Here is a 57671-nt window from a genome sequence, read left to right as displayed (position 1 = left end):
AATAAATATTGATAAAAGAAAAATGAAAAATTTTGTTTTCATGTGTTCAAAATTATTTATTTCAAATGTACGATTTTGTAATGAATTTTCATCAGTTACATAAATATTACCATTAATGAAATATTGCATACCAATTTTTTTTCAGTTTGGTAAATAACTTTGCAATTGAAAATACAAATCGAAAAATAACGAAAATGTTAGAAAATAAATTTCATCAAATTCTACTATTTCCATTTTCTGAATTGATAAAAATCTACAAACATGGCTTTAGTATTATGTCTAGAGAGAGTAAACTACTTTGGGCAATTGCTATTATTAAACTGTTTATCATGTTTGGTATTCTCAAAATGTTCTTCTTTAAAGATTTCTTAAAAACCAATTTTGATAATAATCAACAAAGAATAGAATATCTACAAAACACATTAACTGAAATCAAAAAATAGGAAAATTACAATTTTATGGGTCATATAGATTGGGAACTCGTCAATTGGAGCAGAGCGCAATTTGCACTTACTGCAATGTACCATTGGCTTTTTGTTCCGCTTACTTTAGGTATCACTTTTATCATCGCTATTATGGAAACCATTTACGTGAAAACAGGCGATGAAAAGTGGAAAGAAATTACCAAATTTTGGATGAAACTTTTTGGAATTAATTTCGCGATTGGTGTCGCCACAGGAATTATCATGGAATTTGAATTCGGAACCAATTGGAGCAATTATTCTTGGTTTGTAGGTGATATTTTCGGCGCTCCTTTAGCTATTGAAGGAATCATGGCTTTCTTTATGGAAAGTACTTTTATTGCCGTTATGTTTTTCGGTTGGGATAAAGTAAGCAAGAAATTTCACCTACTTTCGAGTTGGTTGGTTGCTCTTGGTTCTAATCTTTCTGCATTGTGGATTTTGGTTGCAAACGGTTGGATGCAGCATCCTGTAGGAATGGAGTTTAATCCAGATACCATGCGAAATGAAATGGTAGATTTTTGGGCAGTTCTCATGAATCCAGTGGCTGTAAATAAATTTTTACACACCGTAATTTCCTCTTATATCGTAGCTTCTTTGTTTGTTGCTGGAGTTAGCGCTTGGTTTATTTTAAAGAAAAAAGATGTGGTTCTTGGTAAAAGAAGCATTTTAGTTGCTACCGTTTTTGGTTTGTTAGCCACCATCGTAACCATGTGGAGTGGTGACGAATCTGCAAGGCAAGTTGCCAAAACTCAACCGATGAAATTGGCAGCAATGGAAGGTTTGTATCAAGGCGATAGAAGTGCTCCACTCATTGCAATGGGAATTTTCGGAGATCCTGAAAAAGATGAACATCATAGAGAAAAATTCATTTTTGAGGTTAAAATTCCAATGGCTTTGTCATATTTGGCTTTTCTTCAAGGTGATGCTTTTGTTCCAGGAATCAATGATTTGGTTCATGGTAATAAAAAAGAAGGAATAGTTTCTTATCAAGAAAGAATTAACAGTGGTAAAATCGCTATTGATGCACTCGGAAATTATATTAAATTCAAAAAATCTGGAGATGCAACCAATGCTGAAAAAGAACTGGCAACTTTCAGAACTCACGAAAATGATTTCGGTTACGGTTATTATTTCGGGAAAGATCCTCATATGCTCATCCCGAATGTGAAAATGAGTTTCTATTCTTTTCACATTATGGTGATTTTAGGAACTTGGTTTTTGGTGTTGTTTGTTTTACTTTTCATTAAAATTTTACAAGGAAAAATAGATAATAGCAAAACTCTTTTGAGGCTTACACTTTGGAGCATACCTTTCGGTTATGTCGCTTCACAAGCAGGTTGGATTGTTGCAGAAGTAGGAAGACAACCTTGGACGATACAGAATCTTTTGCCCAATATTGCAGCAGTTTCACAGATAGATGCTTATAGTGTACAAATTACGTTTTTTCTCTTCCTTGTGATTTTCACAACACTTTTAATTGCGGAAATCAAGATTATGCTTTCAGCAATCAAAAATCGTTCAGCTCATTAATTTTAGGAAATAGAATTTTTAACTTTTAAATTTTACAAAATGTTTTCATTTTTAGATTATAACGGCTTACAGCATTATTGGTGGATGATTGTTTCGCTTCTTGGTGCTTTGTTGGTTTTTATGTTATTTGTTCAAGGTGGTCAAACACTCATCTTTTCAATCGCCAAAACCGAAAAAGAAAAGACAATGCTTCTGAATGCAACAGGTAGAAAATGGGAGATTACTTTCACTACATTGGTTACTTTCGGTGGTGCATTTTTTGCGTCTTTTCCATTGTTTTACTCTACCAGTTTTGGTGGCGCTTATTGGGTTTGGATGGCAATTCTTTTTGCCTTCATTATTCAAGCGGTTTCTTATGAATTTAGAAGCAAAGCCAATAATTTTTTAGGTACTAAAACCTTCGATACTTTTCTTTTTTTGAATGGAGTTTTAGGTAGTATTTTATTAGGAGTAGCAGTTTCTACGTTTTTTACAGGTGCCGAATTTTCTGTAGAAAAAGGAAATATTATCAATCAAAATTTACAAAAAATGCCGATAATTTCTTCTTGGGAAACTCCATTTAATGGTTTAGAAGCAATTTGGACGGTAGAAAAACTTGCTTTTCTTCAAAATATAAGTTTAGGATTAGCCGTTTTTTTCCTAGCAAGAATTTTAGCGAATTTATATTTTCAAAAAATCATTGATAATCATAATATTCAAAGAAATTCAATAAAAAGTTTGAAAATAAATAGCGTTTTGTTCTTGGTTTTCTTTCTTTTTTGGTTGATAAGGTTATTATTTATCGATGGTTTTGCTGTGAATCCTACCAATCAAAAAGTTTCTATGGAAGCTCATAAATATTTGAATAATTTTCTAGAAATGCCTTTTGTTTTAGTCGTGTTTTTAGTTGGAGTAGTGATGGTTTTAATGGGAATTTTCATCAATGTATTCCAAAAAAGTAAAAACGGAATTTGGTTTTCAGGAATTGGGACGGTTCTTACTGTTTGGATGTTACTTCTCAATGCAGGTTTTAACAATACAGCGTATTATCCATCAACTTATAACTTGCAAAATTCTCTCACGATTTACAACTCTTCTTCTAGTGAATTTACATTGAGAACAATGAGTTATGTTTCATTGTTAGTGCCTTTTGTTTTGGCTTACATTGCTTTAGTTTGGAGAAAATTAGACGCCAAAAACATTTCCGAAAAAGATTTAAATGAAACAGAGGCACACGTTTATTAAACAATTTTACGATTTTACAACCTAACAATATAAAAATGTACACCAAAGAAATTATACAATTCATCAGTTTGCCAGTAATGATTTATGTTACATACAAAATCGTTTTTTGGCTTTTTAAAAAATTAGAAAAACAAAATAAATTAAATTAAAAAATGAAAATCGCAATCCCAACCAACGACAGAAAAACCGTAGCAGCTCATACTGGAAAATGTAAAGAATTTGCTTTTTATGTAATAGAAAATGGTAAATTGGTTTCTAAAAATTACGAACCTAATCTGCATTCTCATAATCATGGTGAAGGTTGTTGCGGAAGACATAGTGGAGAAGTTCATCATCATGATGAATTGATTGAAATTATTTCTAAAGCAGACCTTTTGCTCTATCTAGGAATGGGTAAAGGATTGCGAGAAGATTTAGAAAAAGAATCTATTAAAATAGAAAAAGCCAAATTTATTTATATAGAAGAAATTTTGGCTGATATTTAGATAAAAAAACATCTCTTTTGAGATGTTTTTTTTATTTATTTTGGTAAGTCTACCACAAAAATTCCTCTTACTTGGTTTTCACTGTATCCAGTGGCTTTATCTTCGGGGTATAGTTTTTTTATTTTTGCAGCAAGTAGAGGATTGTTATCCTCTATGTTTCCGTGACATTGTAAACACATAGCATTGGTTACTATAGGAACATATAATTGATTGTCTACAAGTTCTGGTTTTAATTCTTCGCCTTTTGCAATTCTTTCTTTGAAAAGATTAATGTGTTTTTTTTCTTTTTCGCTGGCAGTATTCAGTTGGTTTCTGGGTTGGTCAGAAACTCTCTTTATGTTGGTTTTATACTTGTCTGATATGCTTTTTGTTAGTGGTATGGCATTAATATTACAAAAATTTAGAGCATTTTCTGCGCCACCTTCTTTAATTTTTTCTTGAAGATTTTTGCCTAGCAATTCTTTAGTTTCCAAGGCAAAATTTAGTGATTTTTGTTTTAGCACTTTTTCTTCCACTTTGGTTTCTGGTATTATTTCTACCTTCTTTTCAGTTTTTTTACACCCTATAAAAGAGAGCAAAACAATACTTAAGAATAATTTTTTTTTCATATTATTATTTTAATGCAAAATAGAAAAACCCGAATAAATAAAAAGTAACCAATGTTACTAAAAAAAGGAGAAGAACTAGTTCTTCTCCAATCTTGTGTTAAGTAAAAATATAGTAATCATCAATTGTGTTTCTTTCTTCTGATGGTTCTATCAAGTTGTCTGTCTTGCCTTGCAATTTTTGCTTTTTCTTTTACAGTAATTTGTCCATCTGCTGCAGCAGCTCTTTTGGCTTGTTTCACATCTTTAGCTTGTTCGTGAATTACCGCGGCTTCTTTTTTGTTGATTTCTCCAGATTTTACGCCTTGAGCCACTCTTTTTCTTTCGCCTCTTAGATTTCTATCTTCTCTTTGTTGAGCAAAACTCAATACTGATGCTAAAATTGTAATGCTTAAAACTAAATTTTTCATATTATTATTTTGTTTTTGGTTTCTATCAATAAGATTTAAAAAAGTAAGATAGGTTAAAACAAAATATTAATTATTATCATAAGTGGTTGAAAATCATTTCAATAAAATTAAATACATCCTTTTAATGCATTAGCTCCCCAAATGATTGCAATAAGTGAAATAGTACCTTTTACTGAGAAAAATAAAATTCCTATCCATCCGTATTTTTTAAGCAGTGCTTTCCATTTTGGGAGTTTTTTTTCTTCCGTATCTTCCAAACCAGCTATTTTTTACAAAAATAAATAATTAATGTTTTAGGATAAAATAATCTTGATTTATTATATCTATAAAACGTTTGTTTAAAATTCTTCGTTGATGTGTCTATCTCTAAAGCCTAAAAAATATAACACACCGTCTAATCCAATAGAAGATATAGATTGTCTAGCGTTTTCTTTTACTTTTGGTTTCGCATGAAAAGCAATTCCCAATCCTGCAATATTGAGCATTGGTAAATCATTAGCACCATCACCCACAGCAATAACTTGGTCTAGTTCTATTTTTTCTACTTGTGCTAGAAATTTCAAAAGTTCTGCTTTTCTTTTTCCGTCAACAATATCTCCCAAGTGTTTCCCTGTAAGTTTTCCGTCAATAATTTCTAGCTCGTTGGCATAAAGATAATCTGCTCCAAAACGTTTTTTAAGATAATTTCCAAAATACGTAAAACCACCAGAAAGTATAGCAATTTTGTAACCGCATTTTTTCAAGGTATGCATTAGTCGGTCTGCACCATCCATTATGGGTAGATTTTCTGCAATTTCTTGCATCACAGATTCATCTAAACCTTTCAAAAGAGAAACTCTTTTTTTAAAACTTTCACTGAAATCTAATTCACCACGCATGGCAGCTTCTGTAATGGCACGTACTTCTTCACCAGCACCAGCTCTATCAGCCAATTCGTCTATTACTTCAGTCTTAATCAAGGTAGAATCCATATCAAAACAGATTAGTCTTCTGTTTCTTCTATAAATATTATCTTTTTGGAAAGAAATGTCAATGTCTAATTCACCACTCAGATTCACAAATTTTTCGTGAATTAAATTCAAATTCTGTGGAGTTCCTCTCACCGAAAGTTCTATACAAGACCTATTTTGCGAATCATCTTCACTATCAAGCGGGATTCTGCCCGTCAAACGTTTGATGGTGTCTATATTTAATCCTTGTTCAGCAATAACATGGGTTACTTGTGATAATTGATCGGCTTCGATTTTCTGACCAAGTAGGGTAATCACGAAACTTTCTTTTCCTTGTCTAGAAACCCAAGCATCATAATCTTCTCTTTTGATAGGAGTGAACTTAGCGTTTACTCCCAATTCATAAGACCTAAAAAGTAAATCTTTCAAAATATTTCCTTGCATATCTGGATCTAAGCGAAAAAGAATACCTAAGGATAATGATTGATGGATATTTGCTTGACCAATGTCTAAAATAGTCGCATTGTGTTTACTTAGGATTTCAGTAAGAGAAGAGGTTACACCAGGTTTGTCTTCGCCGGTAATACTCATTAGTACAATTTCGTGTTTTGTCATTTTTATCAGGATTCGAGGGAATTTTTTTGCAAATGTATTATTTTAATCCTAAAATTCATTGATGTGTTAATAGAGATTAATATTCCTTGTAGATATTTTATTTTTACAATTAACCTTTTATAAATAATTATTCTTAATATTTTTCTGTGTTTCAGTGAAAAGGATTTGAATTTTTGAATTATTTAAACTTTTTTTATGTTTATAACTAAATATATTTATATTTACTAAGGAACAAATTCAAAAAAAATGGCAAAAAAAAATAAAGATTTCGGGATAGAAAAAGTTCTCAAAAATTTAGGAATTAAAAAAGAAAACAAAGGAACTTCTACTGGCGGAAAATGGTTTGCAACAGGTAAAGTAATTGAAAGTTATTCACCCGTTGATGGAAATTTAATCGCTAAAGTTACTTCTTCATCTAAAAAAGATTACGAAAAAGTAATTTCCGAAGCCGAAATAGCTTTTAAAGAATTCAGATTAATGCCAGCTCCTAAACGTGGAGAAATAGTGAGGCAATTCGGTGAAAAATTAAGAAAACATAAAGACGATTTAGGAAAACTGGTTTCCTACGAAATGGGAAAATCTCTGCAAGAAGGTTTGGGTGAAGTACAAGAAATGATTGATATCTGTGATTTTGCAGTCGGTTTATCTCGTCAGTTACACGGTTTCACGATGCATTCAGAAAGACCAGGACACAGAATGTACGAACAATATCATCCTCTAGGAATTGTAGGAATTATTTCTGCTTTCAATTTTCCGGTTGCAGTTTGGAGTTGGAACACTGCTCTAGCTTGGATTTGTGGCGATGTTTGCATTTGGAAACCTTCAGAAAAAGCTCCACTTTGTGGCATTGCTTGTCAGAATATTATTGCTGAAGTTCTTAAAGATAATCATTTACCTCAAGGAATTTCTGGTTTGGTAATTGGTGATGCAGAAATTGGCGATTTAATGGCAAAAGATACCAGAGTTCCTCTTATTTCGGCAACTGGTTCTACAAGAATGGGGAAAATTGTAGCTCAAAATGTAGCGGCAAGATTAGGAAAATCTCTTTTAGAATTAGGCGGAAACAACGCTATTATTGTAACTCCTGATGCAGATATTAAAATGACGGTTATTGGTGCGGTTTTCGGAGCGGTAGGAACTGCGGGACAACGTTGTACTTCTACCAGAAGACTCATCATTCACGAAAGTATGTACGAAAAAGTGAAAGATGCCCTGGTTACAGCTTACGGACAATTAAAAATAGGAAATCCGCTTGATGAAAGCAATCATGTTGGTCCGCTAATCGATAAAGATGCTGTAAAAATGTACGAAAATGCTTTGAAAAAAGTAGAAACAGAGGGCGGAAAACTTCTTGTAAAAGGTGGAGTTTTAAAAGGAAAAGGCTATGAAAGTGGTTGCTACGTAAAACCAGCGATTGTGGAAGCAGAAAATCATTTTGAAATGGTACAACACGAAACTTTTGCCCCGATTTTATACTTGTTAAAGTATTCTGGAGACGTAGAAAACGCCATCGAAATTCAGAATGGAGTAGTGCAAGGTTTATCTTCTGCAATTATGACCAATAATTTAAGAGAAGCCGAAAAATTCCTTTCTCATGCTGGTTCAGATTGCGGAATTGCCAATGTAAACATCGGAACTTCTGGTGCAGAAATTGGCGGAGCTTTTGGTGGAGAAAAAGAAACTGGCGGCGGAAGAGAATCTGGAAGCGACGCTTGGAAAGTGTATATGAGAAGACAAACCAACACCATTAATTACACCACAAATTTACCTTTAGCACAAGGAATTAAGTTTGATTTGTAGAAATGTTTATTGATAGAAAGAAATATTATTCTGCTAAAAAAGTAAATCAAATAATTGATTTACTTAAGAATAATACTACAGATGAAACTTTTTTCAATATAAATCCAGATAGAAATTTTTTATTTGAAGGAATAATTAAAGAAAACAAATTCAGAATACAAAAAGTATTACCAAGTAGATATGGTTTAAAGCCAAATATTTTTGGAACTTTTGAACAAAATAATAAAAATACACAAATAGAAATAATAATTAGACCAAGATTTAGATCTTTCTTGTTCTTTTTAATCTTCTTAATTTTTATTTTTACTTTCGGATATTTAGTAATATTTGAGATAAAATAATTTCCACTAATATTTGTTTTCCCAATAATTTCTTTCTCTCTAATGTTTTTGATTTATTATTTATACAAAGAGAAACTAAAAGAAATAAAATCAGATTTTGAAAAAACTTTAGACCTTAAACCTTAAACCCGAAACAAAAAAAAGTTATGAACAAAACAATAGAATTAAGCCACGAAGTAACTGGCAATAAAGTAAAACAAACCCTCGGAAAACACATTTTAGCCGATGGTTTTGATTTCGTGATGGATTACGAAAAATCTCACGGTTCTTGGATTGTAGATAGATTGACGGGCAACAAATTTCTGGATATGTTTTCTATGTTTGGTTCGGCTTCGGTTGGTTATAATCATCCGTATATTGTTGAAAAATCTGCTTGGCTCGGGAAAATGGCGGTCTTCAAACCTACAATGTCTGATGTTTATTTGCAAGAATATGCAGATTTTGTAGAAACTTTTAGTAGAATTGCGATTCCTAAAGAATTGCCGTATTGTTTCTTTGTGGAAGGTGGCGCTCTTGCGGTAGAAAATGCCTTGAAAACTGCTTTCGATTGGAAAACCAGAAAAAATTGGCAAAAAGGAAGCAAAACCGAAGGTTCTATGGCAATTCATTTCAAACAAGCTTTCCATGGAAGAAGCGGTTATACCTTGAGTTTAACCAATACTTCAGATCCAAGAAAATATCAATATTTTCCACTTTTTGATTGGCCTAGAATCATCAATCCGAAATTGTATTTCCCAATAACCGAAGAAAATTTGCAGGAAACCATCAAAAACGAACAATTGGCTTTGCTAGAAATAGAACAAGCAATTTTAATGAATCCTGAAAAAGTTTCGTGTATTATTATTGAAGTGATTCAAGCGGAAGGTGGTGACAATCATTTCCGTGACGAATTTTTCGTAGAATTAAGAAAAATCTGTGACGAAAACGAAATGTTGTTGATTTTTGACGAAGTTCAAACTGGCATCGGAATTACAGGTAAAATGTGGGCTTTTCAGAATTTTAGCGTAGTACCAGATGTAATTTCTTTTGGCAAGAAAACTCAAGTTTGTGGGATTTTGGCGAGTAAAGAAAAATTAGATGAAGTAGAACACCACGTTTTTGCAGAAAGTTCTAGAATCAATTCTACTTTCGGTGGAAATTTTATTGATATGTTGAGGTTTCAATTGGTTTTAGAAATTATAGAAAAAGAAAACTTACTCGAAAATGTACAAAAACAAGGTGCATTTTTACTTGAAGGTTTACAAAAATTACAAGAAAAATATCCTCATTTGATTTCCAATGCAAGAGGAAGAGGATTAATGTGCGCTTTTGACTTGCCAACAAGCGAAATAAGAAAAGATTTTCAAGAAAAATTATATGAAGAGAATGTCATTATTTTGATTTGTGGTGACCGTTCATTGCGTTTTCGTCCTCACTTAAACGTATCACAAGAAGATTTAGAATATGCTTTAGAAAAGATAGAGAAAATTGTACAGTTATAGTTATTAGGATTATTTTTACAAAAGCCGAGTTTTATTTATAAAATTCGGTTTTATTTTTTGAATTACCCTCAAAAATATAAGGTTATTAGAATAAAATTGTTATTTTAGCCTTAATTATAAAAATAAATGAAAAGTATATGAAGAAATTCTTTATTTCTTTAGGTTTGGTTTTTTCTGGGATTATTTCTGCTCAAGTTGGGTATTGGCAAAATGATACCACCACCAAAGACCAAAGCCTATATGTAATTAAAAATATTACACTTTATCAAGATTATAAAACAGTGATTAACGATGCTGTTTTGGTGGTCCAAAATGGTAAAATACTAGAATCTGGGAAGGTTTCTATTCCTAAAAATGCAGTAGTTGTTGATGGTAAAGGAGCTTATGTATATCCTTCTTTTATAGATTCTTATACTAACATTGGTGTGGAAAAATCTGAAAGCAAAGAGTACAACAGCGGAAGTATTTATTTACCAAATACGGCTTCTTTTGCAGCTTATAATGATGCTGTAAAATCTTACACCAGAGCAGCAGATACCTTTACCAATCAATCTAAAAACTACGAAGAATATTTGTCTCAAGGTTTTGGCGCTGCTCTAGCTTTCAACCAAGACGGAATTGTACGTGGTTCTGCAGTTTTAGTAACTTTAGGTCAAGGTAAACCTTCGGATAAAATTGTGAAAGAAGACGCAGCTTTTCTTTTGTCTTTTGATAAAGGAAGCTCTAAACAGTCTTATCCTACGTCTCTTACTGGTTCTATTGCTTTGTTAAGACAAACTTATCTAGATGCAGATTGGTATGAAAAAGGAGGAAATTTAGAACAAAAAAATCTGAATTTAGAAGCTTTTAATAAATATAAAAAATTACCAACCATTATAGAGACTTCCGAAAAATGGGATGTTTTAAGAGCTGATAAAATAGGCGATGAAGCAGGTTTTCAGTTCACTTTTTTAGGTTCTGGTAATGAATATCAAAGAGCAAAAGAAATAAAAGCAACCAACGGAAATCTAATTTTGCCTTTAGAATATCCGAAAGCCTATCAAGTAAACGATGCACTAGATGTAGAAGCGGCAGATGTAGCCGTGCTTAAACATTGGGAAATGGCGCCTTACAATGCAGTTTATCTCTCTAAAGAAGGCGTTCCGTTTTCTTTCACGATGAATAAATTAAAAGACAAATCTACTTTTTTTTCGAAATTAAGAGAGTTATATAAAAATGGTTTGTCTAAAGAAGAAATTCTGGCAGCACTTACCGATAGACCTGCTAAAAATTTTAAGGTAGAAAATACTTTGGGAAATCTTAGAAAAGGTTCTATTGCCAATTTTGTTATTTTTTCTGAAGACCTTTTCAATAAGGATGCAATGCTTTATGAAAATTGGGTAAACGGAAAAAGTTTTGTGGTAAATAAAATTCCTGAGGTAGATGTAAGAGGAGAATATTCTTTGAATATCAACAACCAAACTTATGATTTAAAAATTAAAGGAAAAATCAATAAACCTGAAGCTTCGGTTTCTAAAGATAAAAAAGACGGTAAAGCAAAACTGAATTTCACTGATTATAAAATGGCTCTAGAATTAGTCTTACCAAAAGATAGCCTTCAAAATTACAGAATTCTTTATCCTGTTGCTGATTTTAAAAATAAACAAGATTTTGCATTAAATAAAGAAGGAAAAGAAGTTCCATACAGTATATCTTTCGTTAAGGAATTGGCAAAAGAGGATAAAAAAGAGGAGGATAAAAAACCTTCAGAAATAGGGAAAATTTGGTATCCTTTTTCAGCTTTTGGTAACGAAACTTTGCCTATACAAAAAGATTATATCATTAAAAATGCGACCGTTTGGACCAATACTAACAAAGGAATTGTAAAAAACTATGATGTAAAAATTTCTAAAGGAAAAATTGTACAAGTTGGTGCTAATTTAGCCAAAGGAAATGCTGAAGAAATAGACGGAACCAATCTCCATTTAACCAACGGAATTCTAGACGAACATACACATATTGGTTTAACAAGAGGTGTAAACGAAGCAGGAAGCAATTCGTCTGCCGAAGTAAGAATGGAAGATGTTTTAAATCCTGATGATGTCAATTTCTATCGTCAACTTTCTGGTGGTGTAACTTCTGCGCAACAATTACACGGTTCTGCCAATCCAATTGGTGGTCAATCATCTATCGTGAAATTTGCTTGGGGAGAAAATGCCGATGGAATGAAATTTCCTAATGCTCCGAAATTTATAAAATTTGCACTCGGTGAAAACGTGAAACAAAGCAATTGGGGAGATAATCCTAATCGTTTCCCTCAGTCTAGAGGTGGGGTAGAACAAGCTTATGATTTTTGGTTTACCAGAGCTTTAGAATACGAAAAAGAAAAAGCCAGCAATAAAAATTACAGAAAAGACCTTCGTTTAGAAACTCATTTAGAAATTTTGAAAGCTCAGCGTTTTATTACGTGTCACTCTTATGTTCAAAGTGAAATCAATATGTTTATGAAAATGGCAGAGAAATTTGGTTTCAAAGTGAATACTTTTACCCATATTTTAGAAGGTTATAAAGTAGCAGATATCATGGAAAAACATGGCGCTAATGCTTCTACATTCTCAGATTGGTGGGCTTATAAAGAAGAGGTGAGAGAAGCCATTCCTTATAATGCAGCACTGCTTCTACAAGCTGGCGTAAATACGGCAATTAATTCTGATGATGCTGAAATGGCAAGAAGACTAAACCAAGAAGCAGGAAAATTAGTGAAATACGGAAATGTTTCTCAAGAAGATGCTTGGAAAACCGTAACTCTAAATCCTGCTAAAATGTTGAAAATTGATAATAGAATAGGGAGCATAGAAGTGGGGAAAGATGCAGATTTGGTACTTTGGACAGATAATCCTCTTAGTATTTATGCAACTGTAAGTAAGACTTTTGTAGATGGTAAATTGCTATTTGATGCAAAAGAACAAATCTTAAAAGATGAGAAAATAAAAGCCGAAAAGAATAGAATTGTACAAAAAATGCTTTTCTCAGACGATACCAAAAAAGGAAATACTCAACCTTTGAAAAAAGAAGAGCCAAAACAATATCATTGTGATACTTTAGATGAAACAGAAGAACATTCTCATTCCCATTAATTTTTAGAAAATGAAACAGTTTAAAACCATTATATTTTTAGGAATTTCAATTTTTGGATGGTCGCAAAGACCTGCACCAGCACCTACACAAAAAAATCCTATTGCTATTACCAATGCTACCATTCATACAGGTACTGGTAATGTTTTGCAAAATGCAAGTATTGTTTTTGAAAACGGAAAAATCACTCAGATTAATGGAACTATTCCTTCTAATGCTGAGGTTATCAATGCACAGAATAAACACGTTTATCCAGGGTTTATTTTGGTGAATAATACCCTAGGTTTGGTAGAGATTGAAGCAACCAGAGCTACTGATGATACACAAGAAGCTAATGATATTACACCCGAAGTCCGTTCTTTAATTTCTTTTAATACAGACAGCCATGTAATTCCTACGGTTAGAACCAATGGGATTTTGCTTACTCAGCCAGTTCTTAAAAGCGGAACTATTTCTTGCACTTCTTCTATTATGAATCTTGACGGCTGGAACTGGGAAGACGCGGTAGAAGAAAAAGATAATGCTTTACATATGTCTTGGCCTACTATTTCTACACGTTTTTTTGATGAAAAAAGAGAAGCGGAAAGAAAGGAAATGAGAACTAAAAAATTAGAAGAAATTAAAAATTTATTTACCAGAGCCAAAGCCTATCAAAAATCTCCCGTTAAAGATTATAAGCTAGAAGCCATAAAACCTGTTTTTGATAAAACTAAGCTTTTTGTTGAAGTTTCTAGTGCTAATGAAGCTTTAGAAGTCATAAAATTTGCACAAGATTTAGAACTCAGAAATTTAGTATTAGTAGGTGATGCGGCATTAGTACCTATTTTAGATGAGATTAAAAAGAGCAACTTCCCATTAATCATTACCAGAGTTCATTCTTTACCAGCTGGGAATTCTATGTCGCCTAGATTACCCTATCAATTCGCGAAATTAGTTTCAGATAAAGGAATTTTATATGGTTTAGATTATTCTGGTGCTCACGAATATCAAGATTCTAGAAATTTGCCTTTTTTAGCCGGAACTACTGCTGCTTATGGGGTTGAAAAAGAAAAAGCATTACAAAGTATTTCTTATAATTTGGCAAAAATTCTTGGAATTGAAGATAGATTTGGATCTTTAGAAGTTGGCAAAAGTGCGACTCTTTTTATTTCAGAAGGTGATGCCTTGGATCAATTGACCAATCAAGTTACTGAAGCTTTTATAGATGGTAGAAAAATAAACCTTCATAATCAGCAAAAAGAATTATACAAAAGGTATAAAGAAAAATATACTTCAACAAAATAATTTTTTAGATTCAAGAAAAATTACTAATTTTAGCTTCTTAAATTTTGAAATATGAGTGCGGAATTACCAAGAGTGTCTGTTTTTGAAGCTGATGAAATGGTACAAATACAGATTGTGAAAAAGAAATTAGAAGATGCAGGCATTGCTTGTTCTGTTAATACTAAATATCTTAATACATTACTGTCTACACCTACTGCGACTGCTCTTAAATTAGAAGTAAATATTCTAGATGAGCAAAAAGCTTTCGAAATTATTGATGCTTATTTGCAATCAAAAGATAATTGATATTTTGGGGGATTAGCTCATTTGGCTAGAGCGTTAGACTGGCAGTCTAAAGGTGGTCGGTTCGATCCCGATATCCTCCACTTTATTTTACAAAAAAACAACCGAAAAAATCGGTTGTTTTTTATTTCATAAGACCTGTAGATTAATGAGTAATACTTGTAAGTTCTGTGCGTTTTTCTAATTTACCTTTTTTATCATATTCTTCTGATTTCACAGCGCCTATTCCTTTTGCTAACCATACTTTATGGTTTTTTATCTTGTCAAATAAAATTCTGGTGTCTTCTGTGTAAGTAACTACAGCGCAGTCAAAAGTTCCAGCTGGCACGGTTACTTTTTCCATAGCAACCACTTTTCTGTCATACATTTTTACATTACTTTGTAAGCTGATTTCTCCTTTAATGCTGATATTGATATTAGCTTCAGGTAAAGTTTGTCCTACACTTAAAATATTTGGAGTAACAGGGTTGTTGCCAGAAGCTGTAGATTCTCCTAGAGTGTTACTCTTTTTTAGATTATCTGTTAGTAATTTAATGGTATTTACAGTAGTAGAAGTTCCATCACATTCTACGTCAAATACAGACTCAGTAGTTTTGTTTTTCTTCAAATCAATGACTGTGCTTTTTACTGTAGCTAGAGTTTTTCCACCGACCATTTTAGAATCAATGACTTCAGAAGTGGATTTTCCTGTGACATTGTTGCTTGCATCATACTCTGTAGTTTCAGTTTTTATGCCTTTTTGGGTGGCAGAGTAACCATCACAATTCACAAATTTAAAAGCGAAACTGATGAAAATACCAGTAAGTAACAATAAAGGAATTGTAATTTTTGAAAATTTTGTCTTCATAACGTTTTGTTTAATAGTTGTTTATAATTAATAATAGTTTATATTATACAAATTTAATAATTGTTTTAATCATTTATTAAGTCTTTGATGATAAATTTCACTTTTATTTTATAATAATGATTGTATTTTTTTAAAAAAATTGCAAATTTGCACCCCATTTAAATTTTATTAATGAAACTTTGTATTGCCGAAAAACCAAGCGTTGCAAGAGATATTGCTAAAGTTTTAGGAGCTACAACTCCTAAAAATGGCTATATGGAAGGCAATGGTTATTGTGTAACATGGACTTTCGGACATCTTTGTACCCTAAAAGAACCGCACGATTATGCACCAGAATACAAAGCTTGGAATCTTTTTCTTTTGCCGATTATTCCTAAAAATTTTGGAATTAAGCTAATCAATAACAACGGAGTAGAAAGGCAATTCAAAGTTATTGAAAGTCTAGTGAAAGATTGTGATGAGGTGATTAATTGTGGTGATGCTGGACAAGAAGGTGAACTTATTCAACGCTGGGTTTTGCAAAAAGCAAAGTGTGATAAACCCGTAAAAAGACTTTGGATTTCTTCTTTGACTGAAGACGCCATAAAAGAAGGTTTTGAAAATCTAAAATCTGCCGAAGATTATAAAAATCTCTATTTAGCAGGAAACGCGAGAGCAATAGGTGATTGGCTTTTAGGCATCAATGCAACCCGACTTTTTACCAAGAAATTCGGAGGAAATAAAGCAGTTTTGTCTATTGGTAGAGTGCAAACTCCGACTTTGGCAATGCTGGTAAAACGCCAAAAAGAAATAGATGCTTTTGTGCAAGATGATTATTGGGAGCTGAAAACCAAATACAGAGAAGTGGTTTTCAGTGCTGCAATAGACAGATTAAAATCTTTAGAAAGAGCAGAAAAAGGTTTAGAATATCTCAAACAAAATCTTTTTGAAATTGTTTCTTTTGAAATTAAAGAAGGAAAAGAAAAAAATCCCAGATTGTTTGATTTAACGGGACTTCAGGTGGAAGCCAATAAAAAATATGGTTTTTCTGCTGAAAATACACTCAATTATATTCAAAGTCTTTACGAAAAAAAACACACCACTTATCCTAGAGTAGATACTACTTACCTTTCGGAGAATTTGTACCCAAAAATTTCGGGAATTTTAAAGAGTATGAATTTTTATTCAGACTTAATTGCTCCTCTTTTAGAAGCGCCAATTCCAAAATCTAAAGCAGTTTTTGATGATGCTAAAGTAACAGATCACCACGCGATAATTCCTACCGAAATTCCGCCAACTTCTAATCTGAGTAGAGAAGAAAAATTGGTGTATGATTTGGTAGCAAAACGTTTCATCGCCGTTTTTTATCCAGAATGTAAAATTTCTAATACTTTGGTTGAAGGACAAGTAGGAACCATAAATTTCAAAGCTTCGGGTAAACAAATTTTAGAACCAGGTTGGCGCGCTGTTTATGCCAAAGATTCTAAAAATAATGCCGAGAAAGAAGAAAAAGAGGAGAAAGACGAAGAACAATTGATTCCAGAATTTAAAGTAGGCGAAAAAGGAGAACACGAACCTTTCATTCATCAAGGAAGAACTTCTCCGCCAAAACCTTACACCGAAGCTACGCTTCTAAGAGCAATGGAAACTGCTGGAAAACAAGTGGAAGATGAAGAACTGCGAGAATTATTGAAAAACAACGGAATAGGAAGGCCTTCTACAAGAGCCAATATCATTGAAACGCTTTTTAAAAGAAAATACATCGAAAAAAAACGTAAAAATCTTATTGCTACACAAACTGGTATTGATTTAATTGATACCATTGAAGATGAATTGCTGAAAAGTGCAGAACTAACTGGAGAATGGGAACAAAAACTCAGAAAAATTGAAAAAGGCGAATACGAAGCACAAAATTTCAAAGACGAGTTGATAGAAATGGTAACTCAACTCACCAAAAAAGTAATTGACAGCAGAGGAAAGGCCATTTCTTGGAAAGAAGAGAAACCCATAAAAACTGAATCTAAAGAGAAAAAAGAAACCAAAAAATCTGAAATAGTTTGGGAAGAAATTACTTGTCCCAAATGTAAAACAAACCCTTTAATGAAAGGGAAAACTGCGATTGGTTGTAAAGAATTCAAAGAATGTGGTTTTAAAGTTCCTTTTCATGTCTTTGGCAAAAAACTTTCGGAGAAGCAAATTCAAGATTTAATTATAAAAGGTAAAACTTCAAAATTAAAAGGTTTTACAGAACATCCAGAAAAAAAAGAAGAAGGAATTCTTGTTTTAAAAGGCGATTATCTTATTGATTTAATTTGATTTTATTTGCATCCTATTCTTACCTCGAAAAAGGATTTTTTTTGAATAAAATTCATGAATAGTGTTTTTTTTGTTGCGAAATTGTTATTTTAGCAAGATGTAATGAAAAAAAATTTATATGAAAAAAAATTATTTTAGAAAATCTTCTTTTTTGTATTCAATAGCGAGCTTTCTAACCCTAGTTTCTATAGGTATGCGTGCTCAAACGGGAGAAGAAAAAAGAGTGCTAAAGTCTAAAACAGATTTGAAGACTTTATCTGTAGTAAAATCTAAATTGAACAAAATTGTTTTATCTGAAAAAAGTCTAAAAAGTTTTGCATCAAAAAAGAACATTCCATTTCGTGTAGAAGGGAAAGATGGAAAAATTATGCAGTTGGTGTATGTAGATGGTTTAGGAAACCCAATTTATCATATAACTGAAAATGAAAAAGCAGCCATCACCTCTGGTGTAAATTTGTTGCAAAAAGGAGGTAGTACTGGTTATGAATTATCTGGAAAAAATCTAAAAATTGTAGAATGGGATGGAGGTAGAATAAGAACTACACACCAAGAACTTACAGGTAAAATTACCAATGGAGCAGATACAGGAACAGTTACTACTGCGTTAAGTGACCATTCTACACACGTTGCAGGAACTGTTATAGCAACTGGAGTTGATAAAAAAGCCAAAGGAATGGCACCTGAGGCAAATATCATTAGTTATGATTTTAATGATACTTTTAATGAACTTCTAGCTTCTTTAAATATTCAAGAAGGTCTTTTGTCTACCCATTCTTACGGATATAACGCAGGTTGGACATATAATTCATCAAATGGGACTTACTCTTGGGGTGGCGATGGAAATGTAAGTTCTACAATTGATTATAAATTTGGATATTATTCAGAATATGATGCGGTAGTAGATGAAATGTTAAGAGCTGCTCCTTGGCATACTTATGTTCGTTCTGCAGGTAATCATAGAGGAGAGGGGCCTGCTTCAAGACCAGCTGGACAAGAATTAGACGGTGGAACAACTGGTTATGACTGTGTTTCATTTGGGAGTTTACCTAAAAATGTTATTGTGGTTGGTGCAGTACAGCCTGTAATAGAATATACTGGACCATCTAGTGTGCAAATGACAAGTTTTAGTTCTTGGGGGCCAACTGATGATGGAAGAATTGTACCTACAGTAGTAGCCGATGGTTTTAATTTGTATTCCACTTCTAGTACAGGAAATGATGCATATATGACAATGAGTGGTACATCTATGGCAACTCCTGCAACTACTGGGGCTTTAACCTTAGTTCAAGAATTTGCAAAACAAAAAACAGGAAATTATTTTTCTGCACCTTTAGTCAAAAGTTTAATTGTAAATACTGCCAAAGAAGCTGGAAATCTTGGACCTGATTATATCTATGGTTTTGGATTAATTGATGCTAAAGCTGCCGTAGAGAGCATTGATTATAAAGGTAAAATAACAGATTATCAAGAAGGTAAATTGGTTAATGGTCAAACAGTTACTGTTACTTTTCAAACACAAGCTGGGATTCCATTTAAAGCATCATTGGCATGGAATGATAGACCTGGTGTTCCGAAAGCAAATGTAGGAAACACTACTCCCAAGAATCCATCTTTCTTAAATGATAGGACACCAAAATTAATTGATGATTTAGATTTGAGAGTAGAATTAAATGGAACAACATATTTGCCATATGTCTTAGATCCTGCAAATCCTGCAAATGTTGCAACAACTGGTGATAATATTGTTGATAATGTAGAGCAAGTATATATACCTAATCCTGTATCAGGAACGCTTACTCTTACATTCACTCACAAAGGAACACTTCCAACAGATGGGGTAGATTATGGTCTCAGTGTTTCTGGAATTGCTGTAAATAAAGATTTGTTATTAGATTCAGTAACTGCTGAAGTTTCGCAGATTGACATTCCTACAAGTACTCCATTAAAAGCTACAATCAAAAATGTTGGGACTAGTGACTTTGGTGCTTTTGATGTTAAATTTATCATTAAAGATCCTAAAGGAACTGTACTACAAGAGAATACTGTAAATTCTACAGGTGTCTTGGTGGGAGAAACCGTAGAAATTAATTCTACTACGACAGAAATTTCAGAATTGTTTACGCCATATACAGTTACAGCACAAATTATTGCAGCTGATGACGCAATTGCAGGTAATAATTCAAAATCTACTAATGCAATTTCCACAGTTGCTGATCTTAGAGTAGGTGGTAGTGTTATGTTAGAAGATTTTAATGCGCCTTCCTTTTCATCACATAATTGGAATGTGCTTAATGTAGTTTCTACTACGCCTACTTTTCAATTGTCAACAGCTAGTACTTTACTTTATGATGGTTCTCAATTTGTATTAGCCTCTAATTCTGGTCAACAGGCCAATGATTGGCTATTTTCTAATCCTATTTTGCTCAATGCAGGGTCAAACTATAAAGTAACCTACTACATAGCTAAAAATTCGTCAAATACTACTAGAAATGAGAATTTAGAAATTTTTGTTGGTGATAACAGAGATGTTCCATCTATGACCAATTCATTGAACAAGTTTACTTGGGTACAGTCAGAACCTAACGCTACCTACAAAAAAGTTGAGTTTAATTTTGTAGCACCTAAAACAGGGTTGCAATACTTAGGATTAAGACATTATAATGATGCAGGTAAAAGTAGTTGGCTTATAGCTCTTGATAACTTTAAAATCCAAAATACTGATGCAGGAAAACCTACACCAGACTTTAGTTATACAATATTAGATGGGACTAATAGAATAACAACATCTACAGATGTTAGGTTAGATAACAATACAGAATCTAATCCAGCTGTAAGTTCATGGAACTGGGAATTTACGCCTAATACAGTTACTTTTGTTAATGCTTCCAATGCTTCTAGTCAAATTCCTCAAGTGAGATTTAATGCAGAAGGAGAGTATTCTGTAAAACTTACCGCAACAAATGTTAATGGATCAGCTTTTAAACAAAAATATTCTTATATAAACGTAGTAAGTCCAAACGCAACTGCTAATTTTACTATTGATAGAACAAATGTTTATGCTTTAGAAAATGTTCAATTTACAAATTTGAGTTCTGGATCTCCTGCTCCAACTGCCTACAATTGGACTATTACACCAAATTCTGAAGGCTCGTTTGAATATTTAGAAGGAACTTCCGCTAGTTCAGAGCATTTAAATGTTAAATTTAAGAAGCCAGGAACATATTCTGTTAAGCTTACCAATACTACAACTGCCGGAGATAGAGTATTTGAGGCATTAAATTCAATAATTGTAAAAGCTAATACAAATCCTCCATTAGCGGTTTCAGCAACTAAAAATGGGACATCTGTTTCTATAGATTGGGATGTTCCTGAATATAAATATCAAGACAGTTTTATAAATGAAACTTATGACGCAACTACTTTTCCACCTACAGATTGGCAAGTGCTAAATTCAAATGGAGATAGCAATACTTGGAAGAGAGTAGTCCTATCTGCTGGGCCTATAGTTGCAGGAGTTTACTCTTGGAATACTACTACAGGGGTAGCAATCCAGACTGACGATTATTTGGTGTCTAATGTTATCTCTACTTTACCTTCTGGATATAATGAGCTTACATTTAATTCCTACGGTGATGTTGCATATCCTGATAATTTAAAAATATATTATGTTAAAGTTTCTGATAGCAATCCTCTTACTAAAACACAAATTGAGGCTGGAGTTAAGATTTTTGATGGAACTACAATCTCCTCAACTTCAAATTTTAATAAAGTAAGTCTAGGTACTAACTATGATGGAACTCCGTTTAGATTAGCTTTTTATAGTAATAATTATGACAATTATTTACTTTCTTTAGATAATGTGAAGATTTCAAAGCCAGGAACAGTTACAGAATCTTTTAACAATTATTTAGTGTCAGAATCAATAACTAAAGAAAAATTGATAGCAGCAGAAGAGAAAAGTGATGGTAGTCTGTATTTGGCAACAGAAGCAACTCCAAAACCAGCTTGGCCTCAATTAAATGTAGGGTATAGTAATAATGTTACGGGTTATGAAATTGAAAGAAATGGTAATGTATTAGCAAATATTGATAATACGAATACCATTTACGTAGATAATTCAATTACTGTTCCAGGTAATTACTGCTATAATGTAGTAGCAATTTATGATAATGTAATTAAGTCTACTCCGTCTTCGCCAGATGTTTGTTTAAATGTGGATACTACTTTATCTACATTTGATATCAATAAGTTTGGTGCACTTTCAGTTTTTCCTAATCCTGTTACTGATTTTGTAAGAATTAAATTTGCAAATAAATTAAGTGATAATGCAACTGTTGAAATTTATAATATGGATGGAAAATTAGTTCTTACCAAATTATTTTCTGAGAATGTATTAGAAAAACAAGGGATTGATTTATCTTCTTTAATATCAGGTAGCTATTTGTTGGTTGTAAAAGATAAAAACAGTTCATATAAAGCAAAGTTGATTAAGAAATAACTTAGTTTTTTAATTTTAAAAAACACACTACTTTTTTAGGAGTGTGTTTTTTTTTGAATAAATTTTATAAAATCTCATTATGAGACAATAAATTTGTATATTTGTATCAATCTTTTAAATCAAAACAAAGATGTATCGTAGAATAATATACATAGCTATGTTTGCTTTTTCTGCTATGAGCAATGCTCAGCAAGCAAAACCAATTTATTTAGATGATTCAAAACCTATAGAACAACGTGTAGAAGATGCACTTTCTAAGATGACTTTGGATGAGAAAATTGCCATGATTCACGCACAATCTAAGTTCAGTTCGCCAGGTGTTCCTAGATTGGGAATACCAGAATTTTGGACTACAGATGGTCCTCACGGAGTACGCCCAGAGGTAAAATGGGATGAATGGGATCAAGCAGGATGGACTAATGATTCTATAATTGCGTATCCTGCACTTACAGCGCTTTCTGCCACTTGGAACAGAAATATGTCTAAAATTTATGGCGTTTCTCTTGGCGAAGAGGCACGTTACAGAAGAAAAGATATTTTGCTAGGACCTGGTGTAAACATTTACAGAACTCCATTGAACGGAAGGAATTTTGAATATATGGGCGAAGATCCGTTTTTGACTTCTCAGATGGTGGTTCCTTATATCAAAGGTTTACAGTCTAATGGTGTAGCAGCTTGTGTTAAGCATTATGCGCTCAACAATCAGGAAACATACAGACATACAAGTAATGTAATTATAGACGATAGAACGTTATACGAAATTTATTTGCCGCCATTTAAAGCAGCGGTGCAAGAAGGTGACAGTTGGTCTATAATGGGAGCTTATGATTTGTACAAAGGGCAATATGCTACTCATAATCAATATTTAATTAACGATATTCTAAAAAAAGAATGGGGCTATAAAGGTGTGGTAATTTCAGATTGGGGAGCTACAGCAGATACTAAGCAAGCTATTTTTAATGGATTAGATTTAGAATTCGGAACTTGGACTGATGGTTTAGCAGCAGGAACCAAAAATGCGTATGATAATTATTATTTAGCCAATCCTTACAAAGAAATGATTCTTTCGGGAAAAGTAGGAACTGCTGAACTAGATGATAAAGTAAGAAGATTATTGAGACTGGCTTTCCATACTACTTTAAATAAAAACAGACCTTTGGGTTCTGTAGCTTCGGCAGAGCATATAGAAGCAGCTAGAAAAATAGGAGAAGAAGGGATTGTTTTGCTTCAAAATCAAAACGGAACTTTACCAATAAACCTTAATAAAACTAAAAAAATAGCTGTAATTGGTGAGAATGCTGTTAAAATGATGACTGTAGGTGGTGGTAGTTCTTCGCTGAAGGTAAAATATGAAACTTTGCCTTTAGATGGAATCAAAAAACGTTTTGGTAAAGATGCTGAAATTGTCTTTGCTAGAGGTTATGTAGGTGATCCGGGAGGTGAATATAACGGTGTAATTACAGGTCAAAACCTTAAAGACAATCGTTCAGAAAAAGAATTAATAGACGAAGCGGTAAAAGTAGCTAAATCTGCAGATTTCGTGGTTTTTGTTGGTGGTCTTAATAAAAGTGAATTCCAAGATAGTGAAGGCGCAGATAGAAAAAGCCTTTCTTTGCCATACAATCAAGATGTGTTGATTTCTTCTTTAGCTAAAGCAAATAAAAATTTAGCGGTAGTTTTAGTGACAGGTAATGCAGTTTCTATGCCTTGGGTAAAAGAAGTTCCTTCTATTTTACAAACGTGGTATTTAGGTTCAGAAGCTGGTAATGCTTTAGCATCTATTTTGGCTGGTGATGCCAATCCTTCGGGAAAATTACCTTTTTCTTTCCCTGTAAAATTAGAAGATAATGCAGCACACGCTATGGGAGAATACCCTGGTAATAAAGAAGAAATGGCTGCTGGTAAAGGAACAGATAAAAATAATGTAATTAATATTAAGTACAACGAAGGAATTTTTGTTGGCTACAGATGGCACGATACCAAAAATATAAAACCTTTGTTCAGTTTTGGTCATGGGTTGAGCTATACTACTTTTGAATTTGGAAAAGTAAAAGCTGATAAAACCAAAATTTCAAGAAATGACAAAATTACCTTTACAGTTTCTGTAAAAAATACAGGAAATAGAGAAGGAGCGGAAGTAGTGCAGTTGTACATTAGTGATTTAAAATCTTCTTTGCCAAGACCAACTAAAGAATTAAAAGGTTTTGAAAAAGTTTATTTAAAACCAGGTGAGACCAAAGAAGTAAGTATTACTGTAGATCAATCTGCGCTAAGTTTCTTTGATCCTGAAAAACACGATTGGGTTGCAGAGCCTGGTGAGTTCGAAGCTTTAATTGGAAATTCTTCTTCTGATATAAAATCTAAAATTAGATTTTCTCTTCAATAAGATCAATTTGATACATTTAATTTCAAAGCTTCTCTTTTGAGAGGCTTTTTTTAACGTTTAATTTGATAGTAATACTATTATTGATATTTATAAAACTATTATAGATAAAATAAATATTCATCTATTTGAAATTGGTACTATTTTTGTAAAAAAATATTCATGGAATTTCAATTAAAATTTAAAGTCAATCCCTCGCTATATCTAAAAGATCCAGATGAAAGTACTATTGGAAAAGCAATGGTTACTAGTGCAATTGATTTAATATATGAAATTGGTTTTGAGCAGTTTACATTTAAAAAATTGGCGCATGTAATCAATACCACAGAAGCTACTATTTACAGATATTTCTCTAGTAAGCACAAATTGCTGCTCTATATTATGAGTTGGTATTGGCAATATCTAGAATTTTTTACAAAAATGAGATTGCTCAATGTAAAGAATTCAAAAGAAAAATTAGAATTGGTTTTAGAAATAATAACTTATAACTTTGTGACAGATGATAGTTTATTAGATTTTAATCTAGATAGGTTAAACTCTATTGTGATAAGTGAGAGTAGTAAAGTTTATTTAGTAAAAGAAGTAGATGAAATTAATAATGACCTAGCTTATGCACCCCTTAAGAATTATTGCTTTTATATTTCTAATATTATTAGAGAATATAAGCCAGATTATAAGTTCCCGAACTCTTTGGCGAGTACATTATTAGAAACATCTCATGACCAGCAATTTTTTAGTCAGCACCTCAATAAACTTACGGATAATGTGGAGAAGAAAAATCACAATCAATATGTTTTAAATTATCTTAATCAATTACTATTCAATGTTTTAAATCATTAATAAAATGGCAAATAAAAATTATAAAGAAAAAGGTATTCAACTTTTTAAATTTATTACCAAAGAAAGAAAAGATGTAGCAAATATTTATTTCTATGCTATTTTTAGTGGTTTGGTTCAGTTGAGTTTACCGCTTGGTATTCAGGCGATTATAAGTTACGCAATGGGTGCTACCATGGTTACCTCTATCTACTTACTTATAGCTTTAGTGGTCATAGGAACATGGTTGGTAGGTTTTTTTAGACTAAAGGTAATGCAGATTATCGAGAAGATTCAACAGAAAATTTTTGTAGAATATTCTATCGCATTTGCAGAAAAGTTGCCAAAACTTAATCTTACCAAAATCAATAAATATTTTTTGCCAGAACTAGTCAACAGATTTTTTGATATGCCTAATTTACAAAAAGGAATGTCAAAAATTTTATTAGAAATTCCTACGGCTATTATCCAAATATTTTTTGGGATAATATTGTTGTCTTTTTATCATCCTTGGTTTTTAATTTTTGGTTTAATGGTTATTCTTGGAGTGGTTTTCATTTTTAGAATTACCATGGAGCAAGGGATAGCCTCTAGTCTTGAAGAAAGTGATAAAAAGTATGCTGTAGCTTCTTGGCTAGAAGATATTGCTCATTCTGTAAAAACATTTAAAAACAATTCTGCTACTCAAATGCACCTTAAAGAAACAGACCACTTGGTAGAAGAATATCTAGAACATAGGACCTCGCATTTCCAGGTGCTTTACTTTCAGTATAAAACCATTATCGTTTTTAAAGTGGTTATTATACTCACGATGTTGGCTATTGCGACCTATTTATTATTAAATCAGCAACTTAATATTGGGGCATTTATTGCCACAGAAATTGTGGTAATTATGATAATGTCTGCAGTTGAAAAGCTCATCAAGAATTTAGAAAGTTATTATGATATGATTACTTCTATGGTAAAATTGTCTAAAGTTCTAGATTTACCAGAAGAGAATAATGGCGAAGTAAGTCTAAGAGATACACAAGAAGGCTTCGAAATAGAATTCAAAGAAGTAAGCGTTACGTTTAATGATTCTTCACCAATCTTAACAGAAGTTAATTTTAAAATCTTACCCAATACCATCACAGCTATTTCTGGTAGTCTAGGAGCTGGTAAAAGTGTTTTGATGAATCTTTTTGCAGGTTTTTATGAACCTACAACTGGTAAAATTTTATATGATAAGACTCCTTTTAATAATATCAATAAACATATTTTTAGAAATCAAATTGGCATTTATCTAAATGATGTCGGCATTATAAAAGGTACTGTTCTTCAGAATATACAGATATCTAATCCTGAGGTAACACCAGAAGATATTACCAAAACGGCAATAGAGTTAGGTGTAGAAAATTTAACAGAATATTTTACCAATGGATATTATACTGAGATTAGTGAAACTGACAGTCAACTTTCTTTCAGCTCCAAGAAAATGATTTTACTCTTAAGAGCGATTTTAGGAAAAACACGTTTCCTAATTTTAGAAGACCCTTTCGAAGGACTAGGAGAAAATCTCAAAGAAAATATTTGGAGATACCTTAAAAAAATGTCTGAACATAGAAATATCATCATGGTGACTAAGGAAGAGCGTTTTATAGCAGAAGCACAGCATCATTTATTTTTATCAAACGGAAATGTTCAATTTAAAAAATAATCACAACCATGAAATATCAATCAGAAGATAAGATTTATTTAATTCATAGAAATAATAATGTCAAGAAATGGTTTTGGATTTCTATGGCCTTACTTATTTTGGGGTTGTTCTTGCCTTGGACTCAGAATATTAGCCTTACAGGTAATGTAAGCTCTCTATATCAAGAGCAGCGCCCTCAACAGTTAAATTCTCCCATACCAGGTAAAATCGTAAAATGGTTTGTTAAAAATGGTGATTTTGTGAAAAAAGGAGATACCATTCTTCAAATTTCTGAAATTAAAGATGAATATTTTGACCCACTTTTGGTAGAACGTACAGAGCAACAAATGTCTGCCAAAAAAGGGGTAGGCGATTACTACTCTGCAAAAGTAAAAACTACCAATTCTCAGTTAAGCGCTCTAGATAATGCTTTAGATTTAAAATTGAGTCAATTAAAGATAAAAATCAGTCAGCTAAATAATAAATTGGCAGCAGAAGAAGCAGAACTTTTAGCCGTGAAAAATGAATTGAAACTAAGTGAAGACCAATTTAACAGACAAAAGAAAATGTTTGATGAAGGCTTAGTATCTCTTACGCAATTCCAACAAAGAAGTGCTTCATACCAAAATACTGTAGCTAAAAAAACTTCTGCAGAAAACAAAGTAGCCCAGACTAGACAAGAGATTACGAATACACAAATTGAACAAAATGCTGCTATACAAGAATATACAGAAAAAATTAGCAAAATAGAAGGTGACCGTTTTCAGGCTCTTGGTCAGATTGAAGGAAACTCTGGCGAAATTGCAAAGCTTCAAAATCAAATCACCAATTATAAAATGCGAAAAGGTTTGTATTACATTATTGCTTCGCAAGACGGGCAAATTACCCAAATCAATAAAGCTGGAATTGGCGAAATTCTAAAAGATGGAGAAAGTATAGGAATGATTGTTCCTACCAATGTAGATTATGCCGTAGAATTTTACATAAAACCTGTAGATTTACCTTTGATTAAAGAAGGACAATCTGTAACGTGTATTTTTGATGGTTTTCCAGCCATTGTTTTTTCGGGGTGGCCCAATAGCAGTTATGGTACTTTTAAAGGAAAAGTAATTGCTGTGGAGGGTAATATCAGTGCAAACGGAATGTTCAAAGCACTTGTGATTCAAGATAAAGATGACAAACCTTGGCCTCCTCAGATTATGATGGGTGCTGGTGTTAATGGATTGGCTATTCTAAATGACGTTCCTATTTGGTACGAAATATGGCGAAATATTAATGGTTTTCCACCTGATTATTATGTGGTAAAAAATGGAACAGATGAAAAGAAAAAGTAAATTGTTTTTAACATTTTTGATGATGATTTCCTCTTTTTTACAAGCGCAAGATTCTTTGCTTTTGTCAAAAAATGAATTTCTAAATATTGTTAAAAATTATCATCCGGTACTCAAAAGGTATCAATTGCAAAACAAAATTGCACAAGCCGAAATCACCAAAGCTAGAGGTAATTTCGATCCTGTTTTGAGTGCTAAATTAGGTGAAAAAGACATTGATAATACTCTCTACTATAATCAAAAAAATATAGAATTAGGAATTCCGACTTGGTACGGAATAGAAGTAAATGGAGGATACAATTATTTGACAGGAGAAAAACTAAACGAAAACGATACCAAAGGCGGTCTTTACAATTATGGAGTGACTATTCCGTTAGCTAAAAATCTTTGGTATGACAAAAGAAGAGCTGCACTAGACCAAGCAAAATTGGCAGAAAAAATGACGCGCGCAGAACAAATTATTCTCAGCAACGAACTGCTTTTAGATGCAGAAAATACCTATTGGGAATGGGTGAAAAATTATGAGGTTTTAAAACTTCAAAGGAAAAATGTAGAACTTAATAAAAAGCGTTTTGAATTCATTAAAAAGACATTTTCTTATGGCGAAAGAGCTGCAATAGACACGGTAGAAGCAGAATCTCAGTTGCAAAATTTTCAAATTCAAGAAAAAGAAGCTTATCTTAATTTTGTGAAAAGTACCCAAGATTTGCAATGGTATCTTTGGCAAGATAATTTAGAGTTTTATGAAATTAAAGCACCCATTTTCCCTTCCGAAAAAATGAATTCGGAAATTACGAATGATTATCTGTTTCTCGCTCAGAAATTGAATAAAGATAACCTTATTAATTCTCAATTTTTGAAATATTATGCTTTTAAAAATAATATTTTAGAAAGCGAAAAGAAACTGAAATGGCAAAGTTTTTTACCCAAAATAGACTTCAGTTATCAGTTTTTCAATAAAGAAAATAAAAATGCGCAGATGTTGCCTTTGTTTGACAATAATTTTCAATATGGTCTGAAATTGGAGATTCCAGTTTTCCTGAGAGGAGCAAGAGCAGATTATGAACAAGCGAAATTGAAACTGCTTCAGAACCAACAAGATATTAAGGTAAAAGAAAATGAATTAATGGTAAAAACTGCTACTTATCAACAAGAAGTAGAAAACTATAATGAGCAAATTTCTTTGGCAGAACAAAATCTTAACAATTATGAAAAACTTCTAAAAGCCGAAGAAACCAGATTTGAAAATGGTGAAAGTTCAATCTTCTTAATCAACTCTAGAGAAAATAAAAAGATAGATGCTCAGGAAAAACTCATCAATCTAAAAGCGAAAGTCATTAAAAGCTACAATAAGCTAAAGTGGATGAGCGAAAGCATAGAACAATAATTTTAAAGAAGTACTTACAAAAGTGCTTCTTTTTTTGTGTATTCGCTTCCTTGTATAATGTTGCGTTTTTCGATTTCAGAATCTATAAAGTGCTGAATTTGAGACTTTTTTAAGTTCCATTTCGGCGCGATTAGCATTTCTAAATCTGACAGTCCAAATAATCTTTGGATTACAATATCTGGTCTTAATTTAGGCAATATTTCACACAATAAGTCAGTATATTCTTCTAAGCTAAAAAGTTTAAATGGAGCTCTTTTGTATTTAACGCCTAAAATAGAACCTTCTACAATGTGAAGATGATGAAATTTCACAAAATTTATTTTGTAAAATCGGTTCAGTTCATCTACATATTTCAGCATCATTTCTTTGGTCTCATTTGGGAATCCCAAAATGGTGTGTATGCAAACATCTAGAGTAGAATTTTCAAGTAATTTCATAGCATCAACAAATTCTTGATGACTGCAACCCCTGTTGATTTCTGTCAAAGTTTCATCATAAATAGATTCCATTCCCATTTCCAAATCTACTTCTAAACCTTGTTTTTTATAACTTTCAAGAAGCGCTATCTTCTCTTCATCTATACAGTCTGGTCTGGTTCCTACAGAGAGTCCTACAATCTTTTCACGATTGATTTTCAAAGCTTCATCATACAGCATTTTCAATTCTTCTACAGGTGCATAAGTATTGGTATTAGGTTGAAAATAAATAATAAATTTTTCTGCGCCATAATTTTTGGCAGCTCGTTCCATACTGTAAGAAATTTGTTCTCTGAAAGTTTCTAAATTTCTAGAAACTGGCGTGAAAGAATCGGTATTACAATAGGTGCAACCACCGTAACCTTTGCTTCCGTCTCGGTTTGGGCAGGTAAAACCGGCATCTACAATTACTTTATATACCTTTTGCCCATCATATTTATTTCTAAGATAAGCACTGTAATAATTGTAATTTTTTTCGCCAAAAGCCAATGTTTTTTCCATCTTCAACCTTAATTTTTGCAAATTTACAATTCTAAAAAAGCACTTTTTAGTAGATATGAGTTTAATCATAAAATCAAAATTAAATTTTTTGACGAAAATTTTTAGCTTGAAAATGTGTAAATTATGATATGAAATTACCTTTAAATAGAGTGCTTTCAAAGTCTTTTTATCATGTTTTAATTTATACTTTTGGTAATGAAATGTTACATTGTTGTAAAATTTTTTAAAGAATTATTGTTTTGTTTAAAATTAATTATATATTTGCAACACAAAATGAAACAAATTATATCAAATATCGCAATGTGCTGTTGTCCTCTTAACTAGAGGAGAATTTCTTATATTGATATAGATTTAACAAAAAATATTTTCAAGAAAGACTCCTTAATTTTATGATTAAGGAGTCTTTTTTGTTTTAAAAATTAGTAATTTTACACAGAAATTAAGAAAATAGAAATTAGAAACGAAATGAATACAAAAGATTTTACTTTTAATAACCCAAAATACAGCTTCACAGCAATGTGTATGATGGTTTGTTGTTGTAAAGTTTCTTTGGAAGCTCCTATTTCTTATGGTCTATAGTATAGAATTATTGTGATTATAAATAAATATTGGCTTCTTGGTTTCAAGAGGTCATTTTTTTTGAAAAAATAGTATGGAAGAAGTATTAAAATTACTCAATGAGAACAATTCAGTTCAGGAAAATTTAAAAATCTTGAATGAACAATTAAAAGGGAAAATTGTTTTTTCTACCAGTTTCGGAATAGAAGATCAAGTGATTACCAACGAAATTTTTAGTAATCAATTAGAAAATATAGAGGTTTTTACACTAGATACTGGCAGACTTTTCCCAGAAACTTATGAAGTTTGGGATAAAACCAATCTAAAATTTGGAAACAAAATAAAACCTTTTTATCCAGAAGCTTCAAACATAGAAAAATATGTTTCAGACAACGGAATTAATGGTTTTTATAACAGTGTAGAACTTAGAAAAGAATGTTGTAATATCAGAAAAGTTCAACCATTAAATAGAGCTTTACAAGGTGCAAATGTATGGATTACAGGACTTAGAGCAGAGCAATCGCCTAATAGACAAACAATGAAATTGGTAGAATGGGATGAAGCGCATCAGTTATACAAATTCAATCCTTTGATGAACTGGTCAACCGATGACGTGGTAGCATACTTACAACAAAAAGGAGTTCCTTACAATACGCTTCATCACAAAGGTTTCATAAGTATTGGTTGTGCACCTTGCACTAGAGCGGTAAAAGAAGGCGAAGATTTCCGAGCTGGAAGATGGTGGTGGGAAGATCAATCTAAAAAAGAATGTGGTTTACATCAATAAATGCAGAAAAAAATTAAAATGAGCAATACAGTAGATTATTTAGAGCAATTAGAAAACGAAGCAATTTATATTTTAAGAGAAACAGCGGCGCAGTTCGAAAAGCCAGCTTTGCTTTTCTCGGGAGGTAAAGATTCCATCGTGTTGGTACATTTAGCGTTGAAGGCGTTTCGCCCAGGTAAATTTCCTTTTCCTTTGGTGCATATAGACACAGGTCATAATTTCCCTGAAGCTTTAGAATTCAGAGATGAATTGGTAGAAAAAATTGGAGAAAAATTGGTAGTGGGTTATGTAGAAGACAGCATCAAAAAATATAATTTAAAAGAAACTGGCGGTAGATTCCCTTCTAGAAATTCTCTTCAAACTTACACTCTTTTAGACACCATCGAAGAAAATGAATTTGACGCTTGTATTGGCGGCGCAAGAAGAGACGAAGAAAAAGCCAGAGCCAAAGAAAGAATTTTCTCTGTAAGAGACGATTTCGGAGCTTGGGACCCAAAACTTCAAAGACCCGAACTGTGGAATATCCTTAACGGAAAAGTACAAAAAGGTCATAATGTAAGAGTCTTCCCAATTAGCAATTGGACGGAGTTAGACATCTGGAATTACATCAAAAAATACAATATAGAATTGCCGAATTTGTATTTCTCTCACAATAGAGAATGTATTAAGTTTCAAGATAAATTAGTGGCAACTTCGGCGTTTATTCAACCTCAAGAAGGTGACGAAGTGGTGATTGAAAAAGTAAGATACAGAACCGTTGGAGATATGACTTGTACCGCAGCAGTGCCTTCTGAAGCTTCTACAATTGATGACATTATTGAAGATATTATCCAAACCAGAATTAGCGAAAGAGGACAAACAAGATTAGATGATCAACTTTCGGAAGCTGCAATGGAAGACCGTAAAAAACAAGGGTACTTTTAATATCAAATATTCAAAATTTTAAATTAATAATTAAGTCGAAACTCGTATCACGAAACTCGAAACTCATAAAAAAATGAATACATTAAGATTTATAACCGCAGGAAACGTAGATGATGGCAAAAGTACCTTAATCGGAAGACTTCTCTATGATTCTGACAGCATACATACAGACCAATTGGGTGTTTTACAAAAACAAACCAAGCAAGAAGGTGTAGATATAGATTTATCTTTAATTACAGACGGCCTTCGTGCAGAGCGTGAACAAGGAATTACAATAGATGTTGCGTACAAATATTTCTCTACTTCTAAAAGAAAATTTATCATTGCAGATGCACCTGGTCACGAACAATACACTAGAAATATGATTACTGGTGCTTCCAACTCAGATTTAATCATTGTTCTAGTTGATGCCCGAAACGGAATTACAGACCAAACCAAAAGACACGCAAGTGTAGGCTCTTTAATGGGAATTAAAAAAGCAATAATCGCCATTAATAAAATAGATTTATTAAACTATTCCGAAGAAGTTTTTAACCAAATAAAAAATGATTTCGAAGCCATAAAATCTGAATTGAATTACAACGAAATTATCTACATTCCGGTAAGTGCATTGGTAGGAGATAACGTAGTTACCACTTCTGAAAATACACCTTGGTACAACGGGAAATCTATTCTTCAAACTTTAGAAACTGTAGAATTAGACGGAACGGAAGATTTAGAAGCAAGATTCCAAGTGCAATGGGTAATCAGGCCAAAAGATGAAGACAACCACGATTACAGAGGTTATGCAGGGCAAATCTTGAGCGGAAGCTACAAAGTTGGAGACAAAGTAACCATTTTGCCTGCTAAAATAGAAACAACTTTAGTGAAAATAGAAAAAGATTTAAAAGATGTTTCGGAAGTAATAGCAGGTGACAATGTAGTGTTACATTTCGAAAATGATATAGACATCAGCCGTGGAGACACTGTAGTTCTCAGCAATCAATTGCCAAAAGAAGACAACCAAATCAACACTTGGATTTCTTGGTTAGATAACAATTCGTTACAAGTTGGTAAAACGTATTTATTACAACACAGATTCAAAAATGTGAGAGTAAAAGTGCAACAAATTAATAGAAAATGGAACGTTAATCAATGGCAATTTACGGATGGAGATGCAGTTCAACTCAATGATATTGCACAAGTTACATTAAAAACCAGTCAACCATTATTTTATGACACTTTCGAGAAAAATCCAAAATCAGGAAGCGCCATTTTAATAGACGAAACCAGCTTCAACACCGTAGGAGCATTAATGTTCCTTTAAACAATTTAAGAAAAACTTAGAATTAGATACATTATTACAATTTATAATAGCATAGAGCTAAGCTTTATGTAAAGATTTTTTAGTACCAAAAAATAGAAAAATAAAAAATATGAAAGCAAGTAACATTTTAGAAACCATCGGAAACACTCCAGTCGTTAAAATCAACAAATTATACGGCAATAAAAATGTTTTCATCAAATTAGAAAGAACCAATCCAGGTAACAGCATCAAAGACCGTATTGCATTGGCAATGATAGAAGATGCAGAAGCTAAAGGACTTTTAAACTCAGATAGTGTAATCATAGAACCAACTTCGGGTAACACAGGTATCGGCTTGGCTTTAGTAGCTGCGGTTAAAGGTTACAAAGTAATTTTGGTAATGCCAGAATCTATGAGTGTAGAGCGTAGAAAATTAATGGAAATTTATGGTGCAGAATTCGACCTTACCCCACGTGAAAAAGGAATGAAAGGCGCTATAGAAAGAGCCGCAGAATTGGTTGCCAATACACCAAATGCTTGGTCGCCATCACAATTTGCAAATCAAGCTAATGTAGAAGTTCACAAAAGAACTACCGCTCAAGAGATTTTGGCAGATTTTCCAGACGGATTAGATTATATTATCACAGGAGTTGGGACTGGTGGCCACATTACAGGGGTTGCTGCTGTTTTGAAAGAAAAATTCCCAAATCTTAAAGTGATTGCCGTAGAACCAGAATTATCTCCTGTTTTAAGCGGAGGTGCGCCCGGACCGCATCCAATTCAAGGGATTGGAGCAGGTTTTGTACCAGATGTTTATCGCTCAGATTTAATAGACGAAGTTATTCAAGTGAGCAAAGACGAGGCTTTCGAATATGCCAGAGAAATTGCCAAAAAAGAAGGGATTTTAGTAGGGATTTCCACAGGTGCTTCTTTAGCAGCGGTTGCCAAAAAAGCAGAGACTTTACCAGATGACGCTCAGATTCTAACTTTCAATTACGATACAGGAGAACGTTATCTTTCCATCGAAGGATTGTTCTAATTCTTAAAAGTCTGTTAGCTAGTAATTTATGATTTTTTGGGCAGCTATTCCGCCCTCCGTTCCCGCTTCCCGAAAAAATATTTTTTAAAATTTAAAAAAAATATTTTTTCGGGAGAGCTCCACTCAGGTCGGGCTGCGAAAAGATTAGACTAAAAAATAGAGTTAGCAGACTTTTTAATTAATCTTTAACTTACAGATAATCAAGTTTTTACCATATCGTTTTCGATAAGGCGGAGGAGATTTTATGCAAAAATTTATACAAAATTTATGAAAAGTTTAATTCAAAATACAGGAAAAGTGGTTTTGGCAGGTGCAGGACCAGGCGATCCAGAACTTATCAGTTTGAAGGCTTTAAAGTACCTTCAAAAAGCGGAAGTCATTCTTACCGACAGATTGGTTTCGCCAGAGTTGATAGAAGAATACGCTTCCGAAAAAGCAGAAATTGTGTACGTTGGCAAGCAATGTTCTAAAGGAATTTGGACTCCCCAAAAAGACATCAACAATTTGATGGTGCATTTTGCCAAACAAGGGAAATTGGTGCTTCGCCTAAAAGGTGGCGATGCCAGCCTTTTTTCAAATATTTTGGATGAACTTCAAATTTTAAAAGAACACCAAATTTCCTACGAAATTATTCCCGGAGTTTCTGCTGCTTTTGGCGCTGCGGCTTACACAGGTATTCCGCTTACTGCCAGAGAATATTCTAGAGGAGTGAGGTTTCTTACGCTGTATGATTTCAAATTTGTAACCCTTCATCAGTGGCAAGATTGGGCAACTACAGAAGATACCTTGGTGTTTTATATGAGCGGACAAAAACTAGAAAATATCACTCAAAAATTGATTGAATTTGGGATTGAAGGCTCAAAATCGATTGCGGTGGTTCAACAAGCGACCACTCCAGAACAAAAAACGCAGGTTTTCTCTTTCGAGGAAATTAAATCTCAATCTCTACCAGAATTTGAATACGTTCCTACGCTTATCATCATCGGAAATGTGGTGAACTTGCATCATCAATTTGCTTGGTTCGAGGAAAAAAAATCTGGAAACTCTTATTTCGATAATCACAAAACAAACTATCAAAATGCTATCTGATACTAAACAAAACCTATTGCAACAATTGGTTTCTAACGCCACTTACGAAGAATTAATCTATTCTAAAGGATTTTTGGCGGGTTACATTGCAAAATCTAGCGAAGGAAATCTTAAAATAGAAAATACTTCTGTTCCTTTAATCAATGTAAAACCACTCATCGTTTATGGAACGGAAACAGGAAATGCCAAAAAAGTAGCTTCAAAACTTCAGGCTAATTTCAAAAAGGAAAAAATCAATGCAAAATCTGTAGATATTTTTCAGTTTGATGTAAAAAAACTAGAAAAAGAAACTTTAATTCTTTTCATCATCAGCACCCAAGGCGAAGGCGAACTTCCTCTGAATGCCAAAGATTTTTATGAAAAACTGAAATCTTCTAATGTAAATCTTAATCAACTTTCTTACGCTGTTTTTGGTTTGGGAGATAGTTCTTACCCTCTTTTCTGCGAAGCAGGAAGACTTCTAGATGAGGTTTTGGAAGAAAAAGGAGCTAAAAGATTATTGCCTTTGGTAAAAGCAGATGTAGATTTCAATCCTTTGGTAGAAGCTTGGCAAAAAGATTTACAGAATTTGTTTTCTGGAGTTAAAAGTGAAACTAAGGTTGCTCATTCTGTTCAGATTATTCCTCATAAAAAGAATTACAAAGGCATAATCAAACATAAAATTGTGCTGAATGATACAGGTTCTAACAAAGAAACCTATCATTTAGAAATTATTTCAGATGATGAAATTGCGTACCAACCTGGTGATGCGCTCGGAATTATTCCTAAAAATTCTAAAGAAGATATTGATTTCATTATCAATTATTTCGATGCAAAAAGTAATGATGAAATTGCCATTAAAAATGAAACAAAAACAGTTTTTGATTGGTTAGAACTTAGAAATATTAAAGGATTAAGCAAGCGTTCTTTAGATTTAATATCAGAAGTTTTACCATTTGAAAACATTTGGGAAAAAGCAGATTTGATAGATGTTTTAAAAAGCATTAAAACTCCAAAATTAGAATCAAATTCATTCCAAAAAATTCTAGAAATTTTGTTGCCTGTTGCGCCTAGATTGTATTCTATTTCATCTTCTTCTGAAGCACACGATGGCGAAGTTCATTTAACGGTAAACCTTAATAAATTTAATGCAAATGACGAGAAAAAAACTGGTTTTGCTTCACAATATTTTGCAGATTTTCCTCTAAATCAAGAATTTGAATTTTACATTCATAAAAACGAAAATTTCAGATTGCCAGAAGATGACAAAGACATTATTTTAATTGGTCCAGGAACGGGAATTGCGCCTTTCAGAAGCTTTTTAGCAGGAAGAGATGCCAACGGAGCAGAAGGTAAAAATTGGTTGTTCTTTGGTGAACAGCACTTTACGCTTGATTTTTATTACCAAACCGAAATTCAGGAATGGTTGAGTACAGGGGTTTTAACCAAATTGAGTACTGCTTTTTCACGTGACCAAGAAAAAAAAATCTATGTACAAGATAGAATTAAAGAAAATGCAAGAGAATTTAATTCTTGGATTGAAAATGGAGCTTACATCTACTTGTGCGGACAAAAAGAACCTATGAGCAAAGATGTGGAAAACACGATTGTAGAAGTAATTTCTACCCAACGAAATATTTCTGTAGAACAAGCAAAAACAGTAGTAGAAGAATTAGAAAACCAAGGCAGATTTCTGAAAGATGTTTACTAATGATGGATGTTAGATGATGGATGCTGGAAGATGGAAGATGGAAGCAGAAAGGTGTAAATCAAACTCATTCAAACAACATCAAACAAAGTCAAACCATTTCAAACAATACCAAACAATTTCAAACCACCTCAAACTTTAAATTATGAGCGATAAATTATCTCCAATAGAACACATAAAAATGAAAAGCGACGGACTGAGAGGTACGTTGAAAGAAAGTATAGAACTTGATAATCACACCGGAAATGTTCGTCCAGACGATGAAGCATTGGTAAAATTCCACGGAATGTATGTGCAAGACGACCGTGATAAAAGAGCAGAAAGAGCCGCTAAAAAATTAGACAAATTGTATTCTTTTATGATTCGTCTCAGAATTCCGGGTGGAGCAATTTCGGCGGAACAATGGCAAGCATTACACCAAGTTTCAGAAGAATTTGGTACAGGAACTCTTAAAATTACCACCAGACAAACGGTGCAACTTCACGGGATTTTGAAACATCAAATTAGACCTACGATTCAAGCGTTTAATACCGCAAAACTAGATTCCATTGCAGCTTGTGGTGATGTGAATAGAAATGTGATTGCCAGTTCGCATCCGCAATTGTCGCCCATTCATCATCAGGTTCACGAGTATGCAGATAAAATTTCGAAATTACTTTTGCCAAAAACCAAAGCTTATTACGAGGTTTTTATAGACGGAGAAAAAATCTACGAACGTTCCGCAGAAGCAGATCCTTTGTACGAAGACCGTTATTTACCGAGAAAGTTCAAAATTGCAATAGCAATTCCACCAAGCAATGATGTGGATTTGTTCACCAACGATTTAGGACTGATTGCCATTATCGAAAATGATGAATTGAAAGGCTTCAACTTAGTTGTTGGTGGTGGTTTGGGCACTACTCACGGTAATGCTGCTACTTTTCCACGTTTGGGAAATGTACTCGGGTTTTTAGATACCGAAGAAAAAACATTGAAAGCAGTTTACGAAGTTTTAACCATTCAAAGAGATTTCGGGAACAGAGCAGACAGAAAATTGTCTAGATTAAAATACACCATCGAAAGATTGACGGTAGAAGGTTTCAAAGAAGAATTAGAAAAACGAATTGGTTTCAAACTAGAACCTGCAAAACCCTATCAATTTACCGAAAGAAATGACCGTTACGGTTGGGAACAAAGCGCAGATGGAAAATGGTATTACACCCTTTTTGTAGAACACGGCGTGGTAAAACCTTATCAAAAAGCTTTCTTATTAGAAGTGGCGAATCTTAATTTAAGTAATTTCATCTTCACAGGAAATCAGAATTTGATTATTGGTAATGTTTCTGAAATTGATAAGAAAAAAATTGAAGAATTATTAGAAAAATTTGAAATTGAAAAGAATGTTTCGCCGATGAGGAAAAGTTCTATGGCATGTGTAGCATTGCCAACTTGTCCGCTTGCTCTAGCTGAAGCTCAAAGATATTTGCCAGAATTGGTAACAAAAATAGAACCTATTTTAGAAAAACACGGACTTTCGGAACATGAAATTTCTATCAGAATGACGGGTTGCCCTAATGGTTGCGGTAGACCTTACGTGGCAGAATTAGGTTTTATAGGAACGGCAGCAGAACAGTATAATTTTATGTTGGGTGGAGATAGATACGGATTAAGACTCAATAAATTGTATAAAGAAAAACTTTCAGAGCAAGAGATTTTAGATGAAGTGGATCATTTGTTTGGGCAATATGTAAAAGAAAAACAAGCAGGAGAACATTTCGGGGATTTTGCTTATCGAAAGTATTTTAATTAAAAAGAGTTGAAGTTTTGTTAAAGATTTAGGATATTTTGTATTTTTGAAAAGTATTACCAAAATTATGCTTTCAAAAAAAGTAAAATATGCCATCAAAGCTTTGATTTTTATTTCGAAAAATGTCGAAGCGAATAAACCTGTTTCAGCGAAATTGATTTCAGCGAAAGAAAAAATTCCTTATAAGTTTTTAGAGACCATTCTTAGAGAACTTAAACAGAATAAGATTCTTAAAAGCGAAAGAGGAGCAGAGGGTGGCTATTCTTTTTTAAAAGCACCTCACGAAATTTCTGTTGCCGAAATTCTAAGGTTTATAGATGGTCCTATATCTATGATGAATTGTGTTTCGGTTAATTATTATCAGAAATGTGAAGATTGCATAGATGAAGAAACCTGTAGTATTAAGTTATTATTTACCGAAGTAAGAGATGCTACATTGCCTATTCTTAACAAAACTATAGCAGAACTCTCCAAATAAATTAATGTTTTTTCCTTTATTTAAATGTAATTATAATATATTAAATAAAAATTCATACTAATTTGGTAGGAATTATATAATATTAATTATATTTGCTACTTCAAATTTTGATTGGATAATGATTATTTCATTTTAATTAAATTTTGATTAAACCTAAGAATTGAATAATATGAAGACTAAATTTTTGAAAAAGAATTATTATAAAAATAATTCTAAAAGCAGTTGTTGCCAATTATTTTAACAAGTTTTATTAGAATTTCTAACCATGTATAGAATTCTATTTTCTTACTATTTACTTTAAACTTTTTTAGAATAATTAACAATGAAAAAAACAATTTATATTTTAGGATTATTATTTTTAAACCAAAATTTTGCATATTCTCAAGAAAAAGACAGTATCCAAATTACCGAGAAAAAATTAATCAAAGGATATGTGGTAGATTATGACAATACACCACTTACAGATGCGACAATCAAAATAAAAGGAACAGAATATTCTGTAAAATCTGATGCAGAAGGAACTTTTAAATTACAGAATATCAACGATTTTCCTGTGGTTTTAGAAGTAAATAAAAAAGGGTATCAAAAATCTGAAGTCATTTTAGACGAGTACCAACCAAGCATTACTATAAAATTAAATTTAATTGAAAAACATATTGAAGCCGTTTTGGTAACTTCTAGAAGAAGAAGCGAAGAAATTCAGAAAATTCCTATCCCAATTACAGTTCTTACTTCTAAAAGAATAGACGAGACAGGTTCTTTTACGGTAAATAGATTAAAAGAATTAGTGCCTACAGTTCAATTGTACGCTTCTAATGCTAGAAATACTACGCTTAATATCAGGGGGTTAGGCTCTACGTTTGGTCTTACCAATGATGGGATAGACCCTGGGGTTGGTTTTTATGTAGATGGAGTTTATTACGCTAGACCTGCAGCTACGGCATTAGATTTTATAGACACCGAAAGAATAGAGGTTCTTAGAGGTCCGCAAGGAACACTTTTTGGTAAAAATACTACTGCTGGTGCTTTTAACATTACTACCAAAGACGCTACTTTCCGACCAAGTGCAAGTTTTGAAATCACTGGTGGTAATTATGGTTTTCTTCAAGCTAGAGGTTTTTTGTCTGGTCCTATTTCCAAAAAATTGGCAGCTAGAATTTCTTTCTCTGGAAGTCAAAGAAATGGTCTTTTGTATAATGTACATACTCAACAAAATATTAATGATATCAATAACATAGGTGTAAGAGCTCAATTGCTTTACAAACCAACAGATGAAATAAAATTGACATTAAATGCTGATATCACAGACCAAAAACCTGATGGTTACGGATGGCCAATTGCAGGTGTAGTTACTACAAAAAGAGCAGCATATAGACAGTTTTATAATATCATTAAAGATTTGAATTACCAAATTCCATATAGCAGCGCCTTCGAAAGAAAAGTAGATTTAGATACACCATCTAAAGCAGACAATCAATTAGGAGGCGTTTCCATTAATGCAGATTTCAAAATTGGGAAAGGTACACTTACTTCTACTTCGGCATTCAGATATTGGAGATGGAATCCACTAAATGATAGGGATTATTTAGGCATACCTGTATTTACCATTTCATCTGGAAATTCTAAACATGAACAATGGTCTCAAGAAATAAGATACTCTGGTGATTTTACCGAAAAACTTCACGGTGTTATAGGTGTTTTTGGGTTGTGGCAAGACCTTAATTCAGACCCTGTACAGACAGAAGAAGCTGGCTCAGCACAGTGGCGTTTTGCACAAGATTCTACCAGTTCACTTTGGAAAACACCAGGTTTGTTTGACAATTTTGGAATTAGAACCACCAATAGAATTCAAAGTACCAGTTTAGCAGTTTTTGGTCAATTAGATTGGGCTTTAACAGAAAAGTTGCACATTTTACCAGGAGTTAGATACAATTATGATAAAAAGATTGCGAATTACAAAAGACAAACGTACGGAGGTTTGCAAACTACTGATCCAGCTTTAATTGCGCTTAAAAATAAAGTGTACACTAACCAAGCTTTTGATACAGATGCCAAAGAAGGAAATTTCTCTGGACAGCTTACTTTGCAGTACAATATCAACAATAATTTCAATACCTTTGCTACCTATTCTCTAAGCTATAAACCTGTAGGGATAAACATTGGTGGTTTGCCTACAGCAAATGGAGTAGTTTTAATTGATTTGGCAAAAGTAAAACCAGAATCTGTAAGACATTTTGAAATTGGGGTGAAAACCAAACCTACTGCCAACTCTGTTTTTAATGTGGTATTTTTTAATGATGATATTAATGATTATCAAACACAAGTGCAAACTCCAGAGCCAGGTGTAAACAGAGGTTATCTGGCAAATGCCGAGAAAGTAAATGTAAAAGGTGTGGAAATAGATGGTAATTTAAGAATTCAGAATTTTGTATTTAATGCTGCTTTAGCCTATACAGAAGGCAAATACGTTAAATTTACAAATGCACCAGTACCTTTAGAAGAAGTAGGAGGTTCACTTGCTTTCAAAGATGTTTCAGGTGGTAGACTACCAGGTATTTCTAAATGGTCTGGCTCTTTCGGGGCTGAAGATTCTTTTGATGGGCATTTTCTAGGTTTTGAAGGTAGCTATTTTGTAGGAGCTGATGTCTTTTTTAGATCCAATTTTTCCTCTAGCCCTTCTCCTTCACAGTATTTGAATATTTCTGGATATTATTTGCTAAATAGTAGAGTTGGTTTCAGAGCTTCTAATGGTTTGTCTATCAATCTTTGGGCAAGAAATTTACTTAATAAAGATTATTACGAACAATTATTAGCCGCTCCAGGTAGTGCAGGACATTACGCTGGTGTAATTGGTGATCCAGCAACTTTTGGTGTAACTCTTAAATATACTTTGAAACAATAATTAAATGAGCAGCAATACATTATTCCCTATATTTCTAAAAACAGAACAAGCCCACTTCTTGATTGTAGGAGGTGGGAATATAGGTCTAGAAAAAACAGAGACACTCCTCAATCAAAATCCTGAGGTGAAAATTACCATAGTTTCTCCAGAATTTTTAGATGAAGTTAGAGATATATCTGTCCAAAATTCTAATGTTACTTTGAAGGAGAAACTCTTTGATGAAACAGATTTAGAGGGTGTAGATTTTGTAATTGCAGCAACCAATATCAAAGAAGTAAATGCTGAAATTAAAAAATTGGCGAATGCGAGAAAAATTTTGGTAAATGCCGCAGACCAACCAGATTTGTGCGATTTTTATTTAGGCTCTATTGTTAACAAAGGAAATCTAAAAATTGCCATTTCTACGAATGGAAAATCACCAACCATTGCCAAAAGATTAAAAGAAACGTTAGAGCATTCTTTGCCAGACCAATTAGATTACTTGATTTTAAATATGAATAAATTGAGAAATCAATTGTCTGGAGATTTTAAAACTAAAGTAAAAATTCTAAATAAAGTCACTGAAAATCTTTCAACTCATCCAGAGGATTTTGATAAATATATTTCGGATATTTCTCAGTTCGAAAAGTCTATTTTGGTGGTAAAAAGGGCCAGAAGAATAGTAAACAATACACTCTTGATTATGGGTGGTTTGTTGGTTTTGGTTTCAGGCTTTTTTATGATAAAATATTTTAATCTTTGGTCAGATATTTCATTATTGCTGAATAAAGATAACAACCGTTTTCTTTGGATGATGTTTACAGGTTTTGTGGCAGAAGTAGTGGCCGGTTCTGTCGGGATGGGCTATGGAGTAATCTGTACTACGATATTATTGAGTTTTGGAATAGCGCCTCACATTGTAACGGCTAGTATACATTCTGCAGAATCTTTTACTTCTTTGGCAGGAAGCATCAGTCATTACAAACTGAAAAATGTCAATAAAAATATGGTGAAAAAACTCGTAATTCCTGCTATTTTAGGTGTGGTAATAGGAGTTGCAGCTATTTCTTTTTTGGGTGAAGGCTATGCAAAATATGTAAAACCGATAATATCACTTTATACCTTATATTTAGGATTCAAGATTTTTCAAAATTCAGTGTTAAAGAAAGCCAATGTAAAATACCCTAAAAAGAAAGCAAACTTCAAAGTGCTAGGTGTTTTTGGTGGCTTTATAGATTCCTTTACTGGAGGCGGTTGGGGACCTTTTGTTACAGGTACATTAATCAAAAATGGTTATACCCCAAGATATGTAGTTGGAAGCTCTACCGTAGCAAAATTTATTCTTACTGTAGCAAGTGCTGTAGCTTTTATCTACACTATAGGCATCCATCATTGGAATATCGTATTAGGTTTATTGATTGGAGGAATCATAACCGCACCATTTTCTGCAAGACTTACTTCTAAAGTAGCGCCAAAATATATGTTTATTGCGGTCGGGGTTTTAGTAATGGCTCTTAGTATTTTCAGTATTGTAAAAACGATATTAAGTTTTTTTTGATAGAATTTTAACAAAAAACGGCTCCAAAATTTTGAAGCCGTTTTTTTTATTTCAAATAAGGATACATTACCTTCGTCCAAAGTTGATAGCCTTCGGGTTTCATATGCAGCATATCTTCTAAGAAAATATCTTTTCTTACATTGCCGTTTTCATCATTCATTACCTTGGTAATATCTATGTAATTTGCATTTTTTTTGAATCGTAAAAAGCATTTTATTTTCTGATTCACTTTCTTCATTATGGGCCAATATTGTTCTCTACTTGGCGAATATTTAATGGAGACATAAGAAATATTGGCATTAGGATATTTAGTTCTTACCGTATTGTAAAACTGTTTGAATCTGCTGAGAACTTCTTTTGCAGAAGGTTTGTCTGTGTGTACAACGTCATTTTCTCCACAGTAAATGACCACTTGTTTTGGTTGATAAGGATTGAGTAAATCTTCGGCGTAATAGTTGAGATTCACCAATCTAGAACCTCCGAAAGCTCTATTTATGATGGTTTTATCAGGAAAATAATCGTTTACATCTTTCCACATGGTAAAAGAAGAACTTCCTAGAAATAAAACAGCATTTTTTGGTGGAGTTTTCTCCTCATTCAGTTTTTTGAAATGTTGTACATCATCATAAAAATCGGGTTTCTGCTGAGCAAAAATTCCCACGAAACAAAACGCTAAAATCAGCGTAAAAAACTTGAATAAATTTTTCATTAAAAATAATTTAGCTTCAGCAATCAATTCATTGCCGAAAATTCTTACCAAATTTAGGGAATCTTTATTGGTTGAGAAGGGTTTCTAAGAAGTTAATGAGTTGATTAATATCATTTTGATTGGTAGCAATTCCTACGGAAATTCTAGTGGCACCACGCATTTTTCCTAGAAATTTAATCATATCTTTATAATCGCCTTCTTGATGAGAAGAGTAGTAGGTTGCTAATTCGTTGTCTGTTAGGCAGTTGTTTGTTTCGTCTATTCCAGGATTGCAAAAACAACCAGAACGAAGAGAAATATTAAATTGATTGGCTTGCTCTTCTATTTGTTCAAATTCATAGCGAATTCCGTCTTTATTGTAAAAAGCTAAAATGATGGTTCCACCAACGTTTTGATGATTTTTTGGGCCAAAAATTTGAACTAAGTTTTGTCCGCTATCATGTTTTAAGTTTTCTAATCTTTCGAAAACGTACTTTCGAAGAGAAGCTACTCTTTCATTAATTCTTTCGATGCCGATATTTTCGATATAATCTAGCCCAATTTTAATAGCAGGAATATCTAAATAATTAAGCGTTCCGTCTTCGAATCTTTCGTGATTATTAATCAAAAAATGCTGAATAGTATTCACCGAAACTAGACTTACCGTTCCACCTGCAAACCATGGTTTTCTTAGCTTTTTGAATTTTTCTTTATTCACCAAAAGACAACCAATACCAGTAGGATATCCGAAGATTTTGTAAAATGACACCGAAACAAAATCAGGTTTTATTTCCTTTAAATCTAATCGATTGGTAGGTACAAATGCTGCGGCATCTAGCAAAACATCCCAACCTAAATCTTGTGCTTTTTTAATCCAATCTAAATCGTGTTTTACGCCAGAAACATTAGATTGGGCTGGGAAAGCAAGAAGTTTATTATCATATTCGGAAGCGTCTTCTAATTGTTCTTTTAAGAAATTTTCGTCTATAGTTAAATCTTGATAATAAATAGGAGCGTAGGTTACTTTGCCACCTTTTGATAAGCAAAACTGACGAATTCCGTTCACCGAATTATGATTGTCTGCCAAAAGCAAAAAATGAGATTTTTCTGAAAAAGGATAGCTTTCCCCTACAATTTTTAAAGCTCCAGAAGCATTTTGAGTGAAAATACAGAAATAATCTTCTGCATTAAAAAAATCGATGACTTTTTGGCGGGCTTCTTCCACCAATTTGGTTGCCAATTGCGAAGTAGGATTGGTAGAATGAGGATTTCCAAGGATATTATTAATGAGTAAATCCTGATGTTCCATAATTTGAGATTTAGCATACAGATTTCCTCCGGTGTAGTCTAAGTAAACTTGTTTATTGTTATCCAGACGTTTGTATTCTACATTTCTAAGGATTTCGAAAAAATCTTGATGTGCTAAAACTGTTTTGTTCTCAGTTATTGTACTCATTTTTACTTTTTTTCAAAAATAAAAAAAAATCACAGAATTTTCTGTGATTTTGTGAAACTTATATTTTACGGTTATTTTTTTTCATCAAAATTGATATTGTTTTGATTCAAAATCTTGTGGAAGGTTTCTAATTTATTTTGTTCTTTCATTATTTTGTAAATACTCTGGATAATAGATTCAGCATCTGATCTATACGGAGAATTTATTTTCACATATTTATTATAAGCTTTTGCGATAAAGTCTAAGGATTTTTCATAATCTTTGATGTACTGAAAATAGACTTGTCCAATTCCATATTCTATTTCTGGGTCATCAAAATAGACATTTTTCATTTCTTGGTAAGCATCAATCGCTTTTTGATATTCTTTTTTGTAGATATAAATGATTGGTATATTCTGAAGAGGCATTTTCCCTGTAGGATCAATTTTTAAAGAAGTTTGGTATGCATCCAAAGCTTTGTCATAATTTCCTAATTTTCTGTAACAAATGCCCAGGTTATCCCAAGCAAATGGAAAATAGTAGTCTTGTTCTATTGCCTTTTTAAATTGTACAATAGCAACTTCATAATTTTTGTTTTTGTATTCTGTGATGCCATCGTTGTAGAATTGTATTGCTTTAGAATCGGTGGAAATAGATTTATGAGATTTCTTTTCATTAGTGTCTATTTTATCATTCATAGAAGTACAATGATCTCTCAAATAATTTTCAATTTCATAATAATATTGCTTATACTCATTAGAATTTTCATTCATTTGAATATTGATATTTATTTTTTTTACACCTTTTTCAGATTCTTTTTGTGCGTCTATAAGTTTTAATCCAGTTTGATAGGCTGTTACTTCTTTTTTGATGCATTGGCTTATTTCTTCAGATATTTTTGCGTGAGATTTGTCTGTAATTATGATAGAATCTATACACTTACACGTTTCTTCAGCTACCGATTTTAATAAATTTTTTTTTTCAGGGAATTCAATATTTTTTTCTTGAGAAAAAGTAGTGATTGAAAGTAAAATGAATGTTGCAAAAAGAATTTTTTTCATAGTATTAGTTTTGATTTGTGTAAATGTATAAAAATTTTGATTTAAAAATAAAAATCGGTCTCAAAATGTTTTGAAACCGATTAATATCATATTGAAAGTAAGCATTAATATGCCATTTCTACAATTTTCTTAGCATCTTCAGGTTTTACAATTCCTCTTTCACCTAGAGCTAACCATTTTCTATCAAGGAAAGTTTTTTCTACCAATTCGGCAGTCCCTTCATAATTTTCGGTGTAGTCTGATAGTTTGGTGGCAATTCCTAAGCTTTGGAAGAATTTTTCTAAATATTCTATTCCTTTGTTGGCTTTTTCTTCTAGAGAACCTTCGGTTACATTCCAAACTCTTTCTGCGTATTGTGCTAGTTTTTCTTTTTTAGCCTCAAAATTGTATCGGTAATGGCTAGGTGCAATCACTGCCAAAGTTCTAGCGTGGTCTATGCCAAATTGAGCAGTTAGTTCGTGCCCCATCATATGAACTGCCCAGTCAGAAGTTACTCCTTTTTGAATTAAACCATTAAGAGCCATCGTACAACTCCACATAAAGTTAGCTGCTGCATCATAATCAAACTCATCTTCCATCATTTTCGGAGCTATTTCTTGTAAAGTTTGTAAGATGCTTTCCGCAAATCTGTCTTGTAATGTTGCCGAAGTTTTCACAGTCATATATTGCTCCAAAACGTGTGTGTATGCATCTGTAATTCCGTTGGCAATTTGTTTTTTAGGAATAGAACGAATAACTTCTGGGTCTAAAACTGAAAAAACAGGGAAAAGCCCAGGACCGCCCATGGCTAATTTTTGTTTGGTAGCTCTTCTAGAAATTACAGAACCAGAATTCATTTCAGAACCAGTAGCAGGTAAAGTAAGTACAGAAGCGAAAGGAAGTCCTTTTCCTTCCTCGGTTCTTATTCCTTTTTGTAAAATATCCCAAGGTTCACCTTCGTATTTAGCGGCAGCCGAAAGAAATTTTACGCCATCTATTACAGAACCACCACCTACAGCCAGCATATAAGTAATGTTTTTTTCTTTAATAATTTTTAAAGCTTCCATTAAAACTTCATATTCTGGATTGGCAGGAATTCCACCGAATTCTTCCCATTCATAACCTTCTAGTGCAGATTTTACTTGGTCATAGACACCATTAGATTTTATGCTTCCACCACCATAGAGTACCAATATCTTTTCTGTTTTCGGAATTTCTCTAGAGATTTTTGCAATCTCACCTTTACCGAAAATAATTTTTGTAGGATTTTTAAATTCAAAGTTTAACATATTCTTAAAATTTTTCTTCAAAATTACGAATTAGAAAATGATAAAAATTAAAATTTCATATAAAGTTAACATAGAAATATTCAATAATATACTTAATTTTAAGAGTTTTTCCTAAATTTGTTATATGATAAATGAAGCCCGATTAGAAAAATTCCGACAGGTTGTAGAGACTAAGTTCCAGATTTACAATAGTCTATTTATGAGTCTTCCGTATGATAAAATGACCAATATTGGTATGTTGCTCCCGTTTTTGTATGAGGAAAGCAGGGATGGTTATGAGGAAGGGAAATCTCCAGAAGAAATAGTGGAAGAGTTTTTTAAGAAACACACAGAACTAGAAACCGAAGACCAAAAGCTAGAACTTTTATTCAAGATAATACAATACATCGAAAGGCAAGTAGTGCTTTTTGATAGTATAGAAGATGCCGCTTTTTCTCAGTTACACTCAGAGAGTGATGCTGGTACCGTAATGCAGCTCCACGAAAGAGCGATACAAGAGCATCAATTTTCTAAAGTTCAAGCGAAATTAGAAGATTTTGGGATTAAGGTGGTTTTTACGGCGCACCCTACCCAATTTTACCCCAATTCTGTACAGCGAATTTTACACGATTTGCGTGCGGCTATTCTCAAAGATGATATTTCTGAGATAGATTTACTGCTTCAGCAATTAGGTAAAACTCCTTTTGTAAATAAGGAAAGGCCGACTCCATTAGATGAAGCACTAAGTATTATTTATTATCTGAGAAATGTATATTATGATGCTTTCGGAGAATTGTATAAAAAACTGAAAGAGTCTTTTTCTGCCAATAATTTTGAAATTCATCAAGATGTAATTCAGTTAGGTTTTTGGCCGGGTGGTGATAGAGACGGCAATCCTTTTGTAACGGCAGATGTTACCCTGAAAGTAGCAGAAGAACTGAGAGTTTCTATTCTTAAAAACTATTACAATCATCTGAAAAGTTTGAGGAGAAGATTGAGTTTCAGGGGAGTTTCAGAGGTATTAGAAAAGCTGAGCAATGAACTTTACGAAAACATTTTTGGGAAAGAAAAATCTATTACCGCAAGTCATATTTTATCTTATTTACATGATGCGCAACAGATTTTAGAATCTCAACACAATGGTCTTTTTAAAAATTTATTAGAAGATTATAGAGATCGTATAAAGATTTTTGGGACACATTTTGCTACTTTAGACATCAGACAAGATAGTAGAATTCACCAGAAAGTAATAGATGAAATTGTTGAAAAATATGCCAATAGGGACATTTCTTCATTGAAAAATTCTGAAAAAGTAGAAGTTTTAATGAATGAAAATATTATTGCAAATCCAGATGATTTCGAAGATGAAATAACCAGAGAAACCCTAAAAAGTGTAGTTAATGTAAAGAAAATTCAACAAAGCAACGGAGAAAGAGGAATGCACAGATACATTATTTCAAACTCTGACACCGTAGAAGATGTAATGAATGTTTTTGCACTTTTCAAAGTATGCGGTTATCAAGACGAGGAAATTAATGTAGATATAGTGCCTCTTTTCGAGACGATGGAAGGTTTGGCTGATGCTGAAGAAGTCATGAGAAATCTTTATAATGACCCTATTTATCAAAAACATTTGGCGAAGAGAAATCAATGGCAAACCATTATGTTAGGCTTTTCAGACGGAACTAAAGATGGGGGGTACCTAAAAGCAAACTGGGAAATTTATAGTACCAAAGAAAAATTGACTAAAGTTTCGGAAGAAAATGAAGTGAAGGTTATTTTCTTTGATGGTAGAGGTGGTCCACCAGCTAGAGGTGGCGGAAAAACTCACCAGTTTTACGCTTCGCAAGGAAAAACGATTGCAAATAATAAAATAGAATTGACAATTCAAGGGCAAACAATTACCTCTGTTTTTGGGAATAAAGACCAAGCAAAATATAATTTTGAACAATTATTAACGGCAGGAATTGAAAATGAAGTTTTCAAAAATCATAAAAAAGATATTACAGATGATGAACGAAAACTCATAGAAGAATTGGCTAAAAATAGTTACGCAAAATATTCTGCACTGAAACAGCACCCGCTTTTTGTACCTTATTTACAAGAAATAAGCACGCTTCAATATTACGGAAAAACCAATATTGGTAGTAGACCTAGCAAACGTGGTGCAGGTAATGAATTGAAATTTGAAGACCTTAGAGCCATTCCGTTTGTAGGAAGTTGGAGTCAATTGAAGCAAAACGTTCCAGGTTTCTTTGGTTTCGGTACATCAATAGCAAAACTGAAATCAGAAGGTAGAATAGAGGAAGTGAAAGACTTATTTAGAAATTCTGATTTCTTTAAAACATTAGTGCTCAATTCTATGATGGCCATGAATAAGTCTTATTTCCCGTTGACTTATTACATGAAAAACCATCCTAAATTTGGTGAATTTTGGCAAATTCTGTTTAACGAATATAATCTGTCTAAAGAAATGATGTTTGAAATAACGGGTTTCAAAACCTTGATGGAAGAAGAACCTGTAGGAAGAAAATCAGTAAAAATTAGAGAAAAAATAGTTTTGCCATTGCTCAGCATACAACAATATGCTTTAATAAAACTTCAAAAAGACGAAGGAAAACGAGAAGCACTAGAAAAATTAGTGACCAGGTCACTATTCGGTAATATTAATGCCAGTAGAAATTCAGCGTAAAAAAGGAGAAGCAATTTTGCTTCTCTTTTTTATTGAACTGCATCTTATTCACTAGACTTATTGTTTATAATAGTAGGTTTTTTTAGCTGAATTCTAGTTTTTTTTAATGAAAAAGTATTAATTGCATTGTAGTTAACTGTTTGTAAATTAGGTATTTGCGTTTTTATTGATGTTAATTAATGATGCGCGTCTTGAAAACTTATATTTATTAAGTTGATATGTACTAATTTTGTTTTAATAATGAATTATAAAAAACGTTCAGGCTTATCATTCATTTCATTTTAAAGTTCAATGATTTTAATTCTTTTATTTCATTTTGCTTTAGATAATCTATTAAAACAAAACTGTTATTGAAATTCTCTAGCTATTGCAGCTGGAGATTTTTTTATTGTAAATTAAATTCATTATTTTTATCAATATTTTAGATATAAATAAATGCCAAACAGAATATTTTTATTTTTAGTCTTCCTTTCGAATGTATTATATGCCGATTTACCTCATGAGTATTTCATTGAGCTAAACTTAAAACTGAGTAAAGCGATTAACCATAAAAATGTAATAAATGAAATTAGAAAGGAAGAGTTTCAAAAGTTTAAAAATACAGGAAATGAAGATTATCTTTTGGCTTTTAAATATGCTTCTTTGTATTTCTATGATTTAAAAAAAAATGGGGTTCAATTCTTTATCACATCTAATGAAGTTTTAAAACTTAATAATGGCAAATACCCAATAATCACTACAGAAGCTAATAATTCTATTGCTAATTATCTAGAAGGCTTTTCTTCCGAAATTAGTCTTAAGTACATCAATGAAGCTATTGCAAATGAACTTCAATACAATAAAAAAAGTAATTTAATTCCTCATTTGTACCATCTTAAAGGGAAATTGTATTTTAATCTAAAAGAGTATAATCAAGCGCTATATTTCTTCAGGTTAGCTTTGAGTCATTACAAGTCATCAGATTATTTGTACATATCATCTATGCATAATAATTTCGGATTGGTATTCGCAAAGCAAAAACAATACAAAAAAAGTATTGAAGAATTTGAAAAATCACTTTCTTATTTGCCCAAAATTCAAAATATTACTGAGGAAGTTTTAGATTTTAAATATTTGGTTTATAGTAATTTAGGCGAGGTTTATTATGATTTGTCTGATAGAAAAAATACATTGTATAACTGGGGGAAAGTGTTAGATTATCTAAAGTTAAATCCCCAAAAAGTAAATGAAAGATCTGCGCTTATTTTTAATTTGTATCATTGTTACTCTAATCAATCATTGTTACGCGAAAGAGATGATTTAATCATATTTTTAAAAAAAGTATATGAAAGTAACATAGAGCATAATGACGAATTTAAGAAAGTATTTGCGTCAATTTTATTAGATTATTCGTTTAAAATGGGTAATGTTAGCGATGCAGAATTTTACGCTCAAAAACTAAACGACCTCAATGAAAAAAATGCCCATTTGAAAAAGGAGCAATTTGCAGAAATTTCTAATTTGCTTAATAAAAATATCATTGAAAATGTAAATCAAAAGTTTGATTATCAAGTAGAAAGGCAGAATAGAAAAATATTTTGGATGAGTTTCACTTTTTTCTTGATTATCGTAATTTTTGTAGCTACTTATATTTTATTATACAACAAAAGAAAGAAGGATAAGCAACTCTTCGTAAGTAAAAATCTAATCAGTGAACAACAAAAAAAACTGATGGAGCAAGATTTGTTAATAAAAAATGAGAAGATAAAAAATCTGCATCTCAATCTTAATTTGAAACAAGAAACCGAAAAAGTTTTTCTAGACAAAATAAAAAAAGTAAGAAAATCTGATGCTGAAAATGCAGAACAAGTTCTTAGAGAACTTTATTTTGATATGAACAACCTAATAGGAATTGATAAAAAAAGTATAGGTTTTTCTGATGAAAGTTCTGCAGAAAATAAACAGTTTATCAAACTACTATCAGATAAATATCCTTTTTTAAATGAGCAGGAGCTTCAATTTTGTGTTTATTTTAGATTAGACCTTAGTGCCAAAGAAATATCAGTTTTAGAAAAAATAACAGATGGAAGTGTACGGGTTTATAAAAGTAAAATAAAATCAAAACTTGGACTGAAAAAAGATGAAAGCCTGATAGAATTCCTTAAAAGCATTTGATTCTATTCTTTTATAATTTTTTTAATCACTTGGCTGTTTTCAATGTTGATTTTTAGATAATAAATTCCTTTCGGGAGAGAATCTAGACTGATTTTTTTATAGTTAGAATTAATATTTTTAATAAGCTGTCCTAAAGTATTGTAAATAGATATACCAGTTATTTTTTTAGTGGTTTCTATATTAATTTCGCTTTGAGCGGGAATTGGGAAAACATTTACAGTTTTTTCTAAAATACTCTCTGAGGTGGCTAAAAGAGAATTGAGTGTATTTCCGAAATTCAATACTCCGTAGCCTCTTTGGTTATCATAACTAGGGTATAATGATGCAGTTTGTCTTAATTTATTTTTGATGTTTTCTCTATTGGTAGAGTTAGGAAGAGCTTGCAAAAGACATGCAACTCCTCCTGCAGAAAGTGGAGTAGAATAGGAAGTCCCATTTCCAGAATAGGAAGAATTATTATAAGTGTAATAGGTAGCCGTTCCTCTGGCTGTAGCATCTGGTTTTACAGTGCCAATTGCATTGGGGCCAAAAGAGCTAAATGCTGAAGCATTACCATTGCTGTCTACTGCTCCAATACTAAAAACTTTTGGGCTATCTGCAGGGGTTGTAAGATATTGCCAAGTTTTGTTTCCTTCGTTTCCGTTGGCTATTAATACTATGATTCCTTTATCTGAGGCTATTCCTGCTGCTCTTGCAATAAATGATTTTTGACCCGTCATGTCACTATATTGATAATCATATCTAGAATCATCAAAAGTGTTATATCCCAAAGAGGTAGAAATAATATCTACACCTTGTCTATCAGCTTCTTCAGCAGCTTCTATCCAATACATTTCTTCTTCTGGAATTTCTACAGATGCATTTTCTGTTGCGTAAAGATAAAATTCTGCATCAGGAGCAGCACCTACAAAATTACCATCGATATAACCTCCGATAATTCCCAAGCAATTGGTCCCATGTGAATTGAGACTTGTATTGTAAATGTCTATAGATTTATTGATGAAGTTGTATCCTCCTTTTATTTGATTGTTATTTCTAATTCTAGCAAAAGCAGAGCCAGTATTTACCGTAGGAAAACCAGTATCTATAACTGCTATGCTAATGCCTGCACCAGTGAAACCAATTACATGTAAACTTCTAAGATTAATTTGATTGATTTGGTCCAAAGAATTTCCATAATTAAAATCTGTAGCAGAATTTTGAAATTTTTCTATTTTAGAAATTCTATTTTGTCTTGTAGTTGTAGCGTTTTTCACAAAACTTTCTACTTTTAAGACATATGGTTCAGATTGCAATAGAGCAATTTGTGTAGCTGTAGCATTTACTGCAACGCCATTTAACCATTTCGATTGGTCTGTTACAGTAAAACCTAGGTTTTCTATATTTTGTATATAAGATGTTTCTATCGGGGCATCTTGTTCGGTAATTGGAATATTTAAATTGGCTCTTCTGGTAATAGATTTTTGAGACAATTCTGTGCTAGGATTAGCAATAAATATTGATGCATTGGGCTTATCTTTGAAATAGACAAAAACCAATTCTGTTTGAGAGAATGTAAATAAACTGCAGTATAGTAGTAAAAAAGATAAATAATTTTTCATATTTTTAAATATCGTATTCAGATTTTAAAACAATCATTAATAATACAAAAATATAATATTTTTATCCAATCTGATTTTTTTTTCTCTTATCTATCATCAATGTTGATATTTAAGCTTAATCTTGTTTCGTAGAAACCTATAAAATCATTAATTTTACAAAAAATTTCTCATGAGAAAAATCCAAATGGTTGACTTGCAAAGTCAGTATCAAAAAATAAAAAATGAAGTAGATGAAAAGGTACTAAATGTAATGCAAAGTGCAATGTTCATCAATGGTCCAGAGGTTCAGAATTTCCAAAAAGAATTAGAAGAGTATTTAGGTGTAAAACACGTAATTCCGTGTGCTAATGGAACAGACGCTCTTCAAATAGCTTTAATGGCGCTACAATTAGAACCAGGTGATGAGGTAATTACCGCAGATTTCACATTTGCTGCTACGGTAGAAGTTATCCATTTATTAAGGTTAAAATCAGTTTTGGTAGATGTAGATTATGATACTTTTAATATTGATATTGAAAAATTAAAAGCAGCAATCACCCCAAAAACTAAAGCGATTATTCCTGTTCATTTGTTCGGTCAATGTGCCAATATGGAAGCGGTTTTAGAAGTCGCAAAAGAACATAATTTGTACGTAATTGAAGATAATTGTCAAGGGATTGGTGCAGATTTTACTTTTTCTGATGGAACGGTACAAAAATCTGGAACAATGGGAACCATTGGTACTACGAGTTTCTTCCCTTCAAAAAATCTAGGTTGTTATGGTGATGGTGGTGCCATTTTTACCAATGATGACGATTTGGCTTACAAAATGCGTGGAATTGTAAATCATGGAATGTACAAAAGATATTATCATGATGAAGTAGGAGTAAATTCTAGATTAGACAGTGTACAAGCTGCAGTTCTAAGAGTGAAACTTCCGCTTTTAGACACTTATAACACTGCTAGAAGAAGCGCTGCAGATTATTACGACAAAGCTTTTGCCAATCATCCTCATATCTTAACACCAAAAAGAGCAGAAAATTCTACTCACGTTTTCCATCAATATACTCTCAGGATTTTAAATGGAAAACGCAATGAATTACAGGCATTTTTAGCTGAAAAAGAAATTCCAGCGATGATTTATTATCCTGTGGCATTGAGAAAGCAAAAAGCGTATTACCAAGAATCAAATGATGCAGATTTTGTGAATACAGATAAATTGCTAGATCAAGTAATTTCTTTACCAATGCACACAGAATTAGATGAAGAACAATTGAAATACATTACAGATTCTGTATTAGAGTTTATGAAATAACTCTGAACTAGAAATTCGAAACAATTTAACATGACAATACTCGTAACAGGCGGATTAGGATATATTGGTTCTCACACGGTTGTAGAACTGCTCCAAAATAATTTTGAAGTAGTTATCATCGATGATTTATCAAACACCGAAAAATTTATCCTCAAAAATATTGAAGAAATAACGGGCAAGAAACCTATTTTTTATCCTTTTGATTTAAAAAGAAAGGAGCTTTTAAAACAAGTTTTTGATGCTCACCAAATCGAAGGTTGCATTCACTTTGCAGCTTATAAAGCGGTAGGAGAATCTCAAGAAAAACCAGTAGATTATTACGAAAACAATCTGTTTTCACTCATCAATCTTTTGCAAGAAATGAAAGAAAGAAATATTTCTAATTTCATTTTCAGTTCTAGTTGTACCGTTTACGGACAAGCCGATACCATGCCAATAGATGAAGAAACAGCCCTGAAGTTACCTGAATCTTCTTACGGAAAAACCAAACAAATGGGCGAAGAAATTCTGAAGGATTTCGCAACTGCTCATCATAAAAAAATCACTTTATTGAGGTATTTTAATCCAATTGGAGCTCATCCATCTGCAAAATTAGGAGAACTACCTATCGGAATTCCGAATAATTTGGTTCCA

At 32.5% G+C, this 57671-nt stretch carries 43 protein-coding genes and 1 tRNA gene (1 of these 44 only partly in view); 32 read left to right on the top strand and 12 right to left on the bottom strand.

What is annotated here, in order from left to right; all coding sequences use genetic code 11:
- A protein-coding gene (locus IEW40_RS03505) for an alpha/beta hydrolase (protein ID WP_229663359.1) crosses the window boundary here: on the bottom strand, nucleotides 1–129 show its 5' end (the start). Its footprint begins 891 nt before the window's first position; the window shows 129 of its 1020 coding nt (coding positions 1–129); the start codon lies at nucleotides 127–129; its stop codon lies beyond the left edge, outside the window.
- Nucleotides 130–194: 65 nt separating this feature from the next.
- Here IEW40_RS03505 and IEW40_RS03500 point away from each other — a divergent pair, with 65 nt between their 5' ends.
- The 4 genes from IEW40_RS03500 to IEW40_RS03485 all read left to right on the top strand — a co-directional run bounded on the left by IEW40_RS03500 (nucleotide 195) and on the right by IEW40_RS03485 (nucleotide 3703).
- Nucleotides 195–443 carry a DUF4492 domain-containing protein gene (locus IEW40_RS03500; RefSeq protein WP_188616692.1) on the top strand — a complete coding sequence of 83 codons (249 nt, stop codon included), beginning with the start codon at nucleotides 195–197 and terminating at the stop codon, nucleotides 441–443.
- Between the two features lie 15 nt (nucleotides 444–458).
- Nucleotides 459–1994, top strand: coding sequence for a cytochrome ubiquinol oxidase subunit I (locus IEW40_RS03495; protein ID WP_188616691.1), 1536 nt, complete (start codon nucleotides 459–461; stop codon nucleotides 1992–1994).
- 39 nt (nucleotides 1995–2033) lie between these two features.
- Nucleotides 2034–3218 carry a cytochrome d ubiquinol oxidase subunit II gene (locus IEW40_RS03490; protein WP_188616690.1) on the top strand — a complete coding sequence of 395 codons (1185 nt, stop codon included), beginning with the start codon at nucleotides 2034–2036 and terminating at the stop codon, nucleotides 3216–3218.
- Nucleotides 3219–3370: 152 nt separating this feature from the next.
- Nucleotides 3371–3703 carry a NifB/NifX family molybdenum-iron cluster-binding protein gene (locus tag IEW40_RS03485; RefSeq protein WP_188616689.1) on the top strand — a complete coding sequence of 111 codons (333 nt, stop codon included), beginning with the start codon at nucleotides 3371–3373 and terminating at the stop codon, nucleotides 3701–3703.
- Nucleotides 3704–3738: 35 nt separating this feature from the next.
- Here IEW40_RS03485 and IEW40_RS03480 read toward each other — a convergent pair whose 3' ends face one another.
- From IEW40_RS03480 to serB, 4 genes are all read right to left on the bottom strand, one after another.
- The gene (locus tag IEW40_RS03480; protein ID WP_188616688.1) at nucleotides 3739–4311 is read right to left on the bottom strand and encodes a Tll0287-like domain-containing protein; all 573 of its coding nucleotides are present in this window, start codon (nucleotides 4309–4311) and stop codon (nucleotides 3739–3741) included.
- A gap of 119 nt (nucleotides 4312–4430) precedes the next feature.
- Complete coding sequence (locus IEW40_RS03475) at nucleotides 4431–4718, bottom strand: hypothetical protein (protein WP_188616687.1); 288 nt, start codon at nucleotides 4716–4718, stop codon at nucleotides 4431–4433.
- A 107-nt stretch (nucleotides 4719–4825) separates the two neighbouring features.
- On the bottom strand, nucleotides 4826–4975 hold the full coding sequence (locus IEW40_RS03470) for a hypothetical protein (RefSeq protein WP_188616800.1): 150 nt from the start codon (nucleotides 4973–4975) through the stop codon (nucleotides 4826–4828).
- An 81-nt stretch (nucleotides 4976–5056) separates the two neighbouring features.
- Entirely contained in the window at nucleotides 5057–6283 is a 1227-nt protein-coding gene (gene serB, locus IEW40_RS03465) for a phosphoserine phosphatase SerB (protein WP_188616686.1), read from the bottom strand.
- 246 nt (nucleotides 6284–6529) lie between these two features.
- Here serB and amaB point away from each other — a divergent pair, with 246 nt between their 5' ends.
- The 7 genes from amaB to IEW40_RS03430 all read left to right on the top strand — a co-directional run bounded on the left by amaB (nucleotide 6530) and on the right by IEW40_RS03430 (nucleotide 14668).
- Nucleotides 6530–8083: an L-piperidine-6-carboxylate dehydrogenase gene (amaB, locus tag IEW40_RS03460; protein WP_188616685.1), complete on the top strand. Its 1554-nt coding sequence runs from the start codon at nucleotides 6530–6532 to the stop codon at nucleotides 8081–8083.
- A 2-nt stretch (nucleotides 8084–8085) separates the two neighbouring features.
- Nucleotides 8086–8424 (top strand): hypothetical protein, encoded by a 339-nt coding sequence (locus IEW40_RS03455; RefSeq protein WP_188616684.1) that lies wholly within the window; start codon nucleotides 8086–8088, stop codon nucleotides 8422–8424.
- A 146-nt stretch (nucleotides 8425–8570) separates the two neighbouring features.
- Nucleotides 8571–9905, top strand: a complete 1335-nt coding sequence (gene lat, locus IEW40_RS03450) for an L-lysine 6-transaminase (RefSeq protein ID WP_188616683.1) — start codon at nucleotides 8571–8573, stop codon at nucleotides 9903–9905.
- Between the two features lie 137 nt (nucleotides 9906–10042).
- Complete coding sequence (locus IEW40_RS03445; protein ID WP_188616682.1) at nucleotides 10043–13021, top strand: amidohydrolase family protein; 2979 nt, start codon at nucleotides 10043–10045, stop codon at nucleotides 13019–13021.
- Between the two features lie 10 nt (nucleotides 13022–13031).
- Nucleotides 13032–14303 (top strand): amidohydrolase family protein, encoded by a 1272-nt coding sequence (locus tag IEW40_RS03440; protein WP_188616681.1) that lies wholly within the window; start codon nucleotides 13032–13034, stop codon nucleotides 14301–14303.
- Between the two features lie 51 nt (nucleotides 14304–14354).
- Nucleotides 14355–14588, top strand: coding sequence for a DUF2007 domain-containing protein (locus tag IEW40_RS03435; RefSeq protein WP_188616680.1), 234 nt, complete (start codon nucleotides 14355–14357; stop codon nucleotides 14586–14588).
- A gap of 6 nt (nucleotides 14589–14594) precedes the next feature.
- Nucleotides 14595–14668 (top strand) — tRNA-Ala (locus tag IEW40_RS03430).
- 62 nt (nucleotides 14669–14730) lie between these two features.
- On the opposite strand, the gene IEW40_RS03425 is transcribed toward IEW40_RS03430, so the two are convergent.
- The gene (locus tag IEW40_RS03425; protein ID WP_188616679.1) at nucleotides 14731–15432 is read right to left on the bottom strand and encodes a TapB family protein; all 702 of its coding nucleotides are present in this window, start codon (nucleotides 15430–15432) and stop codon (nucleotides 14731–14733) included.
- A 171-nt stretch (nucleotides 15433–15603) separates the two neighbouring features.
- On the opposite strand from IEW40_RS03425, the gene IEW40_RS03420 reads away from it, so the two are divergent.
- From IEW40_RS03420 to IEW40_RS03390, 7 genes are all read left to right on the top strand, one after another.
- Entirely contained in the window at nucleotides 15604–17727 is a 2124-nt protein-coding gene (locus IEW40_RS03420) for a type IA DNA topoisomerase (protein ID WP_188616678.1), read from the top strand.
- Nucleotides 17728–17845: 118 nt separating this feature from the next.
- Nucleotides 17846–22225, top strand: coding sequence for a S8 family serine peptidase (locus IEW40_RS03415; protein WP_188616677.1), 4380 nt, complete (start codon nucleotides 17846–17848; stop codon nucleotides 22223–22225).
- Nucleotides 22226–22355: 130 nt separating this feature from the next.
- Nucleotides 22356–24611 (top strand): glycoside hydrolase family 3 C-terminal domain-containing protein, encoded by a 2256-nt coding sequence (locus tag IEW40_RS03410; protein WP_188616676.1) that lies wholly within the window; start codon nucleotides 22356–22358, stop codon nucleotides 24609–24611.
- Between the two features lie 159 nt (nucleotides 24612–24770).
- Nucleotides 24771–25448 (top strand): TetR/AcrR family transcriptional regulator, encoded by a 678-nt coding sequence (locus IEW40_RS03405; RefSeq protein WP_188616675.1) that lies wholly within the window; start codon nucleotides 24771–24773, stop codon nucleotides 25446–25448.
- 4 nt (nucleotides 25449–25452) lie between these two features.
- Nucleotides 25453–27120, top strand: coding sequence for a peptidase domain-containing ABC transporter (locus IEW40_RS03400; protein ID WP_188616674.1), 1668 nt, complete (start codon nucleotides 25453–25455; stop codon nucleotides 27118–27120).
- Between the two features lie 8 nt (nucleotides 27121–27128).
- Nucleotides 27129–28433: an HlyD family secretion protein gene (locus tag IEW40_RS03395; protein WP_188616673.1), complete on the top strand. Its 1305-nt coding sequence runs from the start codon at nucleotides 27129–27131 to the stop codon at nucleotides 28431–28433.
- Nucleotides 28417–29817, top strand: a complete 1401-nt coding sequence (locus tag IEW40_RS03390; protein WP_188616672.1) for a TolC family protein — start codon at nucleotides 28417–28419, stop codon at nucleotides 29815–29817. Before IEW40_RS03395 ends, IEW40_RS03390 begins: the two co-directional genes overlap by 17 nt.
- A gap of 14 nt (nucleotides 29818–29831) precedes the next feature.
- On the opposite strand, the gene mnmL is transcribed toward IEW40_RS03390, so the two are convergent.
- Complete coding sequence (gene mnmL / locus IEW40_RS03385) at nucleotides 29832–30794, bottom strand: tRNA modification radical SAM protein MnmL/YtqA (RefSeq protein ID WP_188616671.1); 963 nt, start codon at nucleotides 30792–30794, stop codon at nucleotides 29832–29834.
- Nucleotides 30795–31446: 652 nt separating this feature from the next.
- Between mnmL and IEW40_RS03380 the strand changes: the two genes are divergently transcribed.
- From IEW40_RS03380 to IEW40_RS03335, 10 genes are all read left to right on the top strand, one after another.
- Nucleotides 31447–32139: a phosphoadenylyl-sulfate reductase gene (locus tag IEW40_RS03380; RefSeq protein ID WP_188616670.1), complete on the top strand. Its 693-nt coding sequence runs from the start codon at nucleotides 31447–31449 to the stop codon at nucleotides 32137–32139.
- Between the two features lie 18 nt (nucleotides 32140–32157).
- Complete coding sequence (gene cysD / locus IEW40_RS03375) at nucleotides 32158–33063, top strand: sulfate adenylyltransferase subunit CysD (protein WP_188616669.1); 906 nt, start codon at nucleotides 32158–32160, stop codon at nucleotides 33061–33063.
- A 73-nt stretch (nucleotides 33064–33136) separates the two neighbouring features.
- Entirely contained in the window at nucleotides 33137–34369 is a 1233-nt protein-coding gene (locus IEW40_RS03370; protein WP_188616668.1) for a sulfate adenylyltransferase subunit 1, read from the top strand.
- A 109-nt stretch (nucleotides 34370–34478) separates the two neighbouring features.
- Nucleotides 34479–35387, top strand: coding sequence for a cysteine synthase A (gene cysK / locus IEW40_RS03365; protein ID WP_188616667.1), 909 nt, complete (start codon nucleotides 34479–34481; stop codon nucleotides 35385–35387).
- Between the two features lie 267 nt (nucleotides 35388–35654).
- On the top strand, nucleotides 35655–36476 hold the full coding sequence (gene cobA / locus IEW40_RS03360; protein ID WP_188616666.1) for a uroporphyrinogen-III C-methyltransferase: 822 nt from the start codon (nucleotides 35655–35657) through the stop codon (nucleotides 36474–36476).
- Nucleotides 36466–38166 carry a diflavin oxidoreductase gene (locus IEW40_RS03355; RefSeq protein ID WP_188616665.1) on the top strand — a complete coding sequence of 567 codons (1701 nt, stop codon included), beginning with the start codon at nucleotides 36466–36468 and terminating at the stop codon, nucleotides 38164–38166. Before cobA ends, IEW40_RS03355 begins: the two co-directional genes overlap by 11 nt.
- Before the next feature lie 139 nt (nucleotides 38167–38305).
- Nucleotides 38306–39952, top strand: coding sequence for an NADPH-dependent assimilatory sulfite reductase hemoprotein subunit (locus IEW40_RS03350; protein WP_373283766.1), 1647 nt, complete (start codon nucleotides 38306–38308; stop codon nucleotides 39950–39952).
- A 64-nt stretch (nucleotides 39953–40016) separates the two neighbouring features.
- Nucleotides 40017–40427, top strand: coding sequence for an RrF2 family transcriptional regulator (locus IEW40_RS03345; RefSeq protein ID WP_188616663.1), 411 nt, complete (start codon nucleotides 40017–40019; stop codon nucleotides 40425–40427).
- Between the two features lie 322 nt (nucleotides 40428–40749).
- Nucleotides 40750–43329, top strand: coding sequence for a TonB-dependent receptor (locus IEW40_RS03340; RefSeq protein ID WP_188616662.1), 2580 nt, complete (start codon nucleotides 40750–40752; stop codon nucleotides 43327–43329).
- Nucleotides 43330–43333: 4 nt separating this feature from the next.
- Nucleotides 43334–44866 carry a TSUP family transporter gene (locus tag IEW40_RS03335; RefSeq protein WP_188616661.1) on the top strand — a complete coding sequence of 511 codons (1533 nt, stop codon included), beginning with the start codon at nucleotides 43334–43336 and terminating at the stop codon, nucleotides 44864–44866.
- Between the two features lie 46 nt (nucleotides 44867–44912).
- On the opposite strand, the gene IEW40_RS03330 is transcribed toward IEW40_RS03335, so the two are convergent.
- From IEW40_RS03330 to IEW40_RS03315, 4 genes are all read right to left on the bottom strand, one after another.
- Nucleotides 44913–45575, bottom strand: coding sequence for a GDSL-type esterase/lipase family protein (locus tag IEW40_RS03330; RefSeq protein ID WP_188616660.1), 663 nt, complete (start codon nucleotides 45573–45575; stop codon nucleotides 44913–44915).
- 64 nt (nucleotides 45576–45639) lie between these two features.
- Complete coding sequence (locus IEW40_RS03325; protein WP_188616659.1) at nucleotides 45640–47010, bottom strand: aminotransferase class V-fold PLP-dependent enzyme; 1371 nt, start codon at nucleotides 47008–47010, stop codon at nucleotides 45640–45642.
- 71 nt (nucleotides 47011–47081) lie between these two features.
- Nucleotides 47082–48050: a tetratricopeptide repeat protein gene (locus IEW40_RS03320; RefSeq protein WP_188616658.1), complete on the bottom strand. Its 969-nt coding sequence runs from the start codon at nucleotides 48048–48050 to the stop codon at nucleotides 47082–47084.
- A gap of 104 nt (nucleotides 48051–48154) precedes the next feature.
- The gene (locus tag IEW40_RS03315) at nucleotides 48155–49318 is read right to left on the bottom strand and encodes an iron-containing alcohol dehydrogenase (protein ID WP_188616657.1); all 1164 of its coding nucleotides are present in this window, start codon (nucleotides 49316–49318) and stop codon (nucleotides 48155–48157) included.
- Between the two features lie 124 nt (nucleotides 49319–49442).
- Between IEW40_RS03315 and IEW40_RS03310 the strand changes: the two genes are divergently transcribed.
- Both IEW40_RS03310 and IEW40_RS03305 read left to right on the top strand, forming a co-directional pair.
- Complete coding sequence (locus IEW40_RS03310; protein ID WP_188616656.1) at nucleotides 49443–51989, top strand: phosphoenolpyruvate carboxylase; 2547 nt, start codon at nucleotides 49443–49445, stop codon at nucleotides 51987–51989.
- 435 nt (nucleotides 51990–52424) lie between these two features.
- Nucleotides 52425–54143: a tetratricopeptide repeat protein gene (locus IEW40_RS03305; protein ID WP_188616655.1), complete on the top strand. Its 1719-nt coding sequence runs from the start codon at nucleotides 52425–52427 to the stop codon at nucleotides 54141–54143.
- A gap of 2 nt (nucleotides 54144–54145) precedes the next feature.
- Here the strand turns inward: IEW40_RS03305 and IEW40_RS03300 are convergent, their stop codons facing one another.
- Nucleotides 54146–55744, bottom strand: coding sequence for a S8/S53 family peptidase (locus tag IEW40_RS03300; protein ID WP_188616654.1), 1599 nt, complete (start codon nucleotides 55742–55744; stop codon nucleotides 54146–54148).
- A gap of 169 nt (nucleotides 55745–55913) precedes the next feature.
- Between IEW40_RS03300 and IEW40_RS03295 the strand changes: the two genes are divergently transcribed.
- Complete coding sequence (locus IEW40_RS03295) at nucleotides 55914–57038, top strand: DegT/DnrJ/EryC1/StrS family aminotransferase (protein ID WP_188616653.1); 1125 nt, start codon at nucleotides 55914–55916, stop codon at nucleotides 57036–57038.
- A gap of 30 nt (nucleotides 57039–57068) precedes the next feature.
- The coding region (locus IEW40_RS14130) for an SDR family NAD(P)-dependent oxidoreductase (protein ID WP_229663358.1) at nucleotides 57069–57671 on the top strand (603 nt) is incomplete at its 3' end.

It is taken from the genome of Cloacibacterium rupense (assembly GCF_014645495.1).
In the GTDB taxonomy this organism is placed as follows: Bacteria; Bacteroidota; Bacteroidia; order Flavobacteriales; family Weeksellaceae; genus Cloacibacterium; species Cloacibacterium rupense.
This window is presented reverse-complemented; position numbering and strand designations above follow the sequence as displayed.

Coding starts and splice junctions, on each gene's coding strand:
- IEW40_RS03500 (WP_188616692.1), top strand. CDS start 195: ATGTTAGAAAATAAATTTCATCAAATTCTACTATTTCCATTTTCTGAA.
- IEW40_RS03495 (WP_188616691.1), top strand. CDS start 459: ATGGGTCATATAGATTGGGAACTCGTCAATTGGAGCAGAGCGCAATTT.
- IEW40_RS03490 (WP_188616690.1), top strand. CDS start 2,034: ATGTTTTCATTTTTAGATTATAACGGCTTACAGCATTATTGGTGGATG.
- IEW40_RS03485 (WP_188616689.1), top strand. CDS start 3,371: ATGAAAATCGCAATCCCAACCAACGACAGAAAAACCGTAGCAGCTCAT.
- IEW40_RS03480 (WP_188616688.1), bottom strand. CDS start 4,311: ATGAAAAAAAAATTATTCTTAAGTATTGTTTTGCTCTCTTTTATAGGG.
- IEW40_RS03475 (WP_188616687.1), bottom strand. CDS start 4,718: ATGAAAAATTTAGTTTTAAGCATTACAATTTTAGCATCAGTATTGAGT.
- serB (WP_188616686.1), bottom strand. CDS start 6,283: ATGACAAAACACGAAATTGTACTAATGAGTATTACCGGCGAAGACAAA.
- amaB (WP_188616685.1), top strand. CDS start 6,530: ATGGCAAAAAAAAATAAAGATTTCGGGATAGAAAAAGTTCTCAAAAAT.
- IEW40_RS03455 (WP_188616684.1), top strand. CDS start 8,086: ATGTTTATTGATAGAAAGAAATATTATTCTGCTAAAAAAGTAAATCAA.
- lat (WP_188616683.1), top strand. CDS start 8,571: ATGAACAAAACAATAGAATTAAGCCACGAAGTAACTGGCAATAAAGTA.
- IEW40_RS03445 (WP_188616682.1), top strand. CDS start 10,043: ATGAAGAAATTCTTTATTTCTTTAGGTTTGGTTTTTTCTGGGATTATT.
- IEW40_RS03440 (WP_188616681.1), top strand. CDS start 13,032: ATGAAACAGTTTAAAACCATTATATTTTTAGGAATTTCAATTTTTGGA.
- IEW40_RS03435 (WP_188616680.1), top strand. CDS start 14,355: ATGAGTGCGGAATTACCAAGAGTGTCTGTTTTTGAAGCTGATGAAATG.
- IEW40_RS03425 (WP_188616679.1), bottom strand. CDS start 15,432: ATGAAGACAAAATTTTCAAAAATTACAATTCCTTTATTGTTACTTACT.
- IEW40_RS03420 (WP_188616678.1), top strand. CDS start 15,604: ATGAAACTTTGTATTGCCGAAAAACCAAGCGTTGCAAGAGATATTGCT.
- IEW40_RS03415 (WP_188616677.1), top strand. CDS start 17,846: ATGAAAAAAAATTATTTTAGAAAATCTTCTTTTTTGTATTCAATAGCG.
- IEW40_RS03410 (WP_188616676.1), top strand. CDS start 22,356: ATGTATCGTAGAATAATATACATAGCTATGTTTGCTTTTTCTGCTATG.
- IEW40_RS03405 (WP_188616675.1), top strand. CDS start 24,771: ATGGAATTTCAATTAAAATTTAAAGTCAATCCCTCGCTATATCTAAAA.
- IEW40_RS03400 (WP_188616674.1), top strand. CDS start 25,453: ATGGCAAATAAAAATTATAAAGAAAAAGGTATTCAACTTTTTAAATTT.
- IEW40_RS03395 (WP_188616673.1), top strand. CDS start 27,129: ATGAAATATCAATCAGAAGATAAGATTTATTTAATTCATAGAAATAAT.
- IEW40_RS03390 (WP_188616672.1), top strand. CDS start 28,417: ATGAAAAGAAAAAGTAAATTGTTTTTAACATTTTTGATGATGATTTCC.
- mnmL (WP_188616671.1), bottom strand. CDS start 30,794: ATGGAAAAAACATTGGCTTTTGGCGAAAAAAATTACAATTATTACAGT.
- IEW40_RS03380 (WP_188616670.1), top strand. CDS start 31,447: ATGGAAGAAGTATTAAAATTACTCAATGAGAACAATTCAGTTCAGGAA.
- cysD (WP_188616669.1), top strand. CDS start 32,158: ATGAGCAATACAGTAGATTATTTAGAGCAATTAGAAAACGAAGCAATT.
- IEW40_RS03370 (WP_188616668.1), top strand. CDS start 33,137: ATGAATACATTAAGATTTATAACCGCAGGAAACGTAGATGATGGCAAA.
- cysK (WP_188616667.1), top strand. CDS start 34,479: ATGAAAGCAAGTAACATTTTAGAAACCATCGGAAACACTCCAGTCGTT.
- cobA (WP_188616666.1), top strand. CDS start 35,655: ATGAAAAGTTTAATTCAAAATACAGGAAAAGTGGTTTTGGCAGGTGCA.
- IEW40_RS03355 (WP_188616665.1), top strand. CDS start 36,466: ATGCTATCTGATACTAAACAAAACCTATTGCAACAATTGGTTTCTAAC.
- IEW40_RS03345 (WP_188616663.1), top strand. CDS start 40,017: ATGCTTTCAAAAAAAGTAAAATATGCCATCAAAGCTTTGATTTTTATT.
- IEW40_RS03340 (WP_188616662.1), top strand. CDS start 40,750: ATGAAAAAAACAATTTATATTTTAGGATTATTATTTTTAAACCAAAAT.
- IEW40_RS03335 (WP_188616661.1), top strand. CDS start 43,334: ATGAGCAGCAATACATTATTCCCTATATTTCTAAAAACAGAACAAGCC.
- IEW40_RS03330 (WP_188616660.1), bottom strand. CDS start 45,575: ATGAAAAATTTATTCAAGTTTTTTACGCTGATTTTAGCGTTTTGTTTC.
- IEW40_RS03325 (WP_188616659.1), bottom strand. CDS start 47,010: ATGAGTACAATAACTGAGAACAAAACAGTTTTAGCACATCAAGATTTT.
- IEW40_RS03320 (WP_188616658.1), bottom strand. CDS start 48,050: ATGAAAAAAATTCTTTTTGCAACATTCATTTTACTTTCAATCACTACT.
- IEW40_RS03315 (WP_188616657.1), bottom strand. CDS start 49,318: ATGTTAAACTTTGAATTTAAAAATCCTACAAAAATTATTTTCGGTAAA.
- IEW40_RS03310 (WP_188616656.1), top strand. CDS start 49,443: ATGATAAATGAAGCCCGATTAGAAAAATTCCGACAGGTTGTAGAGACT.
- IEW40_RS03305 (WP_188616655.1), top strand. CDS start 52,425: ATGCCAAACAGAATATTTTTATTTTTAGTCTTCCTTTCGAATGTATTA.
- IEW40_RS03300 (WP_188616654.1), bottom strand. CDS start 55,744: ATGAAAAATTATTTATCTTTTTTACTACTATACTGCAGTTTATTTACA.
- IEW40_RS03295 (WP_188616653.1), top strand. CDS start 55,914: ATGAGAAAAATCCAAATGGTTGACTTGCAAAGTCAGTATCAAAAAATA.